At 74.2% G+C, this 56314-nt stretch carries 46 protein-coding genes and 4 pseudogenes (2 of these 50 running past the window's edge); 19 read left to right on the top strand and 31 right to left on the bottom strand.

Translation table 11 applies throughout. From position 1 onward, the window contains the following. Positions 1 to 348, top strand: the end of a protein-coding gene (locus OG946_RS05955; RefSeq protein ID WP_326795099.1) for a DNA polymerase Y family protein. 678 nt of this gene lie to the left of the window's left edge; the window shows 348 of its 1026 coding nt (coding positions 679–1026); the start codon falls outside the window, past its left edge; its stop codon occupies positions 346 to 348. A 9-nt stretch (positions 349 to 357) separates the two neighbouring features. Here the strand turns inward: OG946_RS05955 and OG946_RS05950 are convergent, their stop codons facing one another. Continuing rightward, a complete protein-coding gene (locus tag OG946_RS05950; RefSeq protein WP_326795098.1) occupies positions 358 to 1926 on the bottom strand; it encodes an AMP-binding protein in 1569 nt (522 codons plus the stop codon). 182 nt (positions 1927 to 2108) lie between these two features. Beyond that, the gene (locus tag OG946_RS05945) at positions 2109 to 4376 is read right to left on the bottom strand and encodes a heavy metal translocating P-type ATPase (RefSeq protein ID WP_326795097.1); all 2268 of its coding nucleotides are present in this window, start codon (positions 4374 to 4376) and stop codon (positions 2109 to 2111) included. Positions 4377 to 4552: 176 nt separating this feature from the next. On the opposite strand from OG946_RS05945, the gene OG946_RS05940 reads away from it, so the two are divergent. Together OG946_RS05940 and ddaH are read left to right on the top strand one after the other, a co-directional pair. Then, on the top strand, positions 4553 to 5590 hold the full coding sequence (locus OG946_RS05940) for a hypothetical protein (RefSeq protein WP_326795096.1): 1038 nt from the start codon (positions 4553 to 4555) through the stop codon (positions 5588 to 5590). 21 nt (positions 5591 to 5611) lie between these two features. After that, positions 5612 to 6388: a dimethylargininase gene (ddaH, locus tag OG946_RS05935; protein WP_326795095.1), complete on the top strand. Its 777-nt coding sequence runs from the start codon at positions 5612 to 5614 to the stop codon at positions 6386 to 6388. Between the two features lie 45 nt (positions 6389 to 6433). On the opposite strand, the gene OG946_RS05930 is transcribed toward ddaH, so the two are convergent. Continuing rightward, positions 6434 to 9790, bottom strand: coding sequence for an AfsR/SARP family transcriptional regulator (locus tag OG946_RS05930; protein WP_326795094.1), 3357 nt, complete (start codon positions 9788 to 9790; stop codon positions 6434 to 6436). A gap of 294 nt (positions 9791 to 10084) precedes the next feature. On the opposite strand from OG946_RS05930, the gene OG946_RS05925 reads away from it, so the two are divergent. Continuing rightward, on the top strand, positions 10085 to 10279 hold the full coding sequence (locus OG946_RS05925; RefSeq protein ID WP_326795093.1) for a hypothetical protein: 195 nt from the start codon (positions 10085 to 10087) through the stop codon (positions 10277 to 10279). A gap of 357 nt (positions 10280 to 10636) precedes the next feature. Here OG946_RS05925 and OG946_RS05920 read toward each other — a convergent pair. From OG946_RS05920 to OG946_RS05910, 3 genes and pseudogenes are all read right to left on the bottom strand, one after another. Continuing rightward, a pseudogene (locus OG946_RS05920) lies at positions 10637 to 11071 on the bottom strand (DUF2267 domain-containing protein); the annotation flags it as partial. A gap of 337 nt (positions 11072 to 11408) precedes the next feature. Further along, positions 11409 to 11834: an Hsp20/alpha crystallin family protein gene (locus OG946_RS05915; RefSeq protein ID WP_326795091.1), complete on the bottom strand. Its 426-nt coding sequence runs from the start codon at positions 11832 to 11834 to the stop codon at positions 11409 to 11411. A gap of 250 nt (positions 11835 to 12084) precedes the next feature. Further along, a complete protein-coding gene (locus tag OG946_RS05910; RefSeq protein ID WP_326795090.1) occupies positions 12085 to 13467 on the bottom strand; it encodes an FAD-dependent oxidoreductase in 1383 nt (460 codons plus the stop codon). A gap of 427 nt (positions 13468 to 13894) precedes the next feature. Here OG946_RS05910 and OG946_RS05905 point away from each other — a divergent pair, with 427 nt between their 5' ends. The 3 genes and pseudogenes from OG946_RS05905 to OG946_RS05895 all read left to right on the top strand — a co-directional run. Beyond that, positions 13895 to 15655: a glycoside hydrolase domain-containing protein gene (locus OG946_RS05905; RefSeq protein WP_326795089.1), complete on the top strand. Its 1761-nt coding sequence runs from the start codon at positions 13895 to 13897 to the stop codon at positions 15653 to 15655. A gap of 26 nt (positions 15656 to 15681) precedes the next feature. Beyond that, on the top strand, positions 15682 to 16674 hold the full coding sequence (locus OG946_RS05900) for a penicillin-insensitive murein endopeptidase (RefSeq protein WP_326795088.1): 993 nt from the start codon (positions 15682 to 15684) through the stop codon (positions 16672 to 16674). A gap of 76 nt (positions 16675 to 16750) precedes the next feature. Then, positions 16751 to 17296, top strand: a pseudogene (locus OG946_RS05895) (NUDIX hydrolase); the annotation flags it as partial. 15 nt (positions 17297 to 17311) lie between these two features. Here OG946_RS05895 and OG946_RS05890 read toward each other — a convergent pair. Further along, positions 17312 to 18217, bottom strand: coding sequence for a GNAT family N-acetyltransferase (locus OG946_RS05890; protein WP_326800155.1), 906 nt, complete (start codon positions 18215 to 18217; stop codon positions 17312 to 17314). A gap of 76 nt (positions 18218 to 18293) precedes the next feature. On the opposite strand from OG946_RS05890, the gene OG946_RS05885 reads away from it, so the two are divergent. The 4 genes and pseudogenes from OG946_RS05885 to OG946_RS05870 all read left to right on the top strand — a co-directional run bounded on the left by OG946_RS05885 (position 18294) and on the right by OG946_RS05870 (position 21886). Then, a complete protein-coding gene (locus OG946_RS05885) occupies positions 18294 to 18671 on the top strand; it encodes a GntR family transcriptional regulator (protein ID WP_101425325.1) in 378 nt (125 codons plus the stop codon). A 91-nt stretch (positions 18672 to 18762) separates the two neighbouring features. Next, positions 18763 to 19299 (top strand): annotated as a pseudogene (locus tag OG946_RS05880) (helix-turn-helix domain-containing protein); the annotation flags it as partial. A 1197-nt stretch (positions 19300 to 20496) separates the two neighbouring features. Further along, positions 20497 to 21417: a hypothetical protein gene (locus OG946_RS05875; RefSeq protein ID WP_326800475.1), complete on the top strand. Its 921-nt coding sequence runs from the start codon at positions 20497 to 20499 to the stop codon at positions 21415 to 21417. A 202-nt stretch (positions 21418 to 21619) separates the two neighbouring features. Continuing rightward, entirely contained in the window at positions 21620 to 21886 is a 267-nt protein-coding gene (locus tag OG946_RS05870; RefSeq protein ID WP_078898157.1) for a hypothetical protein, read from the top strand. A gap of 108 nt (positions 21887 to 21994) precedes the next feature. Here the strand turns inward: OG946_RS05870 and OG946_RS05865 are convergent, their stop codons facing one another. Continuing rightward, positions 21995 to 22792: an ABC transporter permease gene (locus OG946_RS05865; protein ID WP_326795087.1), complete on the bottom strand. Its 798-nt coding sequence runs from the start codon at positions 22790 to 22792 to the stop codon at positions 21995 to 21997. After that, complete coding sequence (locus tag OG946_RS05860; RefSeq protein WP_326795086.1) at positions 22789 to 23787, bottom strand: ATP-binding cassette domain-containing protein; 999 nt, start codon at positions 23785 to 23787, stop codon at positions 22789 to 22791. The genes OG946_RS05865 and OG946_RS05860 overlap by 4 nt, the downstream gene beginning before the upstream one ends. 69 nt (positions 23788 to 23856) lie before the next feature. On the opposite strand from OG946_RS05860, the gene OG946_RS05855 reads away from it, so the two are divergent. Next, on the top strand, positions 23857 to 24612 hold the full coding sequence (locus tag OG946_RS05855) for a TetR/AcrR family transcriptional regulator C-terminal domain-containing protein (protein ID WP_326795085.1): 756 nt from the start codon (positions 23857 to 23859) through the stop codon (positions 24610 to 24612). Between the two features lie 77 nt (positions 24613 to 24689). Further along, the gene (locus tag OG946_RS05850) at positions 24690 to 26228 is read left to right on the top strand and encodes a S8 family serine peptidase (protein WP_326795084.1); all 1539 of its coding nucleotides are present in this window, start codon (positions 24690 to 24692) and stop codon (positions 26226 to 26228) included. 19 nt (positions 26229 to 26247) lie between these two features. On the opposite strand, the gene OG946_RS05845 is transcribed toward OG946_RS05850, so the two are convergent. The 3 genes from OG946_RS05845 to hmgA form a co-directional block, all read right to left on the bottom strand. Next, positions 26248 to 27681, bottom strand: a complete 1434-nt coding sequence (locus OG946_RS05845; RefSeq protein ID WP_326795083.1) for a type ISP restriction/modification enzyme — start codon at positions 27679 to 27681, stop codon at positions 26248 to 26250. Between the two features lie 586 nt (positions 27682 to 28267). Then, entirely contained in the window at positions 28268 to 29020 is a 753-nt protein-coding gene (locus tag OG946_RS05840; RefSeq protein WP_326795082.1) for a GntR family transcriptional regulator, read from the bottom strand. Continuing rightward, entirely contained in the window at positions 29017 to 30381 is a 1365-nt protein-coding gene (hmgA, locus tag OG946_RS05835; RefSeq protein WP_326795081.1) for a homogentisate 1,2-dioxygenase, read from the bottom strand. Before hmgA ends, OG946_RS05840 begins: the two co-directional genes overlap by 4 nt. A gap of 183 nt (positions 30382 to 30564) precedes the next feature. Between hmgA and OG946_RS05830 the strand changes: the two are divergent. Beyond that, positions 30565 to 31602 (top strand): annotated as a pseudogene (locus tag OG946_RS05830) (aldehyde dehydrogenase family protein); the annotation flags it as partial. Positions 31603 to 31880: 278 nt separating this feature from the next. Here OG946_RS05830 and OG946_RS05825 read toward each other — a convergent pair. The 5 genes from OG946_RS05825 to OG946_RS05805 all read right to left on the bottom strand — a co-directional run bounded on the left by OG946_RS05825 (position 31881) and on the right by OG946_RS05805 (position 36550). Further along, positions 31881 to 32417 (bottom strand): GNAT family N-acetyltransferase, encoded by a 537-nt coding sequence (locus OG946_RS05825; protein ID WP_326795079.1) that lies wholly within the window; start codon positions 32415 to 32417, stop codon positions 31881 to 31883. 18 nt (positions 32418 to 32435) lie between these two features. Next, entirely contained in the window at positions 32436 to 33974 is a 1539-nt protein-coding gene (locus OG946_RS05820; protein WP_326795078.1) for an amidase, read from the bottom strand. Further along, the gene (locus OG946_RS05815) at positions 33971 to 35170 is read right to left on the bottom strand and encodes a MalY/PatB family protein (RefSeq protein WP_326795077.1); all 1200 of its coding nucleotides are present in this window, start codon (positions 35168 to 35170) and stop codon (positions 33971 to 33973) included. The genes OG946_RS05820 and OG946_RS05815 overlap by 4 nt, the downstream gene beginning before the upstream one ends. Positions 35171 to 35331: 161 nt before the next feature. Then, the gene (locus OG946_RS05810; protein WP_326795076.1) at positions 35332 to 35844 is read right to left on the bottom strand and encodes a DUF402 domain-containing protein; all 513 of its coding nucleotides are present in this window, start codon (positions 35842 to 35844) and stop codon (positions 35332 to 35334) included. A gap of 58 nt (positions 35845 to 35902) precedes the next feature. After that, complete coding sequence (locus OG946_RS05805) at positions 35903 to 36550, bottom strand: TetR/AcrR family transcriptional regulator (RefSeq protein ID WP_326795075.1); 648 nt, start codon at positions 36548 to 36550, stop codon at positions 35903 to 35905. Positions 36551 to 36733: 183 nt separating this feature from the next. Here OG946_RS05805 and OG946_RS05800 point away from each other — a divergent pair, with 183 nt between their 5' ends. Continuing rightward, a complete protein-coding gene (locus OG946_RS05800) occupies positions 36734 to 37393 on the top strand; it encodes a TetR/AcrR family transcriptional regulator (protein WP_326795074.1) in 660 nt (219 codons plus the stop codon). Positions 37394 to 37439: 46 nt separating this feature from the next. Here OG946_RS05800 and OG946_RS05795 read toward each other — a convergent pair whose 3' ends face one another. Next, positions 37440 to 37901 carry a MaoC family dehydratase gene (locus OG946_RS05795; RefSeq protein WP_326795073.1) on the bottom strand — a complete coding sequence of 154 codons (462 nt, stop codon included), beginning with the start codon at positions 37899 to 37901 and terminating at the stop codon, positions 37440 to 37442. A gap of 182 nt (positions 37902 to 38083) precedes the next feature. Between OG946_RS05795 and OG946_RS05790 the strand changes: the two genes are divergently transcribed. Both OG946_RS05790 and OG946_RS05785 read left to right on the top strand, forming a co-directional pair. Continuing rightward, on the top strand, positions 38084 to 38845 hold the full coding sequence (locus tag OG946_RS05790) for an SDR family oxidoreductase (RefSeq protein ID WP_326795072.1): 762 nt from the start codon (positions 38084 to 38086) through the stop codon (positions 38843 to 38845). A gap of 89 nt (positions 38846 to 38934) precedes the next feature. Further along, on the top strand, positions 38935 to 39528 hold the full coding sequence (locus tag OG946_RS05785) for a TetR/AcrR family transcriptional regulator (protein ID WP_326795071.1): 594 nt from the start codon (positions 38935 to 38937) through the stop codon (positions 39526 to 39528). 64 nt (positions 39529 to 39592) lie between these two features. Here OG946_RS05785 and OG946_RS05780 read toward each other — a convergent pair whose 3' ends face one another. From OG946_RS05780 to OG946_RS05760, 5 genes are all read right to left on the bottom strand, one after another. Further along, complete coding sequence (locus tag OG946_RS05780) at positions 39593 to 40828, bottom strand: acyl-CoA dehydrogenase family protein (protein ID WP_326795070.1); 1236 nt, start codon at positions 40826 to 40828, stop codon at positions 39593 to 39595. Between the two features lie 6 nt (positions 40829 to 40834). Further along, positions 40835 to 41854, bottom strand: a complete 1020-nt coding sequence (locus OG946_RS05775; protein ID WP_326795069.1) for a phosphotransferase family protein — start codon at positions 41852 to 41854, stop codon at positions 40835 to 40837. 146 nt (positions 41855 to 42000) lie between these two features. Further along, positions 42001 to 43368 (bottom strand): MBL fold metallo-hydrolase, encoded by a 1368-nt coding sequence (locus OG946_RS05770; protein ID WP_326795068.1) that lies wholly within the window; start codon positions 43366 to 43368, stop codon positions 42001 to 42003. Positions 43369 to 43520: 152 nt separating this feature from the next. Then, entirely contained in the window at positions 43521 to 43829 is a 309-nt protein-coding gene (locus OG946_RS05765; RefSeq protein WP_326795067.1) for a DUF202 domain-containing protein, read from the bottom strand. Further along, positions 43826 to 44224: a YidH family protein gene (locus tag OG946_RS05760; RefSeq protein ID WP_326795066.1), complete on the bottom strand. Its 399-nt coding sequence runs from the start codon at positions 44222 to 44224 to the stop codon at positions 43826 to 43828. Before OG946_RS05760 ends, OG946_RS05765 begins: the two co-directional genes overlap by 4 nt. Positions 44225 to 44376: 152 nt before the next feature. On the opposite strand from OG946_RS05760, the gene OG946_RS05755 reads away from it, so the two are divergent. Then, positions 44377 to 46032 carry an FAD-binding dehydrogenase gene (locus OG946_RS05755; RefSeq protein ID WP_326795065.1) on the top strand — a complete coding sequence of 552 codons (1656 nt, stop codon included), beginning with the start codon at positions 44377 to 44379 and terminating at the stop codon, positions 46030 to 46032. 47 nt (positions 46033 to 46079) lie between these two features. Here the strand turns inward: OG946_RS05755 and OG946_RS05750 are convergent, their stop codons facing one another. Then, positions 46080 to 47291 carry an MFS transporter gene (locus OG946_RS05750; protein WP_326795064.1) on the bottom strand — a complete coding sequence of 404 codons (1212 nt, stop codon included), beginning with the start codon at positions 47289 to 47291 and terminating at the stop codon, positions 46080 to 46082. A 228-nt stretch (positions 47292 to 47519) separates the two neighbouring features. Between OG946_RS05750 and OG946_RS05745 the strand changes: the two genes are divergently transcribed. Beyond that, complete coding sequence (locus OG946_RS05745) at positions 47520 to 48740, top strand: sialidase family protein (protein ID WP_326795063.1); 1221 nt, start codon at positions 47520 to 47522, stop codon at positions 48738 to 48740. A 130-nt stretch (positions 48741 to 48870) separates the two neighbouring features. On the opposite strand, the gene OG946_RS05740 is transcribed toward OG946_RS05745, so the two are convergent. The 7 genes from OG946_RS05740 to OG946_RS05710 form a co-directional block, all read right to left on the bottom strand. Then, positions 48871 to 49800 carry a dihydrodipicolinate synthase family protein gene (locus tag OG946_RS05740; RefSeq protein ID WP_326795062.1) on the bottom strand — a complete coding sequence of 310 codons (930 nt, stop codon included), beginning with the start codon at positions 49798 to 49800 and terminating at the stop codon, positions 48871 to 48873. Further along, positions 49797 to 50936 carry an ABC transporter ATP-binding protein gene (locus OG946_RS05735; protein WP_326795061.1) on the bottom strand — a complete coding sequence of 380 codons (1140 nt, stop codon included), beginning with the start codon at positions 50934 to 50936 and terminating at the stop codon, positions 49797 to 49799. The genes OG946_RS05740 and OG946_RS05735 overlap by 4 nt, the downstream gene beginning before the upstream one ends. Continuing rightward, complete coding sequence (locus tag OG946_RS05730) at positions 50933 to 52951, bottom strand: dipeptide/oligopeptide/nickel ABC transporter permease/ATP-binding protein (RefSeq protein ID WP_326795060.1); 2019 nt, start codon at positions 52949 to 52951, stop codon at positions 50933 to 50935. The genes OG946_RS05735 and OG946_RS05730 overlap by 4 nt, the downstream gene beginning before the upstream one ends. Further along, entirely contained in the window at positions 52951 to 53892 is a 942-nt protein-coding gene (locus OG946_RS05725; RefSeq protein ID WP_442814586.1) for an ABC transporter permease, read from the bottom strand. The genes OG946_RS05730 and OG946_RS05725 overlap by 1 nt, the downstream gene beginning before the upstream one ends. A gap of 60 nt (positions 53893 to 53952) precedes the next feature. Continuing rightward, positions 53953 to 55503 (bottom strand): ABC transporter substrate-binding protein, encoded by a 1551-nt coding sequence (locus OG946_RS05720; protein ID WP_442814585.1) that lies wholly within the window; start codon positions 55501 to 55503, stop codon positions 53953 to 53955. Positions 55504 to 55743: 240 nt separating this feature from the next. After that, on the bottom strand, positions 55744 to 56001 hold the full coding sequence (locus OG946_RS05715; RefSeq protein ID WP_326795057.1) for a hypothetical protein: 258 nt from the start codon (positions 55999 to 56001) through the stop codon (positions 55744 to 55746). Further along, on the bottom strand, positions 55998 to 56314 hold the end of the coding sequence (locus tag OG946_RS05710) for a nucleotidyltransferase domain-containing protein (RefSeq protein ID WP_326795056.1). It continues 373 nt past the right edge of the window; 317 of the gene's 690 nt are visible here — the last part of the coding sequence; its start codon lies off the right edge, out of view; its stop codon occupies positions 55998 to 56000. Before OG946_RS05710 ends, OG946_RS05715 begins: the two co-directional genes overlap by 4 nt.

Below are 56314 nucleotides of genomic sequence, written 5' to 3'. Positions count from 1 at the left end.
CTCGTGGTGAGGTACGCCGACCGCAGCTCGACCACGCGGACCCGGGCCACCGCCGAACCCACCGACCACTCGCCCGCACTCGCCGCCACCGCCCTCGGCCTGCTGGCCGCCCTCGGGCTGCAGCGGGCCCGGGTACGGGCGTACGCGCTCCGCGCCGACCACCTGCTGCCGGCGGCCGGCGCGTACCGCCAGCTCTCGCTGGACCCCGGCGACGTCCGCGCCCGCCGTGCCGAGGCGGCCGCGGACCGGGCCCGGCGGCGCTTCGGCCCCGAGGCCGTCAGGCCCGCGACCCTGGCGGCGGCGGAGCCGCCGGCGGCGGGGTGGGAGGAGCGGCGGCGGGGCGGCTGACGGGCGCGGTCAGTCGCCCAGGGCGCGCTTGAGGACCTTGCCCATGTCGTTGCGGGGGAGGGCGTCGAGGAAGTGGATCTTACGGGGGCGCTTGTGCGGGGCCAGGTGGTCGGCCACGTACGACGACAGCTCCGCGGCGGGCGGCGCCGCACCGTCCGGGACCACCCAGGCGACGATGCGCTCGCCCAGGTCCGGGTCCGGCTCGGCGGTGACCGCCGCCTCGGCGACGGCCGGGTGCTCCAGCAGCGCGTTCTCGATCTCCCCGGCGCCGATCTTGTAGCCGCCGGACTTGATGAGGTCGGTGGCGCGGCGGCCGACGATGCGGAAGCGGCCGGCCGCGTCCCGTACGGCCATGTCGCCGGTGCGGAACCAGCCGTCGCGGAAGGCGGCCGCCGTCGCCTCGGGGCGGTTGAGGTAGCCGGTGAAGAGGTTCGGGCCGCGGACCTCGATCTCGCCGACCGCCTCCCCGTCGTACGCGGTGAGTTCGGCCCCCGCGTCGTCGACGAGCCGGGCGGCGACGGACGGCAGGGGCACGCCGACGCTGCCGGTGGCGTCCGGGTCGCCGGGGCGGACGCTGGTGTTCATCAGCGTCTCCGTCATGCCGTAGCGCTCCACGACCCGGCGGCCGGTCGCGGCGGTGAGCCGGCGGTGGTCGGCGACCGGCAGCGCGGCGGAGCCGGAGACCAGCAGCCGGGCGCGGGCGAGGGCGGCGGCCAGGGACGTACCGGACGGCGCCCCGGGGGCGGCCGCCTGCTCGGCGTCGAGGGCGTCGGCCAGCCGGTGGTACATCGTCGGCACCCCGAACAGCATCGTGCCGCCCGCGGCCAGCGCCGCCGCCACCGTCTCCGGCGCGAACCGCCCCACGTGGTGCACGGCGCCGCCGCGGCGCAGCGGGCCCAGCACGCCGAGGACCAGCCCGTGCACGTGGAACAGCGGCAGCGCGTGCACCACCGTGTCCCGTTCGGTCCAGCCCCAGACCTCCGCGAGGTCGTCGAGGGTCGCGGCCAGCGCGCGCTGCGGCAGGACGACACCCTTGGGCGGCCCGGTCGTGCCGGAGGTGTAGACGACGAGGCCGGGGGTGCCGGGGCCGGGGGAGACGGCGCCGGGCGGCGTGGGCGCGGGTGCGGTCGTGGGCCGGGGGGTCGCGGACTCGGGAGTCCCGGGGGTCACCGCCACGTCCACCCGCGCCACCCCCGCCAGCGCCTCCGGCAGCTCCGCCCCGGGCGCCGCGAGCACCAGCTCCGGTTCGCTGTCGGTCACGATGTGCGCCAGTTCCCGCACCCCGGTACGGGGGTTGAGCGGCACCACCGGGATGCCCGCCACCAGCGCCGTCGTCACCGCCACCGCGGTCGCGGGCTCCGGCGTCGCCCAGACCGCCACCCGCCGGGCGCCCGAGAGCCGCCGGGCGACGCCGTCGGCCGCTGCGGCCAGCTCGCCGTACGTCAGGACGGTGCCGCCGAAGCGCAGCGCGACCCGCTCCGGCGCGGCACGCAGCGCAGGGAACAGCTCCCACGCCTTCTCCGCCCCGGCCGCCGCCTGCGCCGCCCCGGACTCCCGCGACTCTTCCGTCTCCCGCATCCCCACGATGCCTTCCTCCCCCTCAGCCCCGCGCCGCACCCTGTTGCCGCGCCTCCGCGGAGGGCACCGTAACCCGTAGCCGCGACCCGCGGCCTCGCGCATGCGGAAACGCCGCGCCGCCCGTACGGGCCGTATCGGCCCTTCGGGCGGCGCGGCGTCCCCGGTCCCCGGTGCGGCGGCCCTCAGCCCAGCGGCCGGAAGCGCCGCAGCCGGAGGCTGTTGGCGACCACCGAGACGGAGGAGAAGGCCATCGCCGCGCCCGCGAGCATCGGGTTGAGCAGGCCCGCGGCGGCGAGGGGGAGGGCGGCGGTGTTGTAGCCGAACGCCCAGCCGAGGTTGGTCTTGATGGTGGACAGGGTGGAGCGGGCGAGCCGGATGGCGTCCGGTGCGGCCCGCAGGTCGCCGGTGACCAGGGTGAGGTCGGCGGCCTCGATCGCGGCGTCGGTGCCGGTGCCGATGGCCAGGCCCAGGTCGGCCTGGGCGAGGGCGGCGGCGTCGTTGACGCCGTCCCCGACCATCGCGACCGTACGGCCCTCCGCCTGCAGCCGCTTGACCGCGTCGACCTTGTCCTCGGGGAGGACTTCCGCGATGACCTCGTCGATGCCGACCTCGGCGGCGACGGTCTTCGCGACGGCCGTGTTGTCGCCGGTGAGCAGGATCGGGGTCAGCCCCAGGTCCCGCAGCCGCTTGATGGCCTGCGCGCTGGTGGGCTTGACCGCGTCGGCGACTTCGAGCAGGGCGCGGGCCTCGCCGTCCCAGGCGACCGCGATCGCGGTGCGCCCGGCCTGCTCGGACCGCTCCTTGGCCGCGGCGAGTTCGGCGGGCAGCGTGATCGCCCACTCCGCGAGGAACTGCTGCCGCCCGACGAGGACCGCGTGGCCCTCGACGATGCCCTGGACGCCGAGCCCGGGCACGTTGGCGAAGTCCTCGGGCACCGGCAGCGTACCGACGCGGTCGGTCGCCGCCGCGGCCACCGCCTGGGCGATGGGGTGCTCGGAGGCGTGCTCCAGCGCGCCCGCGAGGCGCAGCACCGTCTCCTCGTCCTCGCCGCCCGCGGTGTGCAGGGCGTGCAGGGTCATGGTGCCGGTGGTCACGGTGCCGGTCTTGTCCAGGACGACGGTGTCGACCTTGCGGGTCGACTCCAGCACCTCGGGGCCCTTGATGAGGATGCCGAGCTGCGCGCCGCGTCCGGTGCCGACCATGAGGGCGGTCGGGGTGGCCAGGCCGAGGGCGCAGGGGCAGGCGATGATCAGCACGGCGACCGCGGCGGTGAACGCGGCGGCGATCCCGTCGCCCGTACCGAGCCAGAAGCCCAGCGTCCCGAGGGACAGGGCGATGACGACGGGCACGAAGATGCCGGAGATCCGGTCGGCGAGCCGCTGCACGGCGGCCTTGCCGTTCTGGGCGTCCTCGACCAGGCGGGCCATCCGCGCCAGTTGGGTGTCCGAGCCGACCCGGGTGGCCTCCACGACCAGCCGGCCGCCGGCGTTGACGGTGGCGCCGGTGACGGCGTCGCCCACGGTGACCTCCACCGGCACGGACTCGCCGGTGAGCATGGAGGCGTCGACGGCGGAGGCGCCCTCGACGACGGTGCCGTCGGTGGCGATCTTCTCGCCGGGCCGGACCACGAAGTGGTCACCGACCGCGAGCCGGTCCACGGGCACCCGCTCCTCGCGGCCGTCCCGCAGCACCGCGACCTCCTTGGCGCCCAGCTCCATCAGCGCGCGCAGCGCCGCGCCCGCCTTCCGCTTGGACTTCGCCTCGAAGTACCGCCCGGCGAGGATGAACGTCGTCACGCCGGCCGCGGCTTCGAGGTAGATGTTGCCGGAGCCGTCGCCGCGGGCGATGGTCAGCTCGAAGGGGTGGGTCATGCCGGGCTCGCCCGCGGTGCCGAAGAACAGCGCCCACAGCGACCAGAGGAACGCCGCGATCGTACCGACCGAGATCAGCGTGTCCATGGTGGCGGCGCCGTGCCGCGCGTTGGTCCAGGCGGCCTTGTGGAACGGCCAGGCGCCCCAGACGACCACCGGCGCGGCCAGCGTGAGCGAGAGCCACTGCCAGTACTCGAACTGCAGGGCCGGGACCATGGCCATCGCGATCACCGGCACCGACAGCGCCAGGGAGCCGAAGAGCCGCTGGCGCAGCGTCCGCAGCTCGTCCGGCGGGTCCTGCCCGCCGGTGCCGTCCGCCGTGCCGTCGCCCGCCGCGGGTCCTGCGGGGGCGGGCGGTGCGGCGGTGTAACCGGTACGTTCGACGGTGGCGATCAGGTCGTCGACCGCCACGTCGTCGGCGAAGGTGACCTTGGCCTTTTCGGTGGCGTAGTTGACGGTGGCCTCGACGCCCTCCATGCGGTTGAGCTTCTTCTCGATCCGTGCGGCGCAGGAGGCGCAGGTCATGCCGCCGATCGCGAGTTCGACCTCGGCCGTCCTGCCAGGCGTGGTGGTGGTCATCACTGCTCCTCGTGGCTCGCTATACCCCCAGGGGGTATTAGATCCTTCGACACCATGTATACCCCTGACCCGTATCCGATGCAAGCGGGACCCTCGCTTGACTTTATACCCCCAGGGGGTATTGTCGCCAGTATCGAGGCCGGTCGCAGCGACGGGCCGACCGAGAGGAGCGAGCGATGAACACCGCAGCCAGGGCCGGACTCTTCGCAGGTGCGCTGGCCGTCGCGTTCGCCGGGGCGTACGGGGTCGGCAGCGCCGTGGGGCCCGTCACCGACGAGGACGCCGCCCCGGCCCACGGCGGACACGCCGCGGACGCGGGTGCGGGCGCAAAGGAAGAAGCGGGAAAGGACGCGGAAAAGAAGGGGGACGGGCACGGCGGCGGCCACGGCGAGGACGCGGGACCCGCCGCGGGCGGTCTCCAGCTCTCCGAGTCCGGCTACACGCTCGACCTGGACACCCGGCGGATCGACGCCCGCAGCCCCGCCGAGCTGCGCTTCACGGTGCGCGGCGCGGACGGCGAGCCCGTGACCTCGTACGAGCGGGAGCACGGCAAGGAGCTGCACCTGATCGTCGCCTCCCGCGACCTCGGTACGTACCGCCACCTCCACCCCGTCCGCGACGCCGACGGCACCTGGAGCACGCCCGTCGAGCTGCCCAAGGCCGGTGACTACCGCGTCTTCGCCGACTTCGTGCCCACCGGCGGCCCCGAGAACGGCCTGACCCTGGGCGGCGACCTCGCCGTCGCCGGCGACTACCGCCCGGCGGCGCTCGCCGAGCCGGAGCGGACGGCGACCGTCGACGGGTACGAGGTGACGCTGGACGGCGCCCTGACGCCGGGCTCCGCCCGCGAGGTGGAGTTCTCCGTCGAGAAGGACGGCAGGCCGGTCACCGACCTCCAGCCGTACCTCGGCGCGTACGGGCACCTCGTCGCGCTCCGCGCCGGTGACCTGGCGTACCTGCACGTCCACCCCAACGGCGAGCCCGGCGACGGCAGCACGGAGCCCGGCCCCGAGGTGGCCTTCTCCGCGACGGCGCCCAGCACCGGTTCGTACCGCCTGTTCCTCGACTTCAAGCACGACGGCGAGGTGCGCACCGCGGCCTTCACGGTCACCGCGGGCGGCGGCGCGGACGGGGCGAGCGAGCAGGGCGCGGACGGCGAGCAGGGTGCGGAGAGCGGGCCGGACGAGGCGGACGGCGGCGGTCACAGTCACTGACGGCCGTGGTAGACCTGCTGCATGCGCAGCAGGAAAGCTCTCGTACGCCGCCCCGGACCCCGTCTCGCCGAGGGCCTGGTCACGCACATCGACCGCACGCCGGTCGACGCGGACCGGGCCCTCGCCCAGTGGCGGTCCTACGTCGCCGCCCTCGAACTGCACGGCTGGGAGACCGCCGAGGTCGAGCCCGCAGACGACTGCCCGGACGCGGTCTTCGTCGAGGACGCGGTGGTGATGTACAAGAACGTCGCCCTCATCACCCGCCCCGGCGCCGACTCCCGCAAGCCGGAGACCCGCGGCGTCGAGGCGGCCGTGAGCCTCATGCGCTGCTCGGTGAACCGGGTCCACGCGCCCGGCACGCTCGACGGCGGTGACGTGCTCAAGGTCGGCGACACCATCTACGTGGGCCTCGGCGGGCGCACCAACACCGACGGCATCCGGCAGCTCCGCGCCTGCTTCGAACCGCTCGGCGCCCGCGTCGTCACCGTCCCGGTCACCAAGGTCCTGCACCTGAAGTCCGGCATCACCGCGCTGCCCGACGGCACCTTCGCCACCCACGCCGGGCTGATCGACACACCGGAGCTCTTCCCCGGCCGTATCGAGGTGCCGGAGGCCGCCGGGGCGCACGTCATCCTGCTGGGCGGCGGCGCGCTGCTGATGGCGGCGAGCGCGCCGCAGACGGCCGCGCTGTACGAGGAGCTGGGCTACACGCCGGTGCCGGTCGACATCAGCGAGTTCGAGAAGCTCGAAGGCTCGGTGACCTGCCTGTCGGTACGCATGCGCGGCCTGTACGCCTGAGCCGGCCGCGGCGGCGGCGGGGCGCTCCCGCCGCCGCCCGCGGGCTCAGCGGCTCTCCGCCGCCACCCGCAGCGGGTCGCGCGGGGTGCGGAAGGACTGGGGCAGGTCCGGGGGCGGGGTGAGGTGGCCGCCGAGGCGGCGGCCTGCGGCGACGGGGGCCCGGAGGGCCGTGGGCAGGCCGACTGACGCGCGTAGAGCCGAGGCCTGACGACGTACCCTGGCGGCCGCCACCTCACCCCCCGCGCCGCCCGCCGCCGCGTGCGCGGCGGCGAGCACGTCGAGCGTGCGCGACGTCCAGTACGGGGTGTCGAGGTGCCGCCAGATCGACAGCGCCTGCCGCGCCGTCGCCTTGGCCTCCGCCGGCCGGTGCGCGTGCAGCAGCAGATCCGCCTGCGCGCGCAGCGTCAGCGCCTCGCCGAACCGCTCGCCGAACCGCCGGTACGCCGCCAGGCTCTCGTCGAGCATCCGCTCCCCGCGCGCCGGCTCGCCGGCCACGTCCGTCAGATGCCCGAGCCACTGCAGCGCGTGCACCTCGCCGACCCGGTCGCCGCTCTCCACCGCCAGCTCGCAGCTCCGCAGCATCCGGGCCGCCGCGGCGTGCACGCGTCCGACGGCGAGGTCCGCGAGGCCGAGGTTGCGCTCGGCGGACGCCTCGCCGTGCCGGTAGCCGTCCTGCTGCGCGAGGGCCAGCGCCAGGTCGAACTCGCGCCGGGCGGCGACCGGTTCGCCGCACTCCAGATGGACGGTGCCGAGACCGCAGCGCGCGTACGCCTCGGACCGCACGTTGCCGCCCGCCCTGGCCCGCTCGATGCCGCGCCGCAGACAGGCGGCGGCCTGCGCGTACTGCCCGCGCAGCCGCAGCAGCACGCCGAGGCCCGCCGCGGCGGCGGACTCGGCCGGGTGGTGGCCGCCGGTGTCCGGACGGCCGTCGCGGGCCGGGGCGCGTGCCGGGTCGCGGGGGCGGTCGCCCGGCTTCGCGCGGGGGAGTGCGAGCGGGCGGTCCAGCGCCGCGAACTCCTTCAGCGACCGCTTGAACGCCACCACCGCCTCGCCGTAGTGGTCCTGCACGGTCTCCAGCTCGCCCAGGTTGCGGTGCAGGACGGCGACGCCGAGCCGGTCGCCGGCCGCGGTCGCGGCCGCCAGCGCCGTACGGTGCGTCTCGCGCCAGTCGTCGAAGTGCGCGGACGACTCGAAGAACGCCGCCAGCGCCGCCGCCAGCCGCCACGCGGTGCCCGCCTCGCCGGCGTCGGCCGCCTGGCGGACCAGGGCGCGCAGCGTGGTCCGTTCGGCCTCCAGCCAGGCCAGTGGCTCCGCCGCGACCCGGGCCGCCTCGGCCGCCGGAGGGCTGTGGCCGGGCGCCGGGACCTTGACGCGGCCGGAGAAGCCGGAGGACAGGGCGTCGTCGGCGCGGCGGGCGAGGTCGAGGTAGGCGGTGTGGACGCGGCCGAGCGCGGCGGCGCGTTCGGCGGGCGGCTCCTGGGCGTGGGCGCGCTCGCGGGCGTAGAGACGCAGGAGGTCGTGGAGGCGGTAGCGGGGTTCCGCGGCGGGTTCTGCGGCGTGGACCTCGACGAGGTGATTGTCGACGAGCGCGTCGAGGGACCGCTCGGCGAGGGCCGCGGGATCGGCCGGGTGCCGCTCGCCCTGCGCCGTGTCGCCTCCGGCCGCACCGTCTCCGCGTACACCGTCTCCGGCCTTACCGCCTCCGCCCGCACCGCCCGGCGCGTCGCCCAGCAGCGCCGCCACCACCCAGCCCGGCACCGTCGGCACGTCCAGCAGCCCCAGGAGCCGGAACGCCCGCTGCGCCGCCGGGTCGAGGGCCGCGTAGCCCAGCGTGACGCTGGCCCGCACCTCCAGGTCGCCCGCGACCAGCTCGTCCAGCCGCCGCCGCTCGTCGGCCAGCGCGTCCGCCAGCCGCGGCAGCGACAGGTGCCGCCGGGTCGCCAGCCGGGCGCCCGCGATGCGCAGCGCGAGCGGCAGGTTGCCGCACTGCGCCGCGATCCGCGCGGCGACCGCGGGGTCGCGGCGGGTACGGTCGTCGCCGGCCGCCCGCGCCAGCAGCTCCAGTGCCTCCGCGTCGCTGAGCAGGCCCAGCCCCACGCGCAGCGCGCCTTCGAGGCCGGCGAGGGCGGCGCGGCTGGTGACGAGCACGGCGCTGTCGCCGGTGCCGGGCAGCAGGGGGCGGATCTGCCGCTCGCAGCCCGCGTTGTCGAGGACGACGAGGACGCGGCGGTCGGCGAGTTCCGCGCGGTAGCGCCGGGCCCGCTCCTCCAGGCTCTCGGGGATGCCGGCGCCGGTCATGCCGAGGGTCTTGAGCAGGGAGGCCAGCACGTCGCCGGTGTCGGCCGGGTGGCCCGCCGCCGTCCGCAGGTCGGCGTGCAACTGGCCGTCGGGGAAGGCGTCGCGGAGCAGATGCGCCGCGTGCACCGCGAACGTGGACTTGCCGGCGCCCGCGACGCCGGTGACGAGGACCGTGCGCGGCGCGGGGTGACGCGCGTCGACCTGCGACGCGTCGAAGCCCGGGACCTCGCGGTCCGCCGCCCCCTCCGGCCGCCCCAGCCACCGCAGCACCTGCACCAACTGCTCCCGCCGTCCCACGAAGTCCGGGATGCGCGCCGGCAGCTGGCAGTACGCCGGCCGCTCCGCGGCCGCGGGCCGCGGCGCCGGCTCGCGGCCGCCCGCCAGCACCGCCGCGTGCACCTCCTGCAACTGCGCCCCCGGCTCCACGCCCAGCTCGTCCGCGAGCATCCGGCGGGCTCGCGCGTACGTGCGCAGCGCGTCCGAACGCCGCCCGGCGCGGTGCAGCGCCAGCATCAGCCGGCCCCACAGCGGCTCCCGCAGCGGGTGCTGCGCGAGCAGCGCGCCCAGCTCCGCGGCCAGTTCCGGGTGCCGGCCGACGGCCAGCTTCGCGTCGGCCAGGTCCTCCCAGGCCGTCAGCCGGTTCTCCTCGAGGCGCGCGGCCTCGGCCCGTACGGCATCGGTGGCCGGCACGTCGGCGAACGCCGGGCCGCGCCACAGCCCCAGCGCCTCGGTCAGCGTCTCCACGGCGGCGGCGGGGCGCCGGTCGGCCAACTCCGCGCGTCCGGCGGCGGCCAGGGTGGCGAAGCGGGCGGCGTCGGTGCCGTCGGGCTCGACGGCCAGCTCGTAGCCGCCGGGGCGGGTGTGTAACGCCTCCGGGTCGCCGCCCAGGGCGCGGCGCAGCCGGTGCACGTAGACCTGGAGGGACTTGGCGGCCGAATCCGGCACGTCGTCGCCCCACAGCTCGGCGATGAGCGCGTCGGCGGGGACGAACCGGCCCGCGTTGATGAGCAGATGGGCGAGCAGGGCACGCTGCTTCGCGGCGTTCAGCGTGATCCACCGCGTGCCGTTGCAGACGTCGAGCCTGCCGAGGACCCGATAGCGCATCACACCGTCCCCTGGTCACGGTCGTCGTGAGCTGCTTCGGCGTCACCATCCTTGTACTGGGCGGTACATGTCAAGGTCGCGTGGGTCCGGAGCGGAGCCAACCGCCTTGAGCTGCGACGATGCGAACCCCTTGAACGGAAGCACGGGCGCGGGGGACTTCTGCGGTCAGGCTCGAACCCCTGTTCGCCACCTACCCCGACGCCGACCGCGTGCTCCTGCCGCGCCGGCCCGTCATCCCCCCGTCGTAGAGACGACGGCACGGTCGTGACCACGCATCCGCTCTACGATGATCCGATGCGCCGGTCAGCAGATCCTTACTGGAACACCAACGTGGCCCGGCACCCGGGCATCCTGCGGTCGGTTCCGGAGGGGTGCGGCGACGCCCTGGACGTCGGCTGCGGGGACGGCCTGCTGGCCCGGAGGCTGTCCGGGCGGGCGAAGCACGTCACCGGGATCGGCACGTCGCCGGACACTTCGTCTGCTCGGTGACCACGATCCACCACATGTAATTCGACGCCGCCCTCATCCGCATGCGGGACCTGCTGCGGCCCGGCGGCTGATCGCGGCTGCGCCGATCGTACGGGTCACGAAGAGGCTCCGTAACGCCTACGGACCACAAGGGATGCCGGTCGCCGACCCACAGATGAGCTACGGACAGGTGCGGGCTGCCGCCCGGCGGCTGCTGCCTGGGGACGCGTCGGAACTGCCGCGGGGCTCGACACCCACGATGCGCCCCGCCGGGGGCACGGGGCCGCCGGCGGGGCCGGTGGGAAGAGTTCAGGACTGTTTGACACCGGTGAGCGCACCGTCGCGCTCCGCCCCGCTCGGACATGATCCGGTCGCCGACGCGGCCGGTGTGAGTTCGGCGCGGCCGAACAACAGGGCGTAGCCGGTGGGGAGCTGACGGAGGATGCGGGTTATCAGGTCGGGGCGGGCGTAGGCGGCGACGACGGAGAAGACGGAGCCGGCGTCCCAGCGGGTGGTCGCCAGGGAAGCGCCGGTGCCGGCGGCGAGGTCCTTGACGAAGGCCCAGCCGGTCAGCGGCTGGATGTCGGGGATCTGCGCGGTCAGCACGCGCGCGGCTTCCACGGGCAGGCAGCCGGCCAGGTCGACACGTTCCTCGCCGGTCAGTTGGCGCCCCAGTCCGGCCAGAACGAGGCGGACGGCTTCGTCGGCCCTCTCGCGGGTGGGGTAGGCGCCCTCGTAGCGGACCCTCTCCAGCATCTGCTCGTACGCCGTCCCGTACGGCTGCCGGGGCGGTGCGTGCCGGTCGGAGATCACTGGGGTGATTCGCCTTTCTGTGTGTGGCCGGTGCCCAGGCACCGGGCGTGCGGGATGGTCACGTGGCTCAGGACGGCCGAAGGGCAGGTCGTAGCCGGCGGGAGCCGGAGCAGGATCGCGCCTATGAGGTCTTCCTCGGCAGCGGCGGGCAGCAGGCGCTGACATCCCAGGCTGTGGTCTGTCCGGTGGCGCCCGTGATCCGCGCCGCGGTTGCGTGGACGAACCGACCTCGCGTCGCAGTGTCGCGGCGGCCGCCCCCGTCCGGCTGCGGACTGCTCACAGAGGTGCGGAGAGCGGGAGAGCGGCGTTCCGCTCTCCGCACCTCTCCGGCCGGTGATCAGCCGGGGATCTCCTTGCGGCCGGAGCCGATGGTGATCTTGCGGGGCTTGGCGCGCTCGGCGATCGGGATGCGCAGGGTGAGCACGCCCGCGTCGTAGTCGGCCTGGATGTGCTCGGTGTCGAGAGTGTCGGCGAGCATGACCTGGCGGGAGAAGACACCCAGCGGCCGTTCGGACAGCTCCATCTGCACATCGCCGGACTTCGCCACCGGGCGCCGCTCGGCCCTGACGGTGAGCATGTTCCGCTCGACTTTGATGTCGATCGCGTCCGCGGTGACGCCCGGGATGTCGAAGGCCACCAGGTACTCGTCGCCGTCGCGGTAGGCGTCCATCGGCATCGGCGACGGGCGGGACCAGGTACCCGGGCCCATGAGCTGCTGGGCCAGGCGGTCCAGCTCACGGAAGGGGTCAGTGCGCATCAACATCGTGAAAACACCTCCAGCAGGTTCAGGCAGTTGCTGCCAATGCGCCTCACTGACACCGTTGTAGCATGTCACCCCGCCATGGCCCTGCCCGCCCGGCCGACGGTGTACCTAACGACACCACCGGCCCGTGGCCCTGCACGGAACCTCCATGACCGCGGCGGGTGCCGCTTCACCGAGGAAGTGGCAACTGGAGCGCACAACCCGCAAACAGCGGCAATCAGTTGGCTGCGCGAGCCGCGCGATGGCTCGTCTATTCCAGCTTGTTCAGGTAGGCCTGCCCCTTTCTCTTGCCCGTCCTGCGGGTCCGCGTGATGTCCAGGAGCTTCGGGTTGACTTGCGCCTTGTCGTCGAAGGCGAGTTCCCACATCATCCTCCCGAAGGAAGGCGTGAATTTGGCAGCCCAGCCGCCCGCGCACACCACGTAGTGATCACGCCACGCACGCTTGTCGGCCGTGTCGGGATCCTCGCCCGCCGCCGTACGTGGGAGGCGTCCGAGGACGCTCATGTAGTCGTCGAAGGCGGCGTGCAGGCAGACCCCGGAGAAAGCAGGTTGCGGGTCGATCCCCACGCAGTGCTCTTTGACGAAGCGTGAGGCGTACCCGACGTCGACCGTGGTCGCCACCTGGCCAAGACCTTCTGCCCGGCGTTGTTTGAGTTCCTTGAGTGTCAACCTGTTCATGGTGGCGTCTTCCCAGCCCAGTTTGACCATGTTGTCCGGGCCCCACGGGACCGAAGGGAAGCCGTAGAACAGGTTGGACCGGCCGGTCTCCTTGTCCTCCGTGGCGAACTGGACCCACATTTTCGGGAACTGCTCGGACGGGACGGAATCCGGGTCGGTCGCGAAGTATTCGTAGACCATCTCCCAGACTTCGTAGTCGAGTTCGAGGCCGAGATTCTTCAGAATATCGTTGGTCCACACGCCGCAGGTGATGATGCACTTGTCGGCCGTCAGCTCTTGGCCGCCCTTGGGCACCCCGGACCCGCGGACCTTCACCCGCACCGCGGGGTCGCTCTTCTTCTTCGGCGTGTGCACCTCGTACACCTCGGCGTTGTCGAGGAAGAGGGAGCCGTGCCTGCCGTCGGCGAGCCGCCGCAACGCGCGCAGCGTCTCCGGCACGTTGATGACCCCGCAGTCGTCGTTCTCGTACCCGACCCACCGGTCACCTGGAATGAGGTTCCGCAGGTTCCTGAGGTTGTATTTCTTCTCGACCTGCTTCATCGACACATCTGTGACCTGCTTATTGCCCTTCCTGAGATTTTCCCTGGGCTTCTTGAGATCGCCCTGAGCCGCTGTGCCGTAGTGTTCGTCGCCGAAGTTCGCCTGCCCGGTCAGCCGGAGAAGCTCCACGCTCTTGCCGGTGTCCAGCCGGTACTCCTCCTCCAGTTCCTTCCAGAGATCTTTTGCCTGGTACGCCAGGACTTGCAGTTCGTACTCCGTGTACATCGTGCGGAACATCCGGATGAGGTCTCCGGAACTGCCGGACTGGTTGTAGAAGTTGGAGCGTTCGATCACAGCGACCCGCTTCCCGTTCCGGGCGCAGTTGTAGGCGGCGGAGAGGCCGAGAAGACCGCCCCCGATGACGATCACATCAAAACGAAGGGGCTTTTTCTTCCGGCTGTCGGCGGTCGTCATTTATGCGACTCCTTCCCTCGAACTCCTTTGCGGGGCAACGGTACGCAGCCTTTTGCCCGCCTCGGCTCGCAGTCGGTTCTGTGTTCCGCCGCGGTCCGCGGAAAACACCTGAATGGAAGGCAAGGGGTTCAAGTCTGGGACAGGGAGTACACGCCTGCCGAAGCCCATAGGAGGGCCTGTGGAGTATTCGCAGCGCAGGGGAGCGCGCGGAATTCCCTTCCGTGGATGCTTGGGTGTGCTGCGTTCGCCGGGCGTGGCCAGCACCTCGAAGGTCGCCCCGGGACGTCCCCTGGCAGGCAGCGGCGGCGCAACCGTCGCGCAACCGCCGCGCTCCGGTCATCGCGTAGACACGTGCCGCAGTGCCGTCCCGCGACCGGAGCCCGCACGGAGTTCCCGGAACCCCACCCCAGTAGGAGAGCGATTCGCGATGTCACTCAGCCGTACGGGGTCCTGGCGCCCCCTGCTCGCCGGCCTGGCGGCCCTCGTCACCCTCGGCGGGCTCACCGCCGCGGGCCCGGCCGCCGCCGCACCCCCGCCCGACACCGGCAGAACCGTCGACTACCGCGGTTACGAGGTCACCGTCCCGGCCGGCTGGCGGGTCGTCGACCTCGCCGCCGACCCGGGCGCGTGCATCCGCTTCGACCGCCCCGCCGTCTACCTCGGCGAGCCCGGCGACCAGAGTTCCTGCCCGCCGGGGCTCAAGGGCCGTACCGCCGGGCTCGTCGTGGAGCCGATCGACGCCGGGGCCGCGCGGCAGGCCACCGCGGCCACCGCCGTCGCCCCGCGCGGCAGCGCGACGGCGCCCGCGGCGAAGTCCCGCGACGGCGCGATCCAGGTGGCCGTCGAGGACGCGGGCGTCCTGGTCACCGCCGCGCACGGCCCCGCGACCGAGGACCTGGTACGCGACGTCCTCGCCGGCGCCGAGCTGACTGCCCGCGCCGAGCGCACCGAACTGCCCGCCGCCGGCGCCGCGTCCGGGGGCGCCGCCGCGCCGATGGCCGCCGCGGGGCCGCAGCCCGGCGACTTCCGCGGCCAGGGCTTCGACGCCTGCGCCGCGCCGTCGCAGACCGCGATGGACGCCTGGCTCGCCGGCTCCCCGTACCGCGCCGTGGGCGTCTACATCTCCGGCGCCACCCGCGCCTGCGCGCAGCCCAACCTCACCGCAAGCTGGGTGACGGACCAGACGGACAAGGGCTGGCACCTCATCCCCATCGACGTCGGCCGCCAGGCGCCCTGCAGCAGCTTCTCCAACAAGATGTCGTCCGACCCCGTCACCGCCCGCGCCCAGGGCGTCAGCGCCGCCAACGCCTCGGTGACCGCCGCCCAGAGCCTCGGCATCCCGGCGGGCAGCGCGCTCTACTCCGACATCGAGGGCTACACCTCCACCGCCTCCTGCAAGGCCGCGGTCATGAGCTACGTCTCCGGCTGGACCGAGGGCCTGCACGCCAAGGGCTACCTCTCCGGTCTGTACTCCAGCGCCTCCTCCGGCATCCGGGACGCGGCCAGCGTCTACGACGACGCCCGCTACCTGCGCGTGGACCACCTGTGGTTCGCGTGGTGGAACGGCGTCGCCGACACCGACGCAGGATCGTACGTCCCGGACTCCTACTGGGCCGGCCACCAGCGCATCCACCAGTACGTCGGCGAGGTCTACGAGACGTACGGCGGCCAGCGACTGCACATCGACCGCAACTTCCTCGACGTCGGCAAGGGCACCCCGCCGCCCGTCACCTGCACCACCGCCAACCTGAGCTTCAACGCCTACGGAACCATCCGCTCCGGCTCGACGGGCGCCCTGGTCGACGCCGCCCAGTGCCTCCTGGAGGCCGCAGGACACGACCCCGGAGGCGCCACCCCGACCGGCACCTTCGACGCCGGCACCGTCACCGCCACGAAGGCGTTCCAGACCGCCAGGGGCCTGACCGCGGACGGCGTCATCGGCCCCCGCACCTGGACCGCGCTGCTGGCCCGTGGCACCACGCCCACCCTGCAGAACGGCTCCACCGGCGACGCCGTCACCCGGCTCCAGCGGGCGCTGACCGCCGCGCTCGGCCGCACCGTCGGCATCGACGGCATCTTCGGCTCCGGTACGCAGACGGCCGTACGCGACTACCAGACCAGCCGCGGGCTCGGCGTGGACGGCATCGTCGGCCCGGCGACCTGGGGCGCGCTCCAAGCAGGCAAGTGACCGGCGATTCCGCGGAGGAGAACGCGATGAAGAAGATGAAGAAACGGAAGAACAGACCGCTGTTCCGGCTGGCCGCGCTGGTCGCCACCGTGGCCGCCCTGCTCCTGGGCCTCGGCTCGCCGGCGTACGCGTACCCGCAGGCCGCCTTCCCGACGCAGAGCAGCGGCAACAGGGGCACCGACGTCCTCGCGCTGCAGCACCTGCTGACCGGACAGGGCATCTCGGTCTCGCCCGACGGGGTGTTCGGCCCCGCCACGAACACCGCGGTGCGCCAGTTCCAGACCGCCAAGGGCCTCGGCGTCGACGGCATCGCAGGACCGCAGACCTGGGGCGCGCTGACTCCGACGATCCGTCAGGGCGACACCGGCGGGGCCGTCAGGGCCCTCCAGGCCGCGCTCAACGCCAAGCGCGGCGCCGGGCTCACGGTCAGCGGCACCTTCGACGCCGCCACGACCGCGGCCGTACGCACCTTCCAGGGCCACGCCGGCATCGGCGTGGACGGCATCGTCGGCCCCGTCACCTGGAAGAACCTGCTCTGGCACTACGAGAACACCAGCTTCGGCAGCACGATGTGCGGCCAGAGCCCGGACGGCAACGCGAACGCCCACTGGGGCACCTCCGCCGCCGTCGCCCAACTGGAGGCCGCCGCGGCCTCCTTCGCGGGCACGGGCAACGGCAAGCTGCCGGTCGGTGACAGCGGGTTCGAGCACGGCGGCGACATCCCGGGCCACGCCAGCCACGAGCTGGGGCTCGACTTCGACGTCTGGCCGATCCGCACGGACTCGGCCCAGTGCACCGCCGGGCGGATCACCTGGCAGTCGGCCGCGTACGACCGCGCGGCGACCCGCGAACTGGTCAAGGCGATCCGCGCCTCGGCCCCCGGGCACATCAAGCTGATCTTCTTCAACGATCCGCAGTTGATCTCCGAGGGCCTGGTCACGCAGTACGCCAACCACGACAACCACCTGCACGTGCGCTACTGCGAGGCGGTCCACGGGAACGCGCTCTACGACTGCTGAGCGCCAAGCCGGTGTCAGTGGCGGCTGCGAGGATCGGCGCATGAGTGCAGAAGTGACCGACGGCGCACCGCGAGAGCGCGTGGCCCGGCTGGAGCGGCCCGACCGCCACCGGGAGATCGTGGACGTGCACCTGCTGCTCCTCCGGCGCGCCCCCGCGCCGGAGGTGCTGCTCGCCCGCCGGGCCGGCACGGGCTATGCGGACGGCCTGCTGAACATGCCCAGCGGCCATCTGGAGGACGGCGAGGACGTACGGTCCGGGGTGCTGCGCGAGGCCGCCGAGGAGATCGGGCTCGTGCTCACCCCGGAGCAGGTCGCGGTGGCGCTGGTCATGCAGCACAAGCCGCCGGCGGGCCGGTCCAGGATGGGGTGGTTCTTCGCCGCGGAACTGCCGCCCGGCGCCCGGGTGGTGAACGCGGAGCCGGACAAGTGCGCGGAAATCGGCTGGTATCCGCTGGATGCGCTTCCGGACGACCTGGTGGCGTCGTGCCGGGTGGGGCTTGAGGCGTACCGGGCGGGGGAGCGGTTCGTCGTGCACTGGCACGAGGCGGACGACCCCCTCGCGTACGACCCGGGGATACCGGACCGGGCGGTGGTGCTGCCGCAGACGGCGGGCCCGCCGTGACGCCGGGCGGGGACGTCAGAGGTCCTTGAGGCAGCGCAGCTCGGTCAGGAACGGCTCGTAGCCGAACCAGCGGTTGATGGCGAGCATCGGCTCGTTGCCGCTGTCGTTGCCCGTGAACGCGTCGGTGTACCCGGCCGCCTGCGCCCGCCGCAGCGACTCGTGCTTGGCGAGCTTCGCCAGCCCCCGGCCGCGGAACCCCCGGCGGCTCCCGGTCATCCCGGACAGATACCGCGTGCGCCCGTCGGTCTCCGCCAGGCTGAACGCCGCCACCTGGCCGTCGACCAGGGCGGCGATCGTCAGGTCGTGGTCCAGCAGCGGCTCGCGCCAGGTGTGGTCGAGCCAGTGCTCGTACGACATGGCGTCGGCCGGCGTGTCGCTCGGCTCGTCCAGCGCCGCCTCCGCGTCCGCCTCGTAGAGCGGCCGGGGATCGTCGAAGTCCGCGAAGGCGCGCAGTTCCACGCCCGCGGCCGGCTCGCGCCGCGGCGGCAGGGCGGCGCGCAGGTCGAGGTGGAGGATCCGGCCGGTACGCCCCCGGCGGTAGCCGCGCCGCTCGGCGAAGCCGAGGTCGCGCTCCGTGTCGTACACCCAGGTGTAGACCGTGGTCACGTCCTGCGCGGCGAGATGCGCCTCGGCCGCCGCGACGAGCGCGCTGCCGGCGCCGCGGCCGGTGTGCCCGGGGTGCACGTGCGGCTGCGCGATGCCCTGCCCCGGGGTGCTGCTGTCGTACTGGACGAACGCCTCGCACTCGCCGACGACCTGCCCGCCGACCTCGGCGACCAGCGCCCGCAGCCGCTTCTCCGGCGGCGCGGACGCCGCGCTCCAGCGGACGGACTCGGGGGTGGTGACGAGGAACGGCACCGCCGCACGCTTCACCTCGGCGACGGCGTCGGCGTCCTCGGGGCGGAAGGCGCGTACGAGCACACTCATGGCGCCGCACCGTACGGTGACGGGGGTGCCGCTGTCGTGCGAATTTCGCCCCGCGGACCACAATGAGTCCGTGACCATCCAGATTTTCGTCGACCAGCAGGCGCCCGAGGCACCGTACGAGCAGGTGCGCGCCCAGATCTCCGCCCAGGCCCGCGGTGGCGTGCTCCCGGCCGGCACCAAGCTGCCCACCGTCCGGGGCCTCGCCGAGCAGTTGGGCCTCGCCCCGAACACCGTCGCCAAGGCGTACCGCGCGCTGGAGAGCGACGGGGTGATCGAGACCCGCGGCCGGCACGGCAGCTACGTGGCCGCCGCAGGCGACGCCGCACAGCGCGAGGCGGCCGCGGCCGCACAGGTGTACGCGCAGCGGGCGCAGCGCCTCGGACTCGACCACGGAACCGCGCTGACCGCGGTGGAAGAGGCGCTGCGCGCCGCCTACGCCGGCGCGTAGGACCCCACCGGGCTCGGGACCCGGTCCGGGTCCTCGGGGGTACACGCCGAACCTGGGGCCTCGTCACCCGGGCCGGGCCGTTGTGCTCGCGATGTACGGCGACGGGCGGACGGTCGGCGCGCAGCGGCCCGGCCGACGAGGCCCACCAAGGGCCGAGCCGACGACGTACGCAGACCGCACCCGGAGCCGCCCGCGAACCGACCCGGCCCGGGAGGCCGTCGCGCGGCGCCGAGCGGATACCCCCGTACTCCGCCCGGCGCCGCGCCGCTTCGGTGCTGGGGCTTGGCTTGGTGCTGGTGACAAGCCTGCGGACCCGGGGGAACCGGCCGCAAGCGATCGAGGTGAAAACGGGAAACTGGAACGGGAATCCGCCCACCGACCAGCGCGGACGGGACTAGGGTGGAACGCGTCGGAACGGGGGCGGGACGTGAAAGACGCGGCGACGGAGAAATTCGCGGCGCAGTTGCGCGAGTTGAAGCAGCGCTCGGGGCGCAGCTACGGGTCGCTGGCGGCGCGCCTCCACGTGAGCACGTCGACCCTCCACCGCTACTGCAACGGCGACGCGGTCCCGTCGAGCTATGCCCCGGCGGAACGCTTCGCGCGTCTGTGCGGCGCGACCCCGGAAGAACTGGTGGAACTCCACCGCCGCTGGCACCGCGCCCACGGCACGCGCCGCGGGTCGACTCCGTCGTGGGCGGCGGGGGAGCCGACGACGGGCCCGGGCCGCGGCAGCGGGGCGCCCGCGGCGGGCACGGGCCGCGGGGGAGTGGACCGCCGGTCGCCTGGAGCGAGGCCGGGTGCGCGGGGCAGTGGCGCGCGCGGCGGTGCGGGCGGTGCGCCTGCGGCGGGCACGAGCGGTGGAGGAGTGGACCGCCGGTCGCCTGGAGCGAGGCCGGGCAGTGGCGCGGCGGCGCGGGGAGGCACGGGCGGGCCTGGGGCCGGTGCGGGTCGTGGCGGTGCGGACGGCCGACCGGTTGGCGCGCAGCCGGGTGCCCGGCGCCAGAAGGGTGCTGGCTCGGGTACGACGCCGTCGTGGGCGGCGGATGGGCCGGAGGAGGGCCGGAGCGGCGGGGCGGGCGACGGGAGTTCTGGCGCGGACCGGGGTACGGCATCGCCGCGATCGGCGGATGCACCGGGAGGCGGGGACTCCGATTCCACGACCCACGCGGGCGAGGCTGCGGGCGCCAGTGAAGGAGTTGGCCGGTCCGGCGCGGCAGCGGACGGCGCACGCGGCGGCGCCACCGGCGATGTGAACGAGGCGAACGCCGCGGCGGCGGGCGGCGACGCGAGCGACGCAACCGCCACGACGCCTTCACCTCCGGGCGCCCCGCGGGGGCGCGGCTCCACCACGGCCGCGACCGACGACACGACCGCCCCCGCGCCGAAAGCGCGCGGCGGGTCGTTGGCGACTGGCGGACGCCCGGCCCGTCCGGGTGCGGAGCCGGCCAGGGGCTCCGCCGCGGCCGGGACGGCTTCAGGCGCACGGCCCGCCGCATCCGGCGGTGCAGCCGGGCGGGGCGGCGACGTAGGTGACGCGACGGACTCCGCAGTGCAGCCCTCCGTGGCCGGAGGCGCTGACGCGGCCACCGACGGGCCCTCGGCTTCCGCTTCCCTCGGCTCCGCCGCCCGCGGGGCCCGCGGTGTCGCAAGCGACTCCGGCTCCGGTGAAAAGCGTCGGTCTGTCGGCAAGTTGCGCCCTGGTCACGACTCCGCCCCCGGTGGTTCCGCGCCCTCGGGTGGCCGCCGCGGGCCGCGGTGGGCGCGGCGGTGGCGGCGGGTGGGGGTGCCCGGGGTGGGGGTGGCGGCTGCTGCGCTTGTGGCGTTTGTGGCCACCTCCAGCGGGTCCACCGGTGAAGGCCGCGCCGACGGTGACACCGGGCGCGCGAGCGACGTCGTGGCCGACGGGAGCCGGGGTGGCGGGGGCGCACAGGGGGGCGAGACCGTGGAGAAGGAGCGGTCCAACGAGCCGTCCGAGCGGCGCAAGCCCTCGCCCGCCGGCGGTGGTGAGGACACGGGGGCGGGCGCAACCCCCGGTGCCACGCCCCGCAAGGGCGGGGCCGGAGCCGCGGGCAAGGACACGCCCGCCGTGCAGACCCCCCTGGCCTGGTCCGTCCGCTCCCACGTCTGGTCGAACGGCTGCGACCACCGCTACCTCATCGACAAGTCGCCCGACGACGTGCCGCCCCCGCCCATGGCACAGGACGCCGAGGCGTGGGCCTCCAGCCAGGGTGCCGTCCACGGCGGGACCACGAACATCGAGGCCGCCATCGAGCCGCGTGGCGACGAGCCGGTGACCATCAACGCCGTCCACGTGCGCAAGACCTCGACCGGCACCCCGCTGCCGTGGAGCGCGTTCGCGATGTCCAGTGGCTGCGGCGGCGAGGTCACCCAGGCGGCGTACCGCGTCGATCTCGACAAGCCCCGCCCCGTTCTCAAGCCCCAGCAGGGCGGCGACTCCACGCACAAATGGGATCCTCCGGCGCTGCCGTTCCGCGTCACCGACGACGAGCCGCTGTCCCTCCTCATCCACGCCAACACCGAGGACTACGACGTCCGCTGGTACCTGGAGGTCGAGTGGAGCAGCGGTGACGAGTCCGGGGCGATACGCATCGACGACCAGGGCGCCCCGTTCCGTACCAGCTCCCTCAAGGGCCGCCCGCTGTACGACTACGACACCCTCAACGGCTCCTGGTACTCCTGGCCGGTCGACGCGCCCGCGGATGAGTCCGCGACCCCGGCGCCGTAGGACCCGGAGGAACCGGAAGAAGCGGAAGGAGATCCACCGTCGAGGGGCGTATTCCAGCCAGATGAAACGGTTCTCCAGGTCAAGACCGCGTTCTGGGCCGGGAATTGGGGATGATTCCCTTGTGGGGGATGCGCATGTGACGCAGGCAGACGATAGGGTTAGCCTGCCCGGGCCGGGAGCCCTCGTAAGGGTGGGGAGTGTCATGGATCAGATAGCAATGCGCGGCAAAGCGCGAGTTCCTGCGATCAACTGCGGGAGCACCGCGTCGCGGGCACGCGTCGACCGGCATCTAGCCGTGCTCGGCGGACCCGCCGCCCCCCAGGGGGACACGGACAGCGCCACCATGCTGATGCGTGAGCTGACCGCGCGCGAGGAGAGGGCCGCGAAGCCGGGCCGTATGGCGCGCGTTTCCCTCTTCGCCCCGCTGCGGAAGCTGCGGCGCACCCTCTTCGGCAACCGCCGGAGCTGACAGACAGCCGTATCGGGGCGGGCGCGGCGACCCGGCATGCCGCGCCCGCCCCGATCGCTGCCCGCGTCCGTTCGCACCCCCACCCGAGCGGACCCGTAGCAGTGCGTCTCAGCCCCGTCCCCGCGCGCTGCGCCGCACCGCCAGCGGTACGAACACGGCCAGCAGCACCACCGACCACATCAGCGCCGCCGCCACCGGATGCGTCATCGGCCACGCCGCGCCCGGCCCGTCGTCCAGCCCCGGCGGCGCGCTGCCCGTCAGGTCCCGTACGGCGGTGACGTACGCGCTGAGCGGGTTCCATTCCACCACCGCCCGCAGCCATCCCGGCATGCCGTGGGTCGGTACGTACGCGTTGGACAGCAGCTGCAGCATGAACGTCGTGCTCGCCAACTGCCCCGCAGCCTCCTCGTTGCCCACGGCCATGCCGAGGTGGATCCCGATCCACGCCGAGGCGAACCGCAGCAGGAGCAGCAGCCCCAGCGCCCCGGCCGTCGCCGCCGCGGAGCCGTCGTTCCGCCAGCCCACGGCGTAGCCCACCGCGACCAGCGGCACCAGCCCGGCGGCGAACAGCAGCACGTCCGCCACCGCGTGCCCCAGCGGTACCGCCGCCCGGCTGATCGGCAGTGCCCGGAAGCGCTCCGTCACCCCGCGTCCGGTGTCGACGGCGGCCTGGAGCATGCCGGTGACGAGGCCGCCGGCGGCGGTGGTGGCGAAGAGGCCCGGGACGATGTACGTGCGGTAGTCGGCATCGCCGGGGAGTGAGACGGAGTTGCCGAAGACGTAGCCGAAGAAGAGCAGCAGCGTCAGCGGCATGATCTGGGTGATGACGAGCAGCACCGGGTTGCGCCGGGCGCGCTGCAACTGGCGGCCGACGATGGCCATGCCGTCGTACGCGAGGTCGCTCATGCCGCCTCCTCCTTCGTGTCCTGCGCGGTCCCGGCGGCATCCTTCGCGGTCCCGGCGGCGTCCGCCCCGGTGAGCCGGAGGAACACCTCGTCCAGCGTCGGCCGGCGCAGGGTCGCGTCGACCACCGGCACCCCGGCGGCGTCCAGCTCCCGCACCACGCGCGGCAGCGTCAGCTCCGGGTCGTACGCGGCCGCCCCCACCGCGCGCCGCTCCGCGTCCAGCCGCGGCTCGCCGCCGGTGAGCGGCCCGAGCACCACGGCCGCCGCCGCGAGCGCCGTGTCGTCGGCCACGACCACCTCCGCGTACGCGCCCACGCGCTGCTTCAGCTCGTCCGGCGTGCCGGTGACGGCCGCCCGGCCGTGGTCGACGACCACCACCGTGTCGGCCAGCCGGTCCGCCTCCTCCAGGTACTGCGTCGTCAGCAGCACCGTCGTGCCCGCCGCCGCCAGCTCCCGTACCGCCGCCCAGATCTGCTCGCGGCTGGCCGGGTCGAGCCCGGTGGTCGGCTCGTCGAGGAAGAGCACCCGCGGCCGGGAGAGCAGGCTCGCGGCCAGGTCGAGCCGCCGCCGCATGCCGCCGGAGTACGTGCGGGCCGGCCGGTCGGCGGCCTCGGCGAGGCCGAACCGCTCCAGCAGCTCGTCCGCCCGCTCCCGCCCCGCCGGCCCGCGCAGGCGCAGGAGCCGGGCGAAGAGGCGCAGGTTCTCGCGCCCCGACAGGTCGTCGTCCACGGACGTGGCCTGCCCGGTGACGCCTATGGCCCGGCGCACGGCGGCCGGCTCGGCGGTGACGTCGTGCCCGGCGACGCGCGCGGTGCCGCCGTCCGGCGCGACGAGCGTGGTCAGCACACGTACGGCGGTGGTCTTGCCGGCGCCGTTCGGGCCGAGGAGGCCGCAGACGGTGCCCTCGGGGATGGCGAGGTCGAGGCCGCGGAGGGCGTGGACGTCGCCGTAGCGCTTCTCCAGCGCCTCACTAAGTACAGCGTACGTAGTTGTCATGCGGCCGAGCATAGCCGACTCAGTACGCTGTACGTAAACCGGCACCCCACGGCCCCGAGGAAGGCAGCGATGGCAGCGAGCGGACGAGCCGCCGACGGGGCGGCGCGCGGCGCCACCCCTGAGGTGATCTGGACCCGCCCGGAGCGCGCGGGCCGCGGCCCGCGCCCGGCGCACAGCCGCGCCGCGATCGCCGCCGCCGCGGTCCGCATCGCCGACGCGGACGGTCTCGACGCCGTCTCGATGCGCCGCGTCGCCGCCGAGATCGGCAGCGGCACCATGTCGCTCTACAACTACGTGCCGCGCAAGGAGGACCTGCACGAGCTGATGGTCGACGCGGTCAGCGCCGAGTACGACCTGTCGGTGCCCCTCACCGGCGACTGGCGCGCCGACGTGCTGGCGCTGGCGGAGCAGTCGCGGGACCTGATGCGCCGGCATCCCTGGCTGCCGCGGCTCACCGCGACCACGGCGTACGGGTTCACGCCCCACGCGCTGCGCTACCTCGACCGGTTCCTCGCCGCCCTGGCGGGCCTCGACGTGCCGCCGGGCACGAAGATGGAGCTGCTCGCGATGGTCACGGCGTCGGTGACCAGCTACGTCACGTTCGAGATCGCCCTCGCGGAGCGGGCCCGTGCGCTGCCGTGGACCGAGGCGGAGGAACAGGCGGTCCGGGGGGCGTATCTGGCGGGGCAGTTGGCGACGGGCGAGTATCCCCACCTGGCCGCGGCCCTGGCCCAGGCGCCGGAACCGGGGGACCACGAGGCGGCGTTCCAGCGGATGCTGGGACGGGTGCTGGACGGCTTCGAGACCTCCGGCGGGCCGGAGTGACAGGGTTCTGCCAGGTCAACCGGCGGTGCCCGCCGCCCTCTTGAAGGCGTCCCGCCCCGGGATTACGTTCCACTGCCATGTATCTCTCCCGGCGCCTGCTCGCCCTGCCGCTCGGCCTCGCAGCGACCGCCGCGATCGGGCTCGCGCCCGGCGCCGCCGCGACGGGCGGCACGCCGGGCCCGGCCGCGGCGCCGGGCGACCCGCTGTCGTACGTCGTCAACAGTGCGACGGATGCCGCCACTCTGGACCGGGTCGAGGCCGCGACCGCCGACGCCGGCGGCACCGTCGTGGCCACGTACCCGAAGATCGGCGTGACCGTCGCGCACGCTGCGGACACGGACTTCGGCAGCAGGCTGCGCGCCGTGCCCGGCGTCCGGTCCGCGGGCGCCACGCGCACCGCGCCGCTGCGGAGCACGGCGGCGGCGCCGGAGGAGGGCCGGTTCAGGGCGTACGAGGACCGCGGGGCCGCCGGCGCCGTAACCCCACGGACCGGAGCCGGCGCCGGTGCCATCCCGCCGGAGCCGGAGCCGCTGGAGGCCGAGCAGTGGTCCCTGCGCGTCGTCCGCGCCGACCGGGCGCACGCCCTGTCCACCGGCAGCCCGGACGTCACCGTCGGCGTCATCGACAACGGCGTCGACGACACCCACCCCGACCTCGCCGCCAACTTCTCCGCCGGACAGTCCGCCGACTGTGTCGGCGGCGCCGCCGACACCAGCCCGGGCTCCTGGCGCCCGTACCCGGAAGGGGACTTCGCCGGCCACGGCACCTGGGTCGCAGGACAGATCGCCGCCCCGCGCAACGGCCTCGGCGTCGCCGGAGTCGCCCCGGACGTGACGATCGCGGCCATCAAGGCGGCCGGCCCGGGCGACGGCTTCGTCTACGCCGAGTCCGTCGTCTGCGCGCTCGTCTTCGCCGCCGACCAGGGCATGGCCATCGCCAACAGCAGCTTCTCGATCGACCCGTGGCACTTCGTCTGCGCCGACGACCCCGACCAGCGGGCCATCCTCGACGCCGTCTCCCGCGCCCAGCGCTACGCCACCGGCAGGGGCCTGCTCCAGATCGCCGCCGCGGGCAACGGCAGCCGCGACCTCGCCGACCCGGCGTTCACCGACGCCGAGAGCCCCAGCGACGGCACACCGGCCGAGCGCACCGTCGACCCCGCCGCGTGCCCCGTGCTGCCGCACATGCTGCCCGGCGTCGTCAGCGCCGCGTCGGTCGGCGCGGAGAACCTCAAGTCCGACCACTCCGACTACGGCCTCGGCGTCATCGACATCGCCGCCCCCGGCGGCGACGACTACCAGATCCCCGACACCCCCTCGCGGGACCCCTACGTCCTGTCCACCTGGCCCGGCGGCGAGTACGCCTCGGGCCCCGGCACCTCCGCCGCCACCGCCCAGGTCTCCGGCGTCGCCGCCCTCCTGAAGAGCGCGCACCCGGGCGCCTCTCCCGCGAAGCTGCGCGCCCTCCTGGCCGCCCACGCCGACAACCCCGGCTGCCCCGACGCCTACGACCCGGACGGTGACGGCGCCGAGAACGCCGTCTGCGAGGGCGACGACCGCCGCAACGGCTTCTACGGCGCGGGCATCGCCGACGCCCTCGACGCGGTACGCCGCTAGCCGCCCGCCCGACGCGTACTCAGATCAGGGCGAACTGCCCCTCCGGGCCCTCTTCGTGGTGGTCCAGCACCGACGCCGGGCGGCGGGCAGAGGGCGGGGCGGGGAGGATGCCCGCCTCGTGCAGTTCGGCCGCGGTGATCTCCGCGGGGTACGTGCCGTCCGTGCCCCGCGCCTCGTCCGCGCCCGGGTCCGCCGCCTCCGCGAGCAGCGCCAGCACGGTGATCAGCTCCAGCAGCTCCGACGTCCACTCCTGCGGCCACGCCGCGGGCCGTATCGCCGCCAGGGTCCCCGGCTCGGCGGGCTCCAGCCGTGCGGCGATCCACTGCTCCAGCACGGGGACGCCGCCCGCCGTGAACTCCCATGCGCCGCGCGGCACCGGCGAGATGCGGCCCTCGCCGAGGTGCAGCGCCTCCTCCTCCGGGTCGTACGACACCTCCGCGGGCCTGGCCGGCAGCGCCGCCCGCACGTACGGCCGCCGGCCGCCCGGGAGCCGGGGTTTGCCGCCGCCGCGGGCGCCGCGGAGCTGCACCTCCAGCAGCCGCCGCCCCCGCGCCACGCCGGCCCGCCACGCCTCCGGGTCCGCGGTCAGCGGCACCGCGCACCCGCGCGGGGTGGCCCGCCCGGCGGCCAGCACCCAGGCGAACACGTCCTCGGCGCCGACCTTGCCGCCCAGCCGCCTCCCCAGCCAACGCAGCAGCCGCGGCGGGAGGTTGGGCTCCCGGCCCCGGGGGCGCCGGTACAGCGGCCGGATCCGGCCGGGGCGCCCGGCGGGCGACCGCCCGTCCGGCAGCAGCGCGGACGCGACCACGGCGAGCCCGCCGGACCCGCCGGGAGCCGGCGTGACGTACCCCGCCTCGACGGCGAACAACTGCCGGTCGTCCGCGACCCGCCACAACTCGGGGCGGGCGGCGTCGAGCAGCCTGTTGTCGGGGATCAGCCACTGCTGGTCGTACGCCCCGTGCAGCACCCGCACCGGCTCGGGACACGGCCCCGCCTCCCGCGCCAGCCGCCCGGTCCCGGCGGCCCGGCCGGGCAACTGCGCCACGGCACTGTGCGCCGTCCGCGCCCGCGTCGCCCGGAAGAGTGCGTCCCGCTCGTCGCCTTCGGCCCGTACGAGCGCATCCCACCGCCGCCGCAGCGAGGCGGCGTCGGGCGCCATGACCCACCCCCGCCCGAGCCGCAGCGGGGCGACGCCCCAGGGCATGAGATCGGCGAGCAGCGGGGCGGTGTCGCCTTCGGCGGGCTCCCGGGAAGCGGCGGGCGATGAACCTTCGACGGGCGCCCGCGGCTTGGCCACGGCCCGCCGCGGCGCCGGGGCACCGTCCGCGGGCGGGTCCGCCGCGGAGTCCGCGTGCGCGGGCCGCTCCTCCGCCGGTGGCTCCTCCGCCGGGACCTCCGTCGCGGACGCGGCGGGCTCCGCCACGGCCGGACCGCCGTCCGCCGAACCACCCATCCCGCGACCTCCCCTCGATTCCCGAGCCCCCGCAGGGCGCTTCGCATCCTACGATCCCGGTGCGACATCCCCGGCGTCGTCACCGTCCCGTCGCGCGCTGTTGAAGGCCGCCTGAAGCTGCAGCCAGGACGGATCCCCCGGGGCCGCGGTGGTCACGGCCGCCAGGTCGTCCGGATCCCAGGTACGGGTCCCGTCGGACAGGACCAGGTGCGTCTCCGGCTCGCCGTCGTCCGGAAGTTCAGAGGTGGCGTCCAGGAACGCGGTGACCGCGGCTCTCGACGTGTCGCCGGCTGCGCCGGGGTCTCCGCGGAGTCGGCGCGCACGGACACGAGCACGAGTTCGCCGCCACCGCCGGCGGCCACCAACTCGCCCGTCGCCAGGGCGTCCAGCCCGGTCGCGGGGGGCCGGCGAGTATGTCGTGCTCGACCGCGTGCCGACCGTCGACATCGAGTTCGACGAGAGTCCCCTTCGGGGTTCCGATCGGACAGGGTGCCCGCCACCGACTCGCGTACGTGCCGCAACCTCAACGATCGTCACCCGCACCACCGTAGTTCCCGCCGGCCCGAGGCTCGGGGCCGTTCCGGAGCTACGGCGCCTCCAGGGTCACGCTGAACGAGAACCGGTCGCCCCGGTAGCGGATCCTGGCCACGTCCACCACCCTGCCGCCGTCGTCGTACGAGACGCCCGTGTAGTGCAGGATCGGGCTCAGCAGCGGGACGCCGAGCAGTTCGACCGTCTCCGGTTCCGCCAGCGTGGCGGTGACCGTGTCCGTGATGCGGGCGATGCGGATGCCGGCGCGGTCGCGGAGGACCTTCGTCATCGGCCAGCGCTCCAGGTCCGCCGGGTCGATGCGGGCCGCCGCCTCCGGGTGGACGGTGTTGTCGGCCCAGTTGGTGGCCTCGCCGGTGGTGCCGTCGTGGCGCAGCCTGCGGTACGTCATGGCCTCGGCGAGGTCCGGGAAGTACCCGGCGAGGTCCGCGGGGACCGGGGCGGGGCCGTGGGCCAGGAGCGTCGTGCGGTCGCCGGACTGCTGGGCGACGATCGCGTCGACCGAGCCCAGCAGCCGGACGGGGGCGGTGTGCCGGGCGGTGGCCTCGATGAACGTGCCGCGCCGCCGGTGCCGCGTGATCAGGCCCTCCTCCTCCAGTTCCTTGAGGGCCTGGCGGAGCGTGAGCACGCTGACGCCGTAGTGCTCGGCGAGCTGTTCCTCCGTCGGCAGCCGCAGCGGCGCGTCCGGGGGGCGGCCGAGGATCGAGGCGCGCATGGACTGCGACACCTGGTACCACAGCGGCAGCTTGCGGTTGAGCTGGAGGGAGTCGGGGGCGAAGAGGCCGGTCATGGCCTGAATTCTTGCCGCAGCCCCCGCCACACGTCGTCGTAGCCCTGCTGGAGGTGCTCGGCGTCCCGCGCCTGCGGCGTGAGCGTGACCGGCCAGCGGGTCTCGAACATGAACGCCAGCCCGTCGTCGATCTTCTGCGGCTTCAGCTCGGCGGCCGAGGCGCGGTCGAAGGTCTCCTGGTCCGGGCCGTGGGCGGACATCATGTTGTGCAGCGAGCCGCCGCCGGGCACGAAACCTCCAGGTCCGGCAGTCTTCGCGTCGTACGCACCCTCGACGAGGCCCATGTACTCGCTCATCACGTTCCGGTGGAAGTACGGCGGCCGGAAGGTGTCCTCGCCGACGAGCCAGCGCGGCGCGAAGACGACGAAGTCGACGCCCGCGAGCCCCGGGGTGTCGGAGGGCGAGGTCAGGACGGTGAAGATGGACGGGTCGGGGTGGTCGTAGCTGATGGTGCCGATGACGTTGAAGCGGTGCAGGTCGTAGACGTACGGGACGTGGTTGCCGTGCCAGGCGACGACGTCCAGCGGGGAGTGGTCGTACGTGGCCGTCCACAGGTTGCCGCAGAACTTGCTGACGACCTCGACCGGGCTCTCCGTCTCCTCGTACGCCGCGACGGGCGCGAGGAAGTCGCGGGGGTTGGCCAGGCCGTTGGCGCCGATGGGGCCGAGTTCGGGGAGGACGAAGGGGCTGCCGTAGTTCTCGCACACGTAGCCGCGCACGGTGGCGCCCGCGGTCAGCGGCTCGACGCGGAAGCGGACGCCGCGGGGGACGAGGGCGACGTGTCCCGGCTCGGCGCGCAGCAGGCCGAGTTCGGTGCGCAGCAGCAGTCCGCCGCGCTCGGGGACGACGAGGAGTTCGCCGTCGGCGTCGGAGAAGACGCGGTCCATGGGGGCGTTGGCGGCGTAGAGGTGGATCGCCATGCCGGTGCGCTGGGCGGCGTCGCCGTTGCCGCCGAGGGTCCACAGGCCGGCGAGGAAGTCGGTGCCTGCCGGGGGTTCGGGCAGCGGGTTCCAGCGGAGCCGGTTGGGGTCGGGGACCGCCTCGGTGAACGGGGCGGTGCGCAGGGCGCCGTTGTCCGCGCGGACGAAGCGGGGATGGGCGGCGGAGGGGCGGATGCGGTAGAGCCAGGAGCGCCTGTTGCCGGCGCGGGGCTCGGTGAACGCGGAGCCGGACAACTGCTCGGCGTAGAGCCCGAGGGGGGCGCGCTGGGGGGAGTTGCGCCCGGTGGGCAGGGCGCCGGGGACGGCCTCGGAGCTGTGCTGGTTGCCGAAGCCGGAGAGGTACGTCAGCCCCTCGGCGGTCTTGCGCGCCCGCTCGGCGCGCTCCTGCTCGGCCCGTGCCTGCTCTGCGCTGCTGGTCATGGGGTACCGCCCGTCTTCCCGTCACCATTCCTATGGGGAACCATAGGAATGGTCTCAGGTGCACGCGGGCGGCGCCACCCGGCGCGCGTGACCCACCGCACGCCCGGACGGCCTGGGCGCCGAAAACTACCGGCGCTAGTTTGGTGCCGTACGCACACCGCCGACCCACCCGGAGACGTACCGATGCAGGCTCACGACGGCATGTTCATCGACGGCCGCTGGCAGCCCGCCGCCGGCGACGGTGTCATCGAGGTCGTCGACCCCGCGGACGAGCAGGTCATCGCCACCGTCCCGGCCGGCACCGCCGCCGACGTGGACGCCGCCGTCGCCGCCGCCCGCGCCGCGTTCCCCCACTGGGCGGCGACCCCGCCCGCCGACCGGGCCGCGCGCGTCGGGGCGCTCAGCGACGCGCTGGCCGCCCGGGCGGAGGACGTCGCCGCGACGGTCACCGCCGAGCTGGGCGCGCCGCTGACGTTCAGCCGTAAGGTGCACGCCGCGGTGCCGGTCGCCGTCTCCGCCTCGTACGCGGAGATCGGCGCCTCGTACCCGTACGAGGAGAAGGCCGGGACCGCCACCGTCCTGCACGAGCCCGTGGGCGTCGTCGGCGCGATCACGCCGTGGAACTACCCGCTGCACCAGATCGTCGCCAAGGCCGCCCCTGCGCTGGCCGCCGGCTGCACCGTGGTCCTCAAGCCCGCCGAGGGCGTCGCGGCGCTCACCGAGCTGGGCACCGAGAACGACTTCTCGGTCACGGCCACGGAGGACGCGGGGGCGTTCACGGCGGCGAACCTCGCCCAGTACGAGTCGGTCGTCTTCCTGCACACGACGGGCGACGTGCTCGACGGGACCCAGCAGGCGGCGTTCGAGGGCTACATCAGGGGAGGCGGCGGCTACATGGGCATCCACGCCGCCGCCGACACCGAGTACGGCTGGCCGTTCTACGGCGAGCTGGTCGGCGCCTGGTTCGCCTCCCACCCGGCGATCCAGCAGGCCACGGTGAACGTGGAGGACCACGCGCACGACGCCACCGCGCACCTGGACGGCCAGTGGGTCCGCAACGACGAGTGGTACGACTACCGGGCCAACGCGCGCGACACCGCGCACGTGCTGGCCACGCTCGACGAGTCGACCTACGACGGCGGGCAGATGGGCGAGAACCACCCCATCGCCCGGTGCCAGGAGTACGAGGGCGGCCGGTCGTTCTACACCGGCGGCGGCCACACCGCCGAGTCGTACGCGGAGCCGGACTTCGTCCGCCACCTCCTCGGCGGCGTCCGCTGGTCAGCGGGCGCGGTGGAGGCCGACTGCGGCTGAGCCCGCCCCGAGCCCCGTCGTCGCCGCGAGGGGCGGCGGCGACGGCCCGGCCCCCGGGCCGGCCGGCGCGGGGCGGAACGCCGATCCACCCCCGCCGAACCCAGGTGCCCGGCCGCCCAGGCCGGGCACCTGGTCCGTGCCGGTGCCGTGCCCGTGCCGGTGCCGTTCCGGGGCAGGTGCCGGTACTACGGCCTGTCGTCCAGCAGCTCGCCCTCCAGCAGCCCCATCGTGAACTGGTCGTACCAGCGCCCGTCCCGCCGGAACACGGACCGCAGCCGGCCCTCCTCCACGAAGCCCACCTTCTTGTAGACGCTGATCGCCGCGTGGTTCTCGGTCACCACCGTCAGCGAGATCTTGTGCAGCCGCATGTCCTCGAAGCCGAAGCGGCATATCGCGCGCAGCGCGTCGGTGGCGTAGCCGCGGCCCCAGTACTCCTTCTCGCCGAGGTAGACGTCCAACTCGGCCAGGCCCGTCTCCGGCTCGGCGTCACGCAGCCGGACGAGGCCGATCAGCGCGCCGTCGGCCAGCACTTCGACCGCGTACAGCACGTCTCCGTACGCGTTCGGGGCGCGCTCCTCCAGGTTCCGGCGGACCCGCGCCAACGATGCGGCGTAGCCGTCGTCCATCCAGCGCATCACGTCGGGGTCGTGGTTCCACCGCCACAGCGCGTCCGCCTCCGCGGGCTCGAACGCCCGCAGCTTCACCAGCTTTCCGAAGACCATCCGGCTTTCCTCGTACTCTCAGACGTCCTGGATGCGGCGCCAGGGGAGGTCGGCCTCCAGGGCGAAGGCCAGTTCCAGCAGGGTGCGTTCGTCGCCGTGGGCGGCCGAGAGCATCACGCCCACCGGCATGCCGTCCGCGGGTGCCGGTTCCGTGGCGGGGGCGGGGAGGGAGATCGCCGGGCCGCCGTTGATGTTGTTGATGGGGGTGAACGCCACGTACGCGCGCAGGCGGTTCAGCAGTTCCTCGTACGGGACGTTCGGCGACAGGTGGCCCAGGCGCGGTGTGGTGTGCGCGAGGACCGGGGACAGCAGCACGTCGTAGCGCGTGAGCGCCGCGTCGTACGCCTCGTCCGCCGCGCGGCGCAGGCGGCGCAGGAACGCCGGGGTGGTGTGCATCCGGCGCACGTACGTCGACCGCAGGCCCTTGCTCAGGCCGTCCATCCGGCGCGCGTCGAAGTGCCGGTCGTACACGAACCGGCCGCCTGCGCCGGCGAGGAACGCGAGCATGCCCCAGTACGCGATGAAGTCCTGCTCGAAGCGGCCGTCGAGCGGCAGCGCGTAGGTCTCGACCGTGTGCCCCTGACCCGCCAGCACGGTGGCGACCGCCGCGACGGCCGCGCGCGTGGCGGCGTCGGTCGGCGCACCGGTCGGCGACTCGGCCACCAGGCCGATCCGCAGCCGGCGCGTGCCCGGGCCCTCGACCAGGCCGAGCGGGGGCATGCGCGGGTTGCGCCAGTGCCGTTCGGCCGCGGCGAGGAACGCGGCGGTGTCGCGCACGGACCGGCTCAGCACCCCGTCGCCCACCATGTCGATGGGCAGCCTGCGGCCCGTCTCGTTGGCCACGACCCGGCCCCGGGTCGGCTTGAGGCCGACGAGCCCGCAGCAGGCGGCGGGGATGCGGATGGAGCCGCCGCCGTCGTTGGCATGCGCGATCGGCACGGCGCCGGAGGCGACGAGCGCGGCGCTGCCGCCGGAGGAGCCGCCGGGGGAGTAGGAGGGGTGCCAGGGGTTGCGAACCGGCTCGTCGTCCTCGTACTCCGTGCTGGCGTTGAAGCCGAACTCCGGCAGCCGGGTCTTGCCGAGGAACGTCATGCCGGTGCTCAGGAACTGGCGCGTGAACGGCGCGTGCCGCGGCGCGGCGTGCGGGGTGAAGGCCGCGCTGCCGTGGCCGGTGGGGAGGCCGCCGTAGTCGGTGTTGTCCTTCAGCAGCGTGGGCACGCCGGCGAGCAGTCCCGTGGCCGTGCCGTCCGTCCCGTACGTGTCGAAGGCCGGGACGGCGACGGCGTGCAGCTCGGGGTCGACCAGCCGGATCCGCTCCACCGCGGCCCGGGCCAGCTCCCCTGCACCGACCTCCCCGTCGCGGACGAGCGCCGCGAGGGCGACGGCGTCGTGCGCGCCGAGGGCGTCGTCCCGGAAGGCGTGCACAGGCGGGCGGTCCGCGGGCGTCGCCGCCTCGCCGGTACGCGCTCCCGCGCCCGGGTCGCGGCGCCGTGCCGCGCGGCCGCGCTTGCCGGCGGCCTTGCCGTCCTGCCGGTCTGCCGTCATGTCGTCGGTCATGGCCTGCCTCCCGGCTGGGGTGACGCTTCCACGGCGGTGGCCATCCGGTCCACCGCCTCGGTCAGCACCTCGGGCGAGGTGGCGAAGTTGAGCCGCGCGTGCCCCGCGCCGCCCGTGCCGAACGGGATCCCCGACGCCAGCGCCACCCGCCCGCGCTCCAGGAACACCGCCGCGGGGTCGTCCCCGAGCCCCAGCGCGCGGCAGTCCAGCCAGGCCAGGAACGTACCGTCCGGAGCGCGGTACTCCACCCCCGGCAGCCGCTCCGCCAGCAGCCGTCCGAGCAGCCGCCGGCTCTCGTCGAGACCGGCGAGCAGCGCGTCGAGCCACGGGCCGCCGTGCCGGAAGGCGGCCACGTGCGCGAGGGCCCCGAGGTGGCTCGCGCCGTGCGACATCTCCTCGGGTAGCAGCGCCAGCTCGCCCGCCGACTCCTCGCCCGCGACGGCGACCGCGGACTTCAGCCCCGCGAGGTTCCACGCCTTGGAGGCCGACAGCAGCGCGAAGCCGCGCTCCGCGCCGGGCACGGTCAGATACGGGACGTGCCGTGCGCCCGGCGGCACCAGCGGGGCATGTATCTCGTCGGCGACGACCCGCACCCCGTGCTCCCCGGCGAGCGCGGCGACCCGCGCCAGCTCGGCGGCGGTGTGCACGGTGCCGGTCGGGTTGTGCGGGCTGCACAGCAGGTACGCCGCGCGGTGGCCGCCGGCGCGCGCGGAGGCGAACGCCTCCGCCAGGGCGGCGAAGCCGATGCGCCCGTCCTCGCCCAGCGGGGCCTCGACCACGCGCAGGCCCAGGTGCTCGGTGTAGGCGTAGAACGGCGGGTAGACCGGGGAGTTGACGACGACGGCGTCGTCCGGGGCCATGACCAGCTTCAGCACCTCGGCGATGCCGCGCATCACGTCAGGCACGAGGGCGATCCGCTCGGTCGGCACCTGCCAGTCCCAGCGGCGTTCGGCGAACTCCGCCACCGCCTCCGCGTACGGCTCGACGGTCGCGTACCCCGTGTCGCCCAGGTCGATCGCCGTGCGCACCGCCTCGGCGACGGGGGCGGCGAGCTGCGTGTCCATCTCGGCGACCCAGAGCGGCAGCACGTCGGGCGGATACGCCCGCCACTTCACCGACGTCCGCCGGCGCAGCTCCGCGAGCGTCGGCCCGCGCAGCGGATCGGCCACCGGGGCGTCCGGCGTCCCGGCGCTCATCGGCGGCCGCAGGGGCGTGGCGGGCGGGGGCGTACGAAGGCGTTCGACTGAGCCATGTCCGCCATGGTAGGTCGGCCCACCGACACCGGACCTGCGAATTCACGCCTCGCGCCGCGACGGTCACCCGCCGGCCGGGGCGCGTGGTCCGTGCCAGACAGGACCTAGCCCTCCGCCACCTGTTCGAGCCAGCTCAGGTACGCCCCGGCGAACGGCTCCGCCCTCGCCGCCACCGCCGTCATCAGCCACTCCGCCGACGCCGCCGCCCGCGCGACGGTCTCCGCGGAGTAGCCGTAGCGCACCCGGTGCTCGGCGAACTCGTCCTCGTCCAGCAGCCGCGGCTCGTGCTCCCCGCGCCGCCGGGCGACGTCGAGGTCCAGGTCGACCATCGTGACCTCCGCGGCCGAGCGCCACCGCGGCGGCGTGGTGATGTCCGCGTAGAGGTCGGTGCGCCGCGGCGGGGCGTTGAACTCGGCGGTCCACCAGGCGTCGCGGGGGAAGAGCGCCACGTGCGCGCACTCGATGGTCACGGGCGGGCCGGTGCCCTTGCGCGAGGTGCCGCCCGCGGGCTGGCCGAGCCACACGCCGTGCTCGTCCTCGCCGAGCCGGCGCATGGTCGAGTTCCAGTGGAGGGTGCCGTCGTACTTGCGGTAGATCACGCGTACCAGGTCGGCCATTGCGGGATCATAGCCCCGCCCGCGGCCCGCCGGGCGGCACCCCCGCACTCGGCCCGCGTCAGGTCGACGGCTGCTCGCTGAGCTGGGCGAACTGCAATTTCAGCCCGTCCAGGAGCGCCCGCAGCCCGGTCTCGAACGCGCCCTCGTCCACCTCCCGGCGGTGCTCCGCCAGGAGATGCGCCCGGCCGAGGTGCGGGTAGTCCGCGGGGTCGTACGCCGCCGGGTCGGCGACGAAGCCGCCCGCGAACGAGCCCAGCGCGGATCCGGCCACGTAGTAGCGCATCAGCGCGCCGATGCGGGTGGCCTGCGCCGGCGGCCAGCCGGCCGCGACCATGCCGCCGAAGACCGCGTCCGCCAGCCGCAGCGCCGCCGGTCTGCGGCCGGGGCCCTGGGCGAGTACGGGCACGATGTTCGGGTGCGCGGCCAGCGCCGCCCGGTACGACCTCGCCCAGGCCAGCAGCGCCTCGGGCCATGGCAGGCCGTCCGCGAACATCGACAGGTCGACTTCGGCGACCACGGCGTCGACCGCGGCGTCCAGCAGTTCGTCCTTCGTGGTGAAGTGGTTGTAGAGCGAAGGGCCGCTGACCCCCAGCTCGGCCGCGAGCCGCCGGGTGGACACGGCCTGCAGCCCCTCGGCGTCGACGAGGGCGAGCGCCGCCGTGACGATGCGCTCGCGGCTCAGCAGGGGCTTGCGGGGGCGGGCCATGCGGCACATTTTAGAGCGCGCGCCGCGGAAACTAGCAGCGCTAACCGCGACGTCACGGGCCGGATCCGCCGGTCCGCCGCGGCCGGGCGCCAGGTGCCACACCCGGCCCGTACGGCCCTAAGCGCTTGCTCAGTGTCGGGGGTAGGGTGTTCTCCGCTGCACCCGGGAGAGCGGAGAGCGAGCATGCAGGACGTCCAGGAACCCGCGGCCTGGGGCGGCGTCGAGCCGGAGGCGGCGCAGCGGCTGCTCACCGCGGGCGTCGAGGCCTTCGCGGAGCGCGGCTACCACGCCACCACCACCCGCGACATCGCCGGCCGCGCAGGGATGAGCCCTGCCGCGCTGTACATCCACTTCAAGACCAAGGAAGAGCTGCTCTTCCGGATCAGCCGGGTCGGCCACGAGCGGGCGCGGGCGATCATCGCCGCGGCGGCGGAGTCCGAGGGCCCGGCGGGGAAGCGGCTGGCGCGCGCCGTACGGGCCTTCGCGCGCTGGCACGCGGAGCACCACACGACGGCGCGCGTGGTGCAGTACGAGCTGGCGGCGCTCGGCGAGGAGCACTACGCGGAGATCGTCGCGCTGCGGCGGGACATCGACAGGCTGGTGCGGGGGATCATCGAGGACGGCGTACGGGACGGCGAGTTCGCGGTGGCCGACGTGCCGGGGACGGCGCTGGCGGTCCTGTCGCTGTGCGTGGACGTGGCCCGGTGGTTCAGCGCGTCGGGCAGCAGGCCGCCGGACGAGCTGGCGGCACTGTACGCGGACCTCGTCGGCCGGATGGTCGCGGCACCCGCCGCGCCGGCTGCCCCGAAGCGGGGCGGCCGGCAGCGGAGCGCCCGGAAGTAGGTGCTCGGCAGTAGCCGGCCGGAGGCGGGCCGTCGGAGGCGGGTGGTCAGAAGTAGTAGCGGACCACCGACTCCGCGACGCACACGGGCTTCTCGCCGCCCTCGCGCTCGACCGTGTACCGCACGGCGAGCTGCACGCCGTCCGGGACCTCGGCGACGTCCGTAATCGTCGCGGACGCCCGCAGCCGGGAGCCCACGGGCACGGGCGCGGGGAAACGCACCTTGTTCGTGCCGTAGTTGACGCCCATGCGCACGCCCGCGACGTCGATGAGCTGCGGGCCGAAGAGCGGCAGCAGCGAGAGCGTGAGGTAGCCGTGCGCGATGGTCCCGCCGAACGGGCCCCCGGCCGCCCGCTCCGGGTCGACGTGGATCCACTGGTGGTCACCGGTCGCCTCGGCGAACAGGTCGACGCGCCGCTGGTCGATCTCCACCCAGTCCGTGTACCCCGACTCCTCGCCCACCGCGTCCTTCAGCTCGTCGACCGAGGTGAACGTGCGGGGCTCTGCCATGGCGTGCCTCCCGGGGCGGGCGAGGGTGCGGCGGGATCGTCTAAGCGACTGCTTAGCATCGTCGCGCTACGGGGTCGTGTCAACGGCCCCGCGCCGCGGGGCGGCTCGCGCCGGCGACCTTCCGCCCGGCATACCGACCGGTTAGTCTGCGCGGTACCGGCAACCGTGGGGAGGCGGGCACCGTGGGCAGCGTGCGGGACGCGCGGGCAGTGGTCACCGGAGGCGGCGCCGGTATCGGCGCCGCGCTGGCGCGGCGGCTCGCCGCCGAGGGCGCCCGCGTCGCCGTCAACGACCTGGATGAAGCCAGGGCCCGCGCCGTCGCCGCCGGGATCGGCGGCGTCGCGCTGCCCGGCGACGCCTCCGGCGCCGTACCCGCCGCCCGCGAGGCGCTCGGCGGCATCGACCTCTTCTGCGCCAACGCCGGCCTCGCCACCGGCGGCGGCCCCGAGACCGCGGACGACGAGTGGTCCGCCGCCTGGGACGTCAACGTCATGGCCCACGTGCGCGCCGCGCGCGAGCTGGTGCCGGAGTGGCTGGAGCGCGGCGAGGGCCGGTTCGTCGCCACCGTCTCGGCCGCCGGCCTGCTGTCGATGGTCGACGCCGCCCCGTACGCCGTCACCAAGCACGCCGCGCTCGCCTTCGCCGAGTGGCTCTCCCTGACGTACCGCCACCGCGGCATCTCCGTGCACGCGGTCTGCCCCCAGGGCGTACGCACCGACATGCTCCGCGCCACCGGCGCCGCGGGCGACCTCGTGCTCGTCCCCGGCGCCATCGAGCCGGAGCAGGTCGCCGACGCCGTGCTGGCCGGCATCGCCGAGGACCGCTTCCTGATCCTGCCGCACGCCGAGGTCGCCGGTTACAGCGCGCTGCGCGCCACCGACCCGGACCGCTGGCTGAGCGGCATGAACCGGCTGCAGCGGACACTGGAGGAGGACCGGGGCTGACCCGGGCCGCCCGGGGACCTTCCGGGAGGCCGGGACGGGCCGGGGGGCCGGGACCGACACTGGAGGCCGGGACGACGAAGGGCGAGGACATGGCGACGACGACGGGCGGGAACAGCGGGGCGGTGCCGGAGCGGCTGCTCGCCGCCGCCACGAGGCTCTTCGCGGAGCGGGGTTTCGACCGCACCTCGGTGCAGGGACTCGTCGAGGCCGCGGGCGTCACCAAGGGCGCCCTCTACCACTACTTCGGCTCCAAGGACGATCTCCTGCACGAGATCTACGGCCGCCTCCTGCGGCTCCAGCAGGAGCGCCTCGACCACTTCGCGGCGCTGGACGCCCCGGTCGAGCAGCGGCTGCGGGAGGCGGCGGCGGACGTGGTCGTCACCACCGTCGACCACCACGAGGACGCGCTCATCTTCTTCCGCTCGATGCACATGCTGAGCCCGGAGAAGTACAAGGAGGTACGGGCCGAGCGGCGCCGCTACCACGAGCGCTTCCGCGGCCTGATCGAGGAGGGCCAGACCGGCGGCGTGTTCTCCACCGCCACCCCGGCCGACCTGGTGGTCGACTACCACTTCGGCGCGCTGCACCACCTGGGCAGTTGGTACCGCCCGGACGGGCCGATGTCGGCCCGCGAGATCGGCGACCAGATGGCGGAGCTGCTCATGCGCGCACTGCGCCCGTAGCGCCGGAGGCCGGAGGGCCGCGGCCGTACGGAGCCGCGCGCACCCCCGCCCGTACGGCGCAACCTCACCCGCCCGGCGCGTACTTCCGCAGCTCGCGCCGGGCCAGCGACCGCTGGTGCACCTCGTCGGGACCGTCCGCCAGCCGCAGCGTGCGCGCCGACGCCCACAGCTCGGCCAGCGGCGTGTCCTGGCTGACCCCTGCCGCGCCGTGCAACTGGACCGCGCGGTCCAGGATGCCGGTGACCTCCCGCGGCACGGCGATCTTGATGGCCTGGATCTCCGTGTGCGCGCCGCGGTTGCCGACCGTGTCCATCAGCCACGCGGTCTTCAGCACCAGCAGCCGCAACTGCTCCACCGCGACCCGCGCGTCCGCGATCCACGTCTGCACCACACCCTGCCGCGCCAGCTCCTTGCCGAACGCCGAACGCTCCACCGCCCGCCGGCACATCAGCTCGACCGCCCGCTCCGCCATGCCGATCAGCCGCATGCAGTGGTGGATGCGGCCGGGACCCAGCCGCGCCTGCGCGATGGCGAAGCCGCCGCCCTCCTCGCCGACGAGGTTCGCCGCCGGGACCCGTACGCCGTCGAGCACGATCTCGGCGTGGCCGCCGTGCAGATGGTCCTCGAAGCCGTAGACCCGCATGGCCCGGCGGACGGTGAGGCCGGGGGTGTCGCGCGGGACGAGGACCATGGACTGCTGGCGGCGCGGGTCCTGGCCGTCAGGGCCGGCGGCAGTGGCGGTCTTGCCCATGACGATGAACACGGCGCAGTCGGGGTTCATCGCCCCGGAGATGTACCACTTGCGGCCGTTGAGGACGTAGGAGTCGCCGTCCCGCTCGATCCTGGTCTCGATGTTCGTGGCGTCGGAGGAGGCGACGGCCGGCTCGGTCATCGCGAACGCCGAGCGGATACGCCCCTCCAGCAGCGGCTCCAGCCACCGCGCGCGCTGCTCCGCGGTGGCGAACTGGGCCAGCAGCTCCATGTTCCCGGTGTCCGGCGCGCTGCAGTTGAGTGCCAGCGGCGCCAGGTGGGGGCTGCGGCCGGTGATCTCCGCGAGGGGCGCGTACTGCAGGTTCGTCAGGCCCGCCCCGTACCCGGCGTCGGGGAGGAAGAGGTTCCACAGCCCGCGCCTGCGCGCCTCGGCGCGCAACTCGGCCACGACGGGCGGGTGCGCCCACGGGTCGTCCTGCTCGGCGAGCTGCGCGGCGGCGACGGGCTCGGCGGGGAAGACGTGCTCGGTCATGAACGCGAGCAGGCGCTCGCGCAGTTCCTCGGTGCGTGCGTCGGGTGCGAAGTCCATGGCCGGTCAGCCTTCCTGCAGAGTGGTGCGGCCGCCCGCGATGAAGCGGGGCACGAGTTCGCCGATGCGGTCGAAGCCGGCGCCGACGGTCTGGCCGAGCGTGAAGCGGTAGTGGATGCCCTCCAGGATCACGGCGAGCTTGAAGTACGCGAAGGCCGTGTACCACGCGACGCGGGAGACGTCGCGGCCGGACCGCTCGGCGTAGCGGGCGACGATCTCGGCGGCGGTCGGGTGTCCCGGGGCGTCCGCGGTGGTGGCGATGGGGGAGCCGGCGCCGGCGGGGGTGCTGTACATGGCGAGCAGGCCGAGGTCCGTGAGCGGGTCGCCGAGCGTCGACATCTCCCAGTCCAGGACGGCGGTCACGGTGCCGGCGGCGTCGACGAGGACGTTGTCGAGGCGGTAGTCGCCGTGGACGACGGCGGGCGCGGCGGCGGGCGGCAGCCCGCGGGCGAGGGCGTCGTGCAGCTCGTCGATGCCGGGCAGCTCGCGGCTGCGGGAGGCGTCGAGCTGCTTGCCCCAGCGGCGGAGTTGGCGTTCCAGGAAGCCGTCGGGGCGGCCGAAGCCGGCGAGGCCGGCGGCGGCGGGGTCGACTTCGTGCAGGCGGACCAGGGTGTCGACGAGTCCTTCGACCACGGCGCGGGTGCGTGCGGGGCCGAGCGGCGCGAGTTGCCCCGCCGCGCGGTAGACGGTGCCGGGGACGTACTCCATGACGTAGAAGGGGGCGCCGAGCACGGTCTCGTCGGTGCAGAGCAGCAGGGTCCGCGGTACGGGGACGGGGGTGGGGTGCAGGGCGGTGAGCACGCGGTGCTCGCGGGCCATGTCGTGCGCGGTGGCGAGGACATGGCCGAGCGGGGGGCGGCGGACGACCCAGCGGCCGGCGCCGTCGGTGACGTCGTACGTGAGGTTGGACCTGCCGCCCTCGATGAGCCGGGCGCGGAGCCCGCCGCGGACGAGCCCGGGGAGCTGCGCGTCGAGGTGCCGGCGCAGCGCGTCGGGGTCGAGGCCGGGCGGGTGGTCGTCGCTCATACGGGGTCCCTCCGGGGCGGCGGTCGACGGGCCACCATAATGCCGACCGGTCGGTATGCCGTCCAGACCGTCACGCCCGCGCCCGACCGCACTCGTGCTTCCCGGGGTCCCCACCCCGTGCGACCCCGCCGTGTGCGCCGCAGGCGCTACGCATGACAGGGCATCATCTCGCCGCCGTTCAGCGCCGTCATGTCCGCGAAGTACTCCGCCGCGTCCAGCGGCCGGCCCTGCCGCTCGCCGGCCAGCTCGCTGTACGCCCGGTGCAGGTTCGCCACCAGCCGCTCCGGCTCCCGTAGTTCCGTGAACGCCTCCGGGTCCGCCGCCCGCGCCGTCTCCAGCGGCGTCCGGCCCGCCGCGCGGCCCTGCGCGGCCAGCTCGCCGACGTACCGCAGATACCGCTCCACCGCGTCGAACACCCCCGCGTCCGTAACCGGACCGTGCCCCGGCACCACCGTCTCCGCGCCCAGCGACCGCAGGTACTCCAGCGCCCGCAGCGACCCCCCGAGCGAGCCGAACGCGACGAACGGCGTCCCGCCGCACAGCGCTATGTCCCCGGCGAACACGATCCGCTGCTCCGGCAGCCACACCACCGTGTCGCCGACCGTGTGCGCGGGTCCCGGGTGCAGCAGGCGGACCTCCGTGCCGCCCGCGGTCAGCGTCATCGACTCCGTGTACGTCATGTCCGGCGCCGTCAGCCGCACGTCCCCGTACTCCACCTCCGGCCACAGCAGCTCCAGATGGCGCCCCGAGGCGAGCACCTGCTGCCGGCACGCGGCGTGGCCGACGACCGTGGCGGGGGCGAAGACGCCGTTGCCGTACGTGTGGTCGCCGTGGTGGTGGGTGTTGACCACGAGCGCCGGGTCGGGCGCCCCGCTGGCCAGGACCGCCTCGCGCAGCAGCTTCGCCCGGGGCTCGGTGGCGGCGGTGTCGACGAGCAGCGTCGTCGTGCCGTCGCTGACGAAGCCCGCGTTGCTCAGGCACCAGCCGCCGTCCGGCTGGATGTAGGCGTGCACGCCTGTGGCGAGCTGCACGCAGTACGGCGTGCGCGCGGCGTCGACCGCGCGGTCCACGATCTGCGCCGGGGTGCCGTCGATGCCGACCGCCGCCCCGTGCTCGTCGGGCGCCAGCGGTTCGAGCGCGGCGAACTGGTCGTCCAGCACGTCGTGCGGCACGAACAGCTCCTTGCGCTCGGCCAGCCGTGCGCCGACGAGTTGCCGCGAGCCGTCCAAATGCAGGAAGTACAGCCCCGGCACCGCCGTCGCGAGCCGGTCGCGGTCGCGGCGGCGCAGCGCGGGCCGGCTGACGACGCCGCCGCTCGCCGCCCGTCTGCGGAGCCAGCCGGTGACGGCCTCGTCGGGCGGCTCGCCGCACGCGGGGGAGAGGCCGGCCTCCCGGCCGATGTCGGCGCCGTCCGCGTACGGCACGTTCAGCCGCTCGGCCAGCTCCCGGCCCACCGTGGTCTTGCCGCAGCCGGACACCCCCATCACGACGATCAGTGGCACGGTGACGCCCATGCGCATGTCCCCCTAGACAACTCCTGCCCGCTACGCGGTGCTGCCTGCGAGCTTAGGACCAGGCGCAGGCACGGGGACGGCGGCCCGTCGGCGCCCCGGAAGCGGACGCGGGGCGTACGGACGGGAGCGTACGGACGGCGGCCACGGCGGCGTCAGATGAGCAGCACGGCCGCGGACGTCGCGGACGCCACCAGGCACAGGCCCGCGCCCAGCGCGAGGCCCGGCGCCATCGCCGCCGGTGCGGCGGCGGCCAGTTGTCTTATCCGCCGCTGGCCCACCGCCAGGAACACCAGCCAGGTGGACAGCGCCAGCGACAGCCCCGCGTACCCGCCCGCAGAGCCGCCCTCGACGACCACCCGCCGTAGCTCCAGCACCACCACGACCGCGAACGCCAGCGTCGTACGCCGCCACGCGAGCCGCGTCCGCTCCGGCTGCGCCCCGGGGTCCCGGGCGCCGCTCACCGCCCGGCCCCGACCAGCACCACGACGATCAGCACCACCGCCGCCACCGCCGTGCCCACGGCCAGCAGTCCGGGGAAGCGGGACTCCGGCAGGTCCTCGCCGCGGCGCATCGCGCGCTCGCAGCGGACCCAGTGGCTGACGGCACGTACCGCGCACACCGCCCCGCCCGCGAGCAGCACGGCGGCGATGGCCGTACGGAAGGGGCGGGACATCTCGGTGAGGAACTGGTCCGCGGCGATGCCGCCGCCGACGAGCGCCAGCGCGGTCCGCACCCAGGCGAGGAACGTCCGCTCGTTGGCGAGCGAGAAGCGGTAGTCCGGCGTGCGGCCCTCGGCGCGCAGCCGCCGAGGCGAGAACCACAGCCGCACGGCGGACGGACGCTCGGGGTCGCTCACGGCCTCGACCCTAACCGAACGCCCCCGCGCACCCCGTGGCCGACCCGCCCCCGGCCGCGGGCGGGGAAAGTGCCCGGCGTCCGGCGGTTGACGGGCGGGCGCCCAGTCAACAGGATCTGAACCGACCGGTAACCTTCGAAGGGGCGGCTTCCATGGTCTACGACGCCGACGTCATCGTGATCGGAGCGGGGCTCGCAGGACTCGCCGCGACCGCGGAGCTGGCCGACGCCGGACGCAAGGTCATCCTGCTGGACCAGGAGCCGGAACAGGCACTCGGCGGCCAGGCGCACTGGTCCTTCGGCGGCCTGTTCTTCGTCGGCTCGCCCGAGCAGCGCCGGCTGCGCATCCGCGACAGCCGCGAGCTGGCCTGGCAGGACTGGCTCGGCACCGCGGGATTCGACCGCGCCGAGGACCACTGGCCGCGCAAGTGGGCCGAGGCGTACGTCGACTTCGCCAGCGGCGAGAAGCGCGCCTGGCTGCGCGCGCAGGGCATGTCGTTCTTCCCGGTCGTCGGCTGGGCCGAGCGCGGCGGCTACGACGCGGAGGGCCACGGCAACTCCGTACCCCGCTTCCACATCACCTGGGGCACGGGCCCCGGCGTCGTCGCCCCCTTCGAGCGGCGGGTGCGCCAGGCCGCGGAACTGGGCCGCGTCGACATGCGCTTCCGGCACCGCGTCACGGGACTGGCCCGCAGCGGCGGCGCCGTCGACACCGTCACCGGCGAGACCCTCGAACCCAGCGACGCCCCGCGCGGCACCGCCAGCGGCCGGGAGGTGGCCGACACCTTCGAGCTGCGCGCCCAGGCGGTGATCATCACCTCCGGCGGCATCGGCGGCAACCACGACCTCGTCCGCGCCCACTGGCCGGAGCGGCTCGGCACCCCGCCGGAGAAACTGCTCTCCGGCGTCCCCGCGCACGTCGACGGGCTGCTGCTCGACGTCGCCGGGGCGGCCGGCGGCAGGCTCATCAACCGCGACCGGATGTGGCACTACACCGAGGGCATCGAGAACTGGAACCCCATCTGGGCCCGGCACGGCATCCGCATCCTGCCGGGACCCTCGTCGCTGTGGCTGGACGCGACAGGCCGCCGGCTGCCCGTGCCGCTGTTCCCGGGCTTCGACACGCTCGGCACGCTGGAGCACATCATGAAGTCGGGCCACGGCTACACCTGGTTCGTCCTCAGCCAGAAGGTCATCGAGAAGGAGTTCACGCTCTCCGGCAGCGAGCAGAACCCGGACCTGACCGGCAAGAGCGTGCGTGACGTGCTCGGCCGGGCCGGCTCCGGGGCGCCCGCGCCCGTCCAGGCGTTCATGGACAACGGCGTCGACTTCATCGTCGAACGTGACCTCGCCACCCTGGTCCGCCGGATGAACGAGCTGACCGGCGACAAGCTCATCGACGAGGAGGCGCTGCGCCGCACGCTCACCGCCCGCGACCGCGAGATCGACAACGCCTACACCAAGGACATGCAGATCACCGCGCTGCGCGGCGCCCGCAGCTTCCTCGGCGACAAGCTCATCCGCGCCGCCTCCCCGCACCGCTTCCTGGACCCGAAGAACGGCCCGCTCATCGCCGTACGGCTGAACATCCTCACCCGCAAGTCCCTCGGCGGGCTGGAGACTGACCTGTCGTCGCGGGTGCTCGCCGAGGGCGGGGAGCCGCTGCCGGGCGTGTACGCGGCCGGGGAGGCCGCCGGCTTCGGCGGGGGCGGCGTCCACGGGTACCGCTCGCTGGAGGGCACGTTCCTCGGCGGGTGCCTCTTCTCCGGCCGGGCGGCGGGCCGCGCGGCGGCGAAGGCGGTGGGCTGAGGGCGGTGGGCTGAGGGCTGCGGGCTTGTACGCGCTCGGGTACCCGGCTACGTGTCCGTGCCCGGCGCGGGCGCCGGATCCGGTACGGCGCCGGGCGCCTTGGCCCTCGTCTCCGAGCGCCGCCCGCGCAGCAGCCCCGCGCCCGCGATGAGCCCGGTGGCCAGCACCGTCACCAGCCCGAACGACACGGTCAGCGACGTCGCGTCGGCGACCTGGCCGATCGCCGCCGGGGCGATCAGCCCGGAGGCGTACATGATCGTCGCCACCCCCGCGATCGCCTGGCTCGGCGCGTTGGCGGACCGGGCCGCCGCCGCGAAGACCACCGGCACGACGACCGCGATGCCCAGGCCCAGCAGCCCGAACCCGGCCATCGCCTGCGCCGCGGCGGACGAGGTGACGATGAGCACCCCGCCGAGCGTCGCCAGCATCCCGCCCGCGCGCACCGTGCGCACGGGGCCGAGGCGTTCGACGACCGCGTCGCCCACCAGCCGGGCCACCGCCATCGTCAGCGCGAAGCCCGTGGTGCACGCGGCGGCGAGACCGGGGGAGGAGCCCATCTCGTCGCGCAGGTAGACCGCCGACCAGTCCAGGCTGGCGCCCTCGGCGAACACCGCGCAGAACCCGACCGCGCCGATGAGCAGCGCCGAGCGCGGCGGCAGCGCGAAGTGCGGCGGCGGCTCCTCGTCGGCGTGTGCGACGGGCGCCAGTACCCAGCGGCAGGCGACGACGGAGACCGCGGTGAGGACGGCGGCGGCGAGCGCGAAGTGCAGCCGGCCGTCCAGCTCGGTGTGCGCGGCGACGGTGCCGGCCGCGGAGCCCGCGAGCGCGCCGCCGCTCCACATGCCGTGCAGCCCGGACATGATCGAGCGGCCGAGCCGCTGTTCCACGTCGACGCCGAGCGCGTTCATCGCGACGTCCGCCATGCCGGCGGTCGCCCCGTACACGAACAGGCCCGCGCAGAGCGTCGCGAGCCCGGGCGCGAGGGCCGGCAGGATCAGCGCGAGACACCACATGACCATCAGCCCGCGCAGCGCGCGGCGGGCGCCGAAGGTGTGGCTGATCCGGCCGGCGAGCGGCATCGCGGTGGCGGCGCCGAGGGCGGGCATCGCGAGCGCGAGGCCGAGCTGCCCGGCGCTGATCCCGGCGTGGTCCTGCACCCAGGGGACCCGGGTGGCGAAGCTGCCGGTGACCGCGCCGTGCGCGGCGAAGACCGCCGCGACGGCGTACCGCGCCCGCCGTATCTCGCCCGTGCTCGCCACCCGGCCTCCTCCGCCTGCCCGTTCCGTCCGCTCGGTGCCCGCGCCCCCGGGGCCTTTCCCCTGTCCAACCAGCTCGATTCCCGCTCACGATCGCACACGAACACCTGGGCGCCCGCACGTTGGTGCGATCTTTCCCGGCGTCCGGGGTCTTGCCTCGGGCCGCCGCGCCCTCTACGTTTTGCGATCGGACATCCCACCTCCTACGTCCCATGACTTCGGAGTCGCCGCATGCGCACCTCGACCAGCCTCCTCTTCCTTTCCGCGACCGCCCTCCTCGGCACCCTGGCCGCGGGCCCCGGCACGGCGGCGGCCGACGCCGGGGCCACGGCGTCCGGCAAGGCCCGCTGCACGTCCTCCGTCCCCTACAGATCCGGCGAGGGCGGATACGACACGTACCGGATCCCCGCCACCGTGAAGACCCGCGGCGGCTCCCTCCTCGCCTTCGCCGAGGGCCGCGTCGGCGGTGCCGGGGACACCGGCAACATCGACGTCGTCGTCCGCCGCTCCGAGGACGGCGGCTGCGCCTGGGGCCCGATGTCCGTCGTCGCCGCGGGCGGCGGCGACACCCGCGGCAACCCGGCGCCCGTCGTCGACCCGGAGACCGGCGACCTGGTGCTCGTCACCTCGTACAACAGCGGCAAGGTCACCGAGGCGCAGATCATGCGCGGCGAGGTCACCGCCGAGCAGAGCCGGCGGGTCTTCGTGCAGCGCTCCACCGACGACGGCCGCACCTTCGACGAGCCGCGGGAGATCACCGCCGACGTCAAGCTGCCGCAGTGGCGCTGGTACGCGACCGGCCCCGGCCACGCCGTCGCCCTCAAGCAGGGCCCGAACGCCGGCCGGCTCGTCATCCCGTCGAACCACTCCACCGCCCCGCCGGCCGGCTCCGCGGACACCGGGCAGGAGGCCAGGTACTACGGCGCCCACGCCATCTACAGCGATGACGGCGGCCGCACCTGGAAGATGGGCTTCGTCGACGACGAGTACGAGGGCGAGATCAACAGCAACGAGAACATCGCCGCGGAACTGCCCGACGGCCGCCTGTACTTCAGCACCCGCGACCAGAACGGCACCGCTCCCGGCAACCGCCTCGACGCCTACTCCAGCGACGGCGGCGCGACCCTCGACCGGCCGTACCGGGTGCAGCCCGACCTCAACGAGGTGCCGGTCGTCCAGGCGAGCGTGCTGCAGCCCGCGGGCCGGCACGCGCCGCTGCTCTTCTCCGGGCCCTCGAACCCCGCCAAGCGGGAGAAGATGGCGGTCTGGCGCAGCGACGACGCGGGGCGCAACTTCACCAAGGTGACGACGCTGTCGCAGCAGCCCGCGGCGTACTCGGACCTGGTGCAGGTCAACGGCCAGACGGTCGGGGTCCTGTATGAGACGGGCGTGGCCGGGTCGTACGAGACCATCGAGTTCCGCCGCCTGGACCTGGGGAACCTCGGCGGCTGACGCCCCCGGCGGCGACCGGCGGTGCCTGACGGCCGGCCGGTCGCCGCCGGCGGGAGCCGAAAACCGGCGGGAGGGCGCCGGGCCATCGCCTGGCCCGCCCCTCCCGCCGGCGTACGGTGCCGGAGCCCCGTCAGCGCAGCCCCGCCGCGGCGAGGTGCTTCTCCACCCGCCGTACCTCCTCGGCGTCCAGCGGGATCTGCGGCAGCATCGTCGCCGGGCAGTCGATGACCCCGCGCAGATGCAGGGCCGCCTTGAACGCCCCGAGCGCCGACGAGCTCATGCCCATCCGCGCCGGGTCGCCGCTCCTGACCATCCCGAAGAGCGCGAGCAGCCGCTCCTGTTCGGTCCTGGCCGACTCCCAGTCGCCCTCCCGCGCGCTGCGGTACAGCCGCACGTAGCCGTGCGGGTCGACGTTGCCCAGGCCAGGGACGACGCCGTGGGCGCCCATCGCCAGCGCGCTGTCCACCATCGTCTCGGAGCCCGTCAGCGCGGAGAAGCCCGCGACCTTGTCCCGGACGCCGACGATGACGCGGCGCAGCCCCGTCTCGTCGCCGCTGGAGTCCTTCAGCCCGGCCAGCACCCCGTCGGCGGCGAGTTGGAGCACCAGGTCGTGGCCGAGCTTGGTGTGCACCGACGCCGGCAGGTCGTAGGCGTAGACCGGCGCGCCGGTGCGGCCGGCCACCTCGCGGTAGTGCCGGTCGATCTCCGCCGGGTGGGTGCGGGTGTAGAACGGCGCGGTGACGACGAGCGCGTCCGCGCCGGCGTCGAGCGCGCTGCGGGCGTGGTCGAGCACACGCGGTGTCGTCATGTCGATCGCGCCGGCGAGCACGGGCAGTTGGCCGCCGACGTGCCGTACCACCGTGTCCACCACGGCCCTGCGCTGCTCGTCCCTGAGGTAGGCGGCCTCGGAGGACGAGCCGAGCACGAAGAGCCCGTCGACGCCCCCCGCCACGAGGAAGTCCACCAGCCTGATCAGCGAGGCGGTGTCCACCTCGGCGTCCGGCGTCAGGGGGGTGCAGACGGGCGGTACGACGCCGGTCAGGTGGGTGGGACGGGTCATGCGCTCTCCTTCGCTTGGATCACGAGATCACGGGTGCTCTCTTCGGCGGCCACCGGATGGTGGCAGCGGAACCGGTGGGACCGCGCCGCCTGCGTGACCTCCGGCATGGCCGCGGCGCACTCCGCCGTGGCCTTCCAGCACCGGGTACGGAACGGGCAGCCGCTCGGCGGCCGGGTCGCCGACGGCACGGGGCCCACGAGCGGGATCGGGTCGATGGGGTCGAGGAGCCCCGGCGTCGCCGAGAACAGCGCCCGCGTGTAGGGGTGCCGGGCGGTGTCCGTGCTGTGCTCCGCCGGGGAGTCGCCGCCGGAGCCCAGCGCGACGGCCGGCGCCTCCTCCACGATCCTGCCCAGGTACATGGTGATGACGCGGTCGCTCATCCGCCGCACCGTCTGGATGTCGTGCGAGATGAACACGAGCGCCAGGTTCAGCCGCTCCTTCAGATCCAGCAGCAGGTTGAGGATCTGCGCGCGTACGGACACGTCCAGCGCTGACGTCGGCTCGTCGGCCACCACCAGGTCCGGCTCCAGCGCCAGGGCGCGGGCGATGGCCACCCGCTGCCGCTGGCCGCCGGACAACTGGCCCGGCAGCGCGTCCGCGAGCACCGGCGGCAGGCCGACGAGCCCCATCAGCTCCCGGACCCGCTCCGTGCGCTGGGCGGCCGTGCCGCGGCGGTGCACGTCGAGCGGGTCGCGGAGGATCTGCCGGATCGGCAGCCGCCGGTTGAGGGCGGTCGACGGGTCCTGGAAGATCATGCCCGCGCCGGTGCCGATGGCCGTACGCCGCTCGCCGCCGTCCATCTTCCAGATGTCGCGGCCCCGGAACTCCACCGTGCCGGCCGTCGGTTCCTCCACCCCGACCAGCACCTTCGCCAGCGTCGACTTGCCGCAGCCGGACTCGCCGACCACGCCGACCGTCTCGCCCGCCGCGATGGCCAGGTCCGCGCCGGTCAGCGCGTACACCCGGTCGCGGGCGAACAGGCCGCCGGTGCGGGCCCGGTGGACCACGTGCGCGTCCCGTACGGTGATCAGCGCCGGCGGCGCTCCGCCGCCCCCGACCAGCCCGTCGCCCTCGACCAGGGGCTCGCTGGCCAGGTCGCCGATCGGCCCCGGGCCGCCGTTGTCCTTCGCGCTCATCGCAGCGCCTCCTTCTCCGCCTCGCCCGCGGCGGCGACCGCCGGCTCGACCGCCGGGTGGTGGCACGCCACCTCGTGCTTGCGTTCCTCGCCGACCAGTTCGGGCGCGGTGTCCAGACACGCGCCGCTCGCCATCGGACAGCGGTCGGCGAACCGGCAGCCGGCCGGGAAGTCGGCGGGCGAGGGCACGACGCCGCGGATCTGCGTCAGCCGTTCCTGGGCCGACTCCAGCGACAGCACCGAGCCCAGCAGCCCGCGGGTGTAGTGGTGGGAGGGCGCCTCGACCAGGTCGGCGGTCACGCCGTTCTCGACGATCTGCCCGCCGTACATGACGACCACCCGGTCGGTGACGTCGGAGATCAGCGCCAGGTCGTGGCTGACCAGGATGAGCGCGAAGCCCAGCTCCTCGCGCAGCCGCAGCAGCAGCTCGATGACCTGCGCCTGGACCGTGACGTCGAGCGCGGTGGTCGGCTCGTCGGCGACGATGAGCTTCGGGTTGCGGGACAGCGCCATGGCGATGAGCACCCGCTGCCGCTGCCCGCCGGACAGCTCGTGCGGATAGCTGCGCAGCGTACGCTCCGGGTCCAGGCCCACCAGCTCCAGCAGTTCGGTCGCGGTGCGCGTACCGCCGCGCCGGATCAACTGCTTGAGCTGGGCGCGGATCGTCATCGCCGGGTTGAGCGAGCTGAGCGCGTCCTGGTAGATCATCGCCATCTCGTGGCCGAGCAGCTTGCGGCGTACCCGCATCGGCAGGCCGACCAGCTCCCGGCCGTCGAAGACGACGCTGCCGCGCACCCGCGCGCCGGCCGGCTCCAGGCCCATCACCGTCAGCGCCGTCAGCGACTTGCCGCAGCCCGACTCGCCGACGAGGCCGAGGACTTCGCCGGGCCTGACGTCGAAGCTGATGCCGTCGACGATGTCCACGCCCGCGTGCCGCTTGTCGAAGCCGATGGCCAGGTCCCTGACCGCCAGCACCGGCTCGCCGCCGGGCAGCGGCCGGGCCCGTTCGCGCAGCCGCCGCGCGGCCTCGGCGAGACCCGGCAGCTCCAGCACCTTGCCGGTGCCGGGCGCGGCGGCCTCGATCCGGTCCTCGGTGCCGGCCTCCTTGACCGCCACGCTCTCCGACCGCCGGGAGGCGGGCGCCGCCCAGGCGTCCGAGATGCCCTCGGAGAGGATGTTGAGCGCCAGCACGGTCAGCAGCATCAGCAGGCCCGGGAAGACCGTGGCCCACCAGCCGCCGAGCAGCACCATGTTCTTGCCGTCCGCGATGACGCTGCCCCACGACGGGTCCGGCGGGCGGACGCCCGCGCCGATGAAGGACAGCGACGCCTCGAAGACGATCGCCTCGGCGACCTGCACGGTGCAGAACACCAGGATCGGCGCGGCGCAGTTGATGGCGACGTGCTTGACGATGATGTGCGGCGTACGGGCCCCGATGACCCGTTCCGCGGTCACGTAGTCCTCGCCGTACTGGTCCAGCACGTTGGCCCGGACGACCCGCGCGATCGGCGGCACGTACAGGAACGCGATGGCGCACACCAGCACCGGGATGCTGCCGCCGAAGACGGCGACGAGCACCGCGGCCAGCGCGATTCCCGGGAACGCCATGACGATGTCCAGGCAGCGCATGACGAACTCGTCCACCGCCTTGCGGGAGGTGGCGGCGATCGCCCCGAGCACCGCCCCGGCGACCAGCGCGAGCAGCGTGGCGCCCAGCCCGATGATCAGCGACCAGCGGGCCCCGTACATCAGCCGGCTGAGGATGTCGCGGCCGAGGCTGTCCTGCCCCATCCAGTGGTCGGCGGACGGGTGTCCGGTGCCGCCGGCCTGCGCCTGCTGGTCCAGCGGGTCGTGCGGGGCGAGCAGCGGCGCGAACACCGCGACCAGGACCACCAGGGTGAGCAGGCCCAGCGAGATCCGGGACGTCCAGGGCAGCCGGCTGAGCCCGCGGAGCCGCAGTCCCGGCCGGGACAGCCGCTCCGCGAGCTTCTGGCGGCCCCCGAGGGTGGCGAGCATCAGGCGGCACTCCTCAGTCGGGGGTTGACCAGCAGATAGAGGATGTCGATGACGAGGTTGACGACGACGAAGGCGACGGCGACGGTCAGCACCACGCCCTGTACGACCGCGGGATCGCCGTTCTTCACCGCGTTGATCATCAACGTGCCCATGCCGGGCAGCGAGAAGATCGTCTCGATCACGACGGCGCCGCCGAGCAGATAGCCCACCCGGAGGCCGAGCACCGTCAGCGGGTTGACCAGCGCGTTGCGCAGCACGTTGCGGCCGACCACGACGACCGGCGGCAGCCCGCTGCCGATCGCCGTGCGCACGTAGTCCTTGTCCAGCTCCTCCACCACCGCGGTGCGGACGATGCGGGTGAGCTGCGCGGCGACGTGCAGCGACAGCGCGATGGCCGGCAGGGTCATGGTCTTGAGCCAGCCCGTGAAGGAGTCGCCCGGATTGACGTAACCCCCGGAGGGGAACCACCCCCAGTCCACCGCCAGGTACTGGATCAGCAGCAGCGCCACCCAGAAGGCGGGCGCTGCGACGCCGATCAGCGAGACGATGCGGATCACCTGGTCCGGGATCCGGTCGCGGTAGATCGCGGCCGTGACCCCGAAGAGCACCGACAGCACTATCGCGAGGGCGAGCCCGAGGAAGGTGAGCTGCATGGTCAGGGGCAGCGCGGTGGTCACCTGGTCGATGACCGGCCGGCCGTTGAGCGCGCTGAGCCCCATGTCGCCCTTGAGCAGGTCGCCGACGAAGGCGGCGTAGCGGACGGGCAGGGGGTCGTTGAGCCCGTGCTCCTCGCGGTAGTCCTCGAGCTGCTGCTCGGTGGGGTTGGCACCCTGGAAGTTCGCCACCGCCGGGTCGATGTCCGAGAAGCGCATGACGAGGAAGACGAACAGCACGATCCCGAGCATCAGCGGGACGAGCAGGGCGATGCGGCGTAGCAGCATCCTGGCGATCTGGGCCACGTACGTGAGCTCCTAGCCTTGACTGACCGTGACGGCCCCGCCCTACGCGGGCTTGGCCTTGAGGAGGTTGATGCCGGGGTAGGGCTGCGGCTGGATCCCGGTGATCTCGCCGTCGTCCCAGGCGGTGACCAGCTCGGTGTGGACCACGGGGTAGATGACCGCATTCTCCGCGATGACGTCCAGGTACTCCTGCGTCATCTGCTTCTTCTTCTCCTGGTCCGGCTCGCGCGTGGCCGCGTCCATGAGCCGGAACAACTGCTTGGCCTCGGACGCCTGGGACCAGCGGGCGTAGTCCATCCAGACGTTCTCGGCGGTGTAGTTGTAGCGGAGGATCAGATCCGCGTCGATGCCGAGCTGGTTGGGGTTCGAGGCGGAGGCGACGACCTGGTAGTTCGCCTTCTGGTCCAGCTTCGTGAAGAGGGCGGAGGTCTCCTGCGGTTCGAGCGTGGTCTCCACGCCGATGGCGTCCCAGGACTCCTTGATGGTCGGGATGCAGTCCGCGATCCAGCTCACGGTCGACGCCATGAGCGTCACCTTCAGCCCGCTGACCCCGGCGTCCTCCAGCAGCGCCTTGGCCTTGTCCGGGTCGTAGCCGTAGACGGTCCTGGCCTTGCGGTACGTGGGGTTGCCCTCGTCGAGGAAGGAACTGGCGGCCTTGCCGTAGCCCTTCAGGCCCGCCTCGATCATCTTGTCGGTGTCGATGGCGTAGTGCAGCGCCTGGCGCACGCGTACGTCGTCGAAGGGCGCCCGCTCGGTGTTGAAGAGCAGGAACATGTGGTTCATGCCGGCCCCGCCCTCGACGGTGAGGCCGTCCTGCTCCAACTGCTTCACGTTGGCGTAGGGGATGTTGTCGGAGATCTGCGCGCCGGCGCTCCCGCCGGAGATCTTCGCGACCCGGGGGGCGGCGTCCACGATGGACAGCCAGTTCATCTTCTTGAAGTTGGCCTTGCGCGGGCCGTTGTAGTCCGCGTACGCCTCGAAGGAGGTGTTCGACAGCGGCTGGTTGGCCGTCATCTTGTACGGTCCCGAGCCGACGGCCACCTCGGGCAGGCCGGTGTCGAGGTCCTTCCAGGCACCGGACTTGCCGAGGATGTGCTTGGGCAGGATCTTCGCCAGGGTGAGCCGGGACAGCCCGTCCGGGAAGGGAAAGGCGAGCACCAGGTCGACGGTGTTGTCCCCGGTCTTCTTGACCTCCTTCAGCCAGCCGGCGAAGAACCCGTGAGCGAGGGTCTGGGTCTTGGTGTCGAGTATCCGGTCGAAGGTGAACACCACGTCGTCGGCGGTGACCGGCTTGCCGTCGTGCCACGTCGCGCCGGAGCGCAGGGTGAACGACCAGGTGTCCGCGCCGGTGTCGGCGGGCAGTTCGGTCGCCAGCGCGGGGTAGGGCTCGCGGGTGATGGGGTCGGTGTCCAGCAGCCCCTCGAAGATGTGGTGGTTGGCGGCCACGGAGAACGCGGACGCGGTCAGCGTGGGGTCCCAGCTCTGGTCGTTGCCGTACCCGATGACGGCGGTGACGGAGTCCCCGCCGCCGCCCCCGCCGGTGTCCGAGGTCGAGTCCGGACCTCCCGAGCAGGCGGCCAGCGCCGGCGCCATGACGCCGAAGGCGCCCAGCGCCCCGCCGTACTGCAGCAGTCGCCGGCGGTCGACGCCCGGCTCTGGTGATACGTCGCTCACGGTGCCTCCAGGAGGGGAAAAACAGGAAATGGCGCCGCGCCTGTCCCTGTCCCGGGGAAAGGCGGGGTGATGGGAGGTCCTACGTTCTACCTCTTGGCGGTGAACATAGAAGTTGGCCGGGAGGCGGGTCAAGAGGTCGGCGGCAAGCGTTATGCGCTGTCAACCCCGCCCGAGCCGGGCATCGACGACGATCTCCCCCGGCTCCGCGCGCCTTTCCGGCGCGTCCGGCAGCGGCGTTCGCTCCTGCGCGTCGTCCAGGGCGCGGTGCAGCGCCCGTACGTCCGCCTCCGGGTGAGCAGCCGCGGGGCGAGCGCGGCCAGGTCCGCGTGGACCGGCGAGGGCCGGGGTGAGGTCGGGGAGCCCGGCCGCGGCGAGGACGGCGGGGTCGGGGGCGGCGGAGCCGGGGGCCGTGGTCATGGGGTGGGGAGGTTGCGGTGGCGGACCGAGGTGAGCCAGGACTCGACGCGGGGCTGGTCCGGGGACTCCGGGAGGGGGCTCGCGGGCAGGGCCCCGTCGAGGCGGGTGGCCAGCTCCGCGGTCCACGCCGTCACTTCGTCCCAGGTCAGCTCGCCGCGCCGGACCGCCAGCAGCCGCTCGCGGTGCGGGCCGACGTCGACGCACAGCTCACCCGTACGCAGCAGCGCCTCCCCGCTCAGCAGCAGCCGCAGCAGGTGCACCACGTGCTTCCACCGCACCTCGCCGGTGCGCTCCCGGCGCGCGCGGGCCCGGG

This window comes from Streptomyces sp. NBC_01808, assembly GCF_035917395.1.
In the GTDB taxonomy this organism is placed as follows: domain Bacteria; phylum Actinomycetota; class Actinomycetes; order Streptomycetales; family Streptomycetaceae; genus Streptomyces.
This window is presented reverse-complemented; position numbering and strand designations above follow the sequence as displayed.

What these genes read in the sequence shown, in the direction of transcription:
- OG946_RS05950 (WP_326795098.1), bottom strand. Translation starts at nt 1,926, where the DNA reads ATGCGGGAGACGGAAGAGTCGCGGGAGTCCGGGGCGGCGCAGGCGGCG.
- OG946_RS05810 (WP_326795076.1), bottom strand. Translation starts at nt 35,844, where the DNA reads ATGGCCGACCTGGTACGCGTGATCTACCGCAAGTACGACGGCACCCTC.
- OG946_RS05855 (WP_326795085.1), top strand. Translation starts at nt 23,857, where the DNA reads ATGGCAGCGAGCGGACGAGCCGCCGACGGGGCGGCGCGCGGCGCCACC.
- OG946_RS05735 (WP_326795061.1), bottom strand. Translation starts at nt 50,936, where the DNA reads ATGAGCGCGAAGGACAACGGCGGCCCGGGGCCGATCGGCGACCTGGCC.
- OG946_RS05845 (WP_326795083.1), bottom strand. Translation starts at nt 27,681, where the DNA reads ATGGGTGGTTCGGCGGACGGCGGTCCGGCCGTGGCGGAGCCCGCCGCG.
- hmgA (WP_326795081.1), bottom strand. Translation starts at nt 30,381, where the DNA reads ATGACCAGCAGCGCAGAGCAGGCACGGGCCGAGCAGGAGCGCGCCGAG.
- OG946_RS05900 (WP_326795088.1), top strand. Translation starts at nt 15,682, where the DNA reads ATGAAGAAGATGAAGAAACGGAAGAACAGACCGCTGTTCCGGCTGGCC.
- OG946_RS05740 (WP_326795062.1), bottom strand. Translation starts at nt 49,800, where the DNA reads ATGACCCGTCCCACCCACCTGACCGGCGTCGTACCGCCCGTCTGCACC.
- OG946_RS05730 (WP_326795060.1), bottom strand. Translation starts at nt 52,951, where the DNA reads ATGCTCGCCACCCTCGGGGGCCGCCAGAAGCTCGCGGAGCGGCTGTCC.
- OG946_RS05865 (WP_326795087.1), bottom strand. Translation starts at nt 22,792, where the DNA reads ATGAGCGACCTCGCGTACGACGGCATGGCCATCGTCGGCCGCCAGTTG.
- OG946_RS05840 (WP_326795082.1), bottom strand. Translation starts at nt 29,020, where the DNA reads ATGACCGGCCTCTTCGCCCCCGACTCCCTCCAGCTCAACCGCAAGCTG.
- OG946_RS05715 (WP_326795057.1), bottom strand. Translation starts at nt 56,001, where the DNA reads ATGACCACGGCCCCCGGCTCCGCCGCCCCCGACCCCGCCGTCCTCGCC.
- OG946_RS05720 (WP_442814585.1), bottom strand. Translation starts at nt 55,503, where the DNA reads ATGGCGCCGGCGCTGGCCGCCTGCTCGGGAGGTCCGGACTCGACCTCG.
- OG946_RS05785 (WP_326795071.1), top strand. Translation starts at nt 38,935, where the DNA reads ATGGCGACGACGACGGGCGGGAACAGCGGGGCGGTGCCGGAGCGGCTG.
- OG946_RS05805 (WP_326795075.1), bottom strand. Translation starts at nt 36,550, where the DNA reads ATGGCCCGCCCCCGCAAGCCCCTGCTGAGCCGCGAGCGCATCGTCACG.
- OG946_RS05770 (WP_326795068.1), bottom strand. Translation starts at nt 43,368, where the DNA reads ATGGGCGTCACCGTGCCACTGATCGTCGTGATGGGGGTGTCCGGCTGC.
- OG946_RS05725 (WP_442814586.1), bottom strand. Translation starts at nt 53,892, where the DNA reads ATGCTGCTACGCCGCATCGCCCTGCTCGTCCCGCTGATGCTCGGGATC.
- OG946_RS05850 (WP_326795084.1), top strand. Translation starts at nt 24,690, where the DNA reads ATGTATCTCTCCCGGCGCCTGCTCGCCCTGCCGCTCGGCCTCGCAGCG.
- OG946_RS05945 (WP_326795097.1), bottom strand. Translation starts at nt 4,376, where the DNA reads ATGACCACCACCACGCCTGGCAGGACGGCCGAGGTCGAACTCGCGATC.
- OG946_RS05870 (WP_078898157.1), top strand. Translation starts at nt 21,620, where the DNA reads ATGGATCAGATAGCAATGCGCGGCAAAGCGCGAGTTCCTGCGATCAAC.
- OG946_RS05795 (WP_326795073.1), bottom strand. Translation starts at nt 37,901, where the DNA reads ATGGCAGAGCCCCGCACGTTCACCTCGGTCGACGAGCTGAAGGACGCG.
- OG946_RS05910 (WP_326795090.1), bottom strand. Translation starts at nt 13,467, where the DNA reads ATGACGACCGCCGACAGCCGGAAGAAAAAGCCCCTTCGTTTTGATGTG.
- OG946_RS05860 (WP_326795086.1), bottom strand. Translation starts at nt 23,787, where the DNA reads ATGACAACTACGTACGCTGTACTTAGTGAGGCGCTGGAGAAGCGCTAC.
- OG946_RS05780 (WP_326795070.1), bottom strand. Translation starts at nt 40,828, where the DNA reads ATGGACTTCGCACCCGACGCACGCACCGAGGAACTGCGCGAGCGCCTG.
- OG946_RS05745 (WP_326795063.1), top strand. Translation starts at nt 47,520, where the DNA reads ATGCGCACCTCGACCAGCCTCCTCTTCCTTTCCGCGACCGCCCTCCTC.
- OG946_RS05930 (WP_326795094.1), bottom strand. Translation starts at nt 9,790, where the DNA reads ATGCGCTATCGGGTCCTCGGCAGGCTCGACGTCTGCAACGGCACGCGG.
- OG946_RS05820 (WP_326795078.1), bottom strand. Translation starts at nt 33,974, where the DNA reads ATGACCGACGACATGACGGCAGACCGGCAGGACGGCAAGGCCGCCGGC.
- OG946_RS05940 (WP_326795096.1), top strand. Translation starts at nt 4,553, where the DNA reads ATGAACACCGCAGCCAGGGCCGGACTCTTCGCAGGTGCGCTGGCCGTC.
- OG946_RS05775 (WP_326795069.1), bottom strand. Translation starts at nt 41,854, where the DNA reads ATGAGCGACGACCACCCGCCCGGCCTCGACCCCGACGCGCTGCGCCGG.
- OG946_RS05825 (WP_326795079.1), bottom strand. Translation starts at nt 32,417, where the DNA reads ATGGTCTTCGGAAAGCTGGTGAAGCTGCGGGCGTTCGAGCCCGCGGAG.
- OG946_RS05800 (WP_326795074.1), top strand. Translation starts at nt 36,734, where the DNA reads ATGCAGGACGTCCAGGAACCCGCGGCCTGGGGCGGCGTCGAGCCGGAG.
- ddaH (WP_326795095.1), top strand. Translation starts at nt 5,612, where the DNA reads ATGCGCAGCAGGAAAGCTCTCGTACGCCGCCCCGGACCCCGTCTCGCC.
- OG946_RS05755 (WP_326795065.1), top strand. Translation starts at nt 44,377, where the DNA reads ATGGTCTACGACGCCGACGTCATCGTGATCGGAGCGGGGCTCGCAGGA.
- OG946_RS05815 (WP_326795077.1), bottom strand. Translation starts at nt 35,170, where the DNA reads ATGAGCGCCGGGACGCCGGACGCCCCGGTGGCCGATCCGCTGCGCGGG.
- OG946_RS05915 (WP_326795091.1), bottom strand. Translation starts at nt 11,834, where the DNA reads ATGTTGATGCGCACTGACCCCTTCCGTGAGCTGGACCGCCTGGCCCAG.
- OG946_RS05905 (WP_326795089.1), top strand. Translation starts at nt 13,895, where the DNA reads ATGTCACTCAGCCGTACGGGGTCCTGGCGCCCCCTGCTCGCCGGCCTG.
- OG946_RS05925 (WP_326795093.1), top strand. Translation starts at nt 10,085, where the DNA reads ATGCGCCGGTCAGCAGATCCTTACTGGAACACCAACGTGGCCCGGCAC.